Genomic DNA, 57,671 nt, shown 5'->3' with positions numbered 1-57,671 from the left:
AGCCGGCCATCAGCCGTGCGGCCTGTCATGTCGGTGACCTCAACGCCACTGCGCTGCTCGATCGGAATGTCCCTGATGCCGTCATTAACCGCGAAATCGATCGTCGGCGACGGCAGCGCGACATAGAACGGCACACCGTTGTCGTGAGCGGCGAGCGCCTTCAGATAGGTGCCGATCTTGTTGCAGACATCGCCATTGGCGGCGACGCGGTCGGTGCCGACGATAGCGAGATCGACCATGCCGTGCTGCATCAGATGCCCGCCGGTGTTATCGGGAATCACAGTGTGCGGAACGCCGTGATGGCCGAGCTCCCAGGCGGTGAGCGAGGCGCCCTGGTTGCGCGGACGCGTCTCATCGACCCAGACATGGATCTTGATGCCGCGCTCATGCGCGAGGTAGATCGGCGCCGTCGCCGTGCCCCAATCGACGGTCGCGAGCCAGCCGGCGTTGCAATGAGTCAACACGTTGACGGTCTCGCCCGGCTTCTTCCTGGCCACGATCGCCTCGATCAGCTTCAGGCCGTTGCCGGCGATGCCGCGGTTGATCTCGACGTCCTGCTCGACGATCTCGTCGGCGCGCGCATAGGCCGCTTCCGCCCGCTCGACCGGATCGATCGGCGCGAGCGTCGCACGCATCTCATCGAGTGCCCATTTCAGATTGATCGCGGTCGGCCGCGCCACGACCAGCGTATCATAGGCGCGCTTCAATCCAGCATCCGAGGCATCCTCGCGCATCGCCAGCGCCATGCCGTAGGCGGCGGTGGCGCCGATCAGCGGCGCACCGCGCACGAGCATGTCGCGGATCGCGACCGCTGCGTCTTCGCATGAGGTCAGGCGCGCAACGACGAACTCATGCGGCAGCCGCCGCTGGTCGATCGCACCGACCGACCAGCCGTCGCGCTCGCGCCAGATGCTGCGGAAATGCTTGCCGTCAACCCTCATGGCGTTCTGCCTTTTTGTCTTTCTTGCGTCTCAATTGCGCAGGATGCGGCCGGCCACCGCATCGAGCTTCTTCAACAGCTCGGGATCGCGCGCCTCGGGTGCGGTGATCAGCGCGGTGTCGAGCGCACGGTCCGAGCCGATCGGACACGGCTCGTGCTCGCGCGGAAACTCCCTGGCGAGCCGCGCCACCAGCGCCTTGGCCTTGTCGGCGTTGGACGTCAGCACGCGAATGATGTCCTGCACGGTGACGGCGTCGTGATCGGGATGCCAGCAATCGAAATCCGTCACCATCGCGACCGTCGCGTAGCAAATCTCGGCCTCGCGAGCGAGCTTCGCCTCGGGCATGTTGGTCATGCCGATCACGGAATAGCCCAGCGTCTTGTAGGTCATGCTCTCCGCATAGGTGGAGAATTGCGGGCCTTCCATGCAGACATAGGTGCCGCCACGCGCGATCGCGATGCCCTCGGCCTCGGCGGCCGCGGCGAGATGAATCCGCAGCCGCGGCGAGACCGGATGCGCCATCGAGACATGCGCAACGCAACCCTTGCCGAAGAACGAGCTCTCGCGCTTGTGGGTACGGTCGACGAACTGGTCGACGAGAACGAAGGTACCGGGCGGCATCTCCTCCTTGAAAGAACCGCAGGCCGAGAGCGAGATCAGATCGGTGACACCGGCGCGCTTCAGCACGTCGATATTGGCGCGGTAGTTGATGTCGGAGGGCGACAGCCGATGCCCCTTGTCGTGGCGCGGTAGGAACACGATCGGCAGGCCTGCGATGGTCCCACGCCGCACCGGCGCCGACGGCTCGCCCCAGGGGCTTTCGATCACCTCTTCGTGCGCGCCCTCGAGGCCCGGCAGATCGTAGATGCCGGAACCGCCGATGATGCCTAATACCGCCTGTGTCATTCCCGCTCCACCCTGTCCGCCACGTGCGACATGGTTAAGCTATGCCAGTTTTACGGCGGTTTTGGAACGGGGTGGGTGGGTCGGGAGGGAGTTGGGGAGGCGCCTGGCGAGCGACACATTCGGTGTCGTCCTGGCGAAAGCCAGGATCCATACCGCGAGGTCTATCGATTGCGAATGGTACCAGTCCCAAACGAACAGCCTTCGCCAAACTGCTCCCTGGGGTGATGGGTCCTGGCTTTCGCCAGGACGACCCTGAGATTAAGCCGCTTTCGCCAGCTTCAGCTGGGTCGCGACCATCCGCTCGAGCGTCTCGACGGACTGGAAATTCTCCGGCGTGATCTCGGTCTGCGGAATCGTGAAGTCGAACTCGGCTTCGACGCCCAGCATCAAATTGACCATGTCCATCGAGGTCAGGCCGGCGTCGACGAGCTTGGTCGACGGCGCGACGTCAGCGGTAAGCGCATTCTGCTCGAGGATACCCTTCACCAGCTTGATGATGCGGTTACGCACGTCGGTGTCGAAGGCCTGCATGGTTAAATTCCCATTCTGTCCATAATCGGTCGAACCCGTCGCTCGGTACGATGGGCGCGACGAGCCGATCTCACAATGGGCGTCACCATTACTTCGCGTTTCTTAGTAAACGATGACTCAGATTGTCTGGATTCCGCCCTTCTTCCAGAACCCTAACGCGATCATCGAAATCAGGACGATGCAAACAACCGGACCTTAACTGTTCGTCCCGAATTGCGGTTTGTTTACCCTCTATTTCATCGACGAATTTGAATTAAATCCGTAGCCTCATGTCACAAGCAAAGATGGTCGGAGGATCTCTTTCAGCGGCATCGCGAATGATGCCGGCGATCCCGAACGACGAAGCGGAGGCGGACGACTATGAACGTGCGTGAAGCTGTCCAGACTTTCGACGAAACCCAACCGAGCCTTCTCGAGCACGGCCCGTCCTTGATCGAGCGCGCGGCGCGCACCGCAAGCGTGGCCGCGGCCAACGCCGACAGCGTCGATCGCGACGCGCGCTTCCCGCACGAGGCATTCGACACCGCGCGTGAGCAAAAACTGCTCGGCGTCATGATCCCGGTCGAGTTCGGCGGCTTCGGCGCCTCGATCCACGACGTCACCGACATCTGCTATACGCTCGGGCGCGCCTGCGCCTCGACCGCGATGATCTACGCAATGCATCAGACCAAGGTCGCCTGCATCGTCAGGCATGGCCATGGCATTCCCTGGATGGAAACCATGATGCGCCGGGTCGCACGCGACCAGTGGCTGCTCGCCTCCTCCACCACCGAAGGGCAGAATGGCGGCAACATCCGCGCCAGCGCCGCCGCGGTCGATCACGCCGGCGACACCGTCTCGCTGATGCGCGACGCCACCGTGATCTCGTACGGCGCCCAGGCCGACGGCCTCGTCACCATCGCCCGCCGCGCCACCGAGGCGGCGGCTTCCGATCAGGTGCTGCTGGCGCTCGCCAAGGACGACTACTCGCTGAAGCAGACGCAGGGCTGGGAAACGCTAGGCATGCGCGGCACCTGCTCGACCGGCTTCGAGCTGAGGGTCGACTGTCCCGCCGACCGTGTCTTCCCGGAGGCCTATGACAAGATTCACGCGCAGACCATGACGCCGTTTGCGCATCTGTGCTGGTCGTCGACCTGGGCCGGCATTGCTGCTGCCTCGGTTACGCGCGCGCAGGCCTTCGTCCGCAAGGCCGCCCGCAACTCTGGTGGCCAGATGCCGCCGGCCGCCGCGCACTTCACCGCCGCGAAGATGTCGCTGGCCAAGCTGCGCGCGCTGATATCAGCCAATCTCGATGCCTTCGCCCGGGCCGAACATGACGAACGCGCGCTCGGCTCGCTCGACTTTCAATCCTCGATCACGCTGTTAAAGGTGCAGGCGTCCGAGCTCGCGGTCGAGACCGTGATGCATGCGATGCGGACCGCCGGCCTCGCCGGCTACCGCAACGATGGCGAGTTCACAATGGGCCGCCACCTGCGCGACGTGCTGTCGTCGCCGATCATGATCAACAACGATCGAATCCTCGCCAATGCCGCCACCTCCACGCTGATGAGCGGCATCCCGACAAGCCTTCGTGACTAAATCAACAAGAACAATTTTCAGATAGCAGGACACCGAAGATGAACATTGCCGTCCTCCCCGACTCGCCCGAGACCGCGCCTGAGATCGTCGATCCGCTCGATCATCTCGCCGACAAGCTGTTCCACCGCATGGGTTCCGACGGCGTCTATGCGCGCACAGCGCTCTACGAGGGCATTGTCGAGAAGCTCGCCGCACTGATCACCAGCAATCGCGAAGCCGGCACCGAGGTGATGCGCTTTCCGCCGGTGATGAGCCGCGCGCAGCTCGAAAAATCCGGCTATCTCAAGAGCTTTCCGAATCTGCTCGGCTGCGTCTGCGGCCTGCACGGCACCGAGCGCGAGATCAACGCCGCGGTGAGCCGCTTCGACGCCGGTGGCGACTGGACCACTTCGCTCTCGCCCGCCGACCTCGTGCTATCGCCCGCCGCCTGCTATCCCGTCTATCCGATCGCCGCGAGCCGCGGACCGCTGCCCAAGGGCGGCCTGCGCTTCGACGTCGCCGCCGATTGCTTCCGCCGCGAGCCTTCAAAGCATCTCGATCGGCTGCAATCGTTCCGGATGCGCGAATATGTCTGCATCGGCACGCCCGATGACGTCGCCGATTTCCGCGAGCGCTGGATGGTACGCGCGCAAAAGATCGCGACCGATCTCGGCCTCTCCTTCCGCGTCGACTATGCCAGCGACCCTTTCTTCGGCCGCGTCGGCCAGATGAAGGCGGTCAGCCAGAAGCAGCAGCAGCTCAAGTTCGAGCTCCTGATCCCGTTGCGTTCGGAAGAACAGCCGACCGCCTGCATGAGCTTCAACTATCACCGCGAACATTTCGGCACGACATGGGACATCCAGGATGCCAACGGCGAGCCGGCCCACACCGGTTGCGTCGCCTTCGGGATGGATCGCCTGGCGGTCGCCATGTTCCACACCCACGGCACCGATCTTTCCGCCTGGCCCGCCTCGGTGCGGGACATCCTTGGCGTGCAGCCGCAGGTCGCGGCCGACGCTCACGGCGAAGGCTGGCGCTAATGTCAAGAGGCCGAGCATTTCTACGGGCAAGACGAGCGTGATCCACACCAAGGTCCGATGCCGCGAGATTACCGAAGCCGACGTCGATGCGGTCGCGGACCTGTTGACGCGCGGCTTCGCCGGCCGCTCGCGCAATTACTGGATCCAGGGCCTGCGCCGGCAGGCCTTCCGGCCTGTGCCGGAGGGCTATCCGCGCTTCGGCTACATGCTCGACAATGACGGCGAACCGGTCGGCGTGCTGCTGCTGATCTACACCGCGCGCAATGACGGCGAGGAAACCGCCATCCAGTGCAACCTCTCGAGCTGGTATGTCGAGCCGGCCTATCGCAATTACGCGCCGCTATTGACCAAGATCGCGCAGCGGTACAAGCACGTCACCTATCTTAACATCAGCCCGGCGCCGTGGACCTGGCCGATCATCGAGACGCAGGGCTTTCGCGCTTATTGCCGCGGTCTGTTCGTCTCGGTTCCGGCGCTGTCGCGCGCGCCGCGCTGGAGCAAGATCGAGGTGATCTCGCAGCACGCCAAGACCATCGAGGGACTTTCCGAGGCCGAGACCGAGCTGCTGACACGGCATGCGCGCTACAACTGCCTCAGCCTGGTCTGCCGTACGCCGAAGGGCGTGTTTCCCTTCATCCTGCAACCGGTCCGCATCCGCCGTGGTTTCATCGCACCGCCGGTGATGCAGTTGATCTACTGCCGCAACGCGGCCGAATACGCCGCCTGCGCCGGCCGCATCGGCCGGCTGTTGCTACGGCTTGGCAAGGTCTCCGTGCTCGTCGATTCCAACGAGTCCATTCCCGGGCTTGTCGGTATTTATACCGAGCGCCGCGGCCGCAAATATTTCAAGGGCCCGCATCGCCCGCGGCTGGCCGATCTTACTGACACGGAACTCGTGCTGTACGGGCCGTAGACACGGACGTGCCACGGATTTGTCGCGCGGTCTGAGACCCATACTCTCTGCATCAACAGTCACCCTCCGTAAACTACGGCGCTTAAGGGAATTTTCCCGCCTCCTCGCTACGGTCAGCGGCTGAACTACGTTGCGTTAAGTCTCTTGCCACCGAGATTCCGCTGATCACATGACGTCCACGCGCGACAACGAGCTCGGTGCACGGCGCAATCAGGGCCAGGAGGCTCTGCTGTCGCTGAGCCAGCTCGCGCTCGATAACATGGAACAGGGCGTCTGCGTCTACGACGCCGACAACCGGATCGTGCTGGTCAATCGCCGATATATCGAGCTGTTCGAAATGTCGGCCGACATCGTCCGGATCGGAACGCGCTACCGCGACGTGCTTGGCCACAGCGTGTCGCTCGGCAATATCCCGGCAGATGAGGTTGATGCGCTCTACGCCTCGCGGATCGCGTTGATCGCGGCCGGCAAGCCGTTCCGGACCCGGCAGACGCTCGCAAGCGGAATCGTCATCACGCTCGAGCTGAAGCCGCTTCCCGCCGGCGGGTGGATGACGATCTGCGACGACGTCAGCCGCCTCGCCCGCCTCGAGACGGAGCTGCAACTGCAGACCGAGCGCAGCCAGCACGCGCTCGCCCACATGTCGCACGGCCTCATCATGTATGACGCCGACGGACGCGTCGTCGTCTGCAACGAGCGCTTCCTGCAATTCTACGATCTCGACCCCAATGTCGTGAAACCGGGTGTCGCGCACAGTGTCGCCATCGACCATTGGCTGGCGCGCGGCAACAGGGCGGACATCAGCGGGGAGGAGTTCCGCGAGGCCCGGATCAACGACGTCCGGACCAGGAGCCCGAAGACCGTTCTCGTGACGCGCTATGACGGTCGCAGGGTGCAGGCGGTATCCCGCTTCATGCCCGACGGCGGCTGGGTCACGGTGCATGAGGACGTCACCGAACGACTGCAGCACGAAGAGACGCTCAAGCAGCAGAACCTCATGCTGGATGCCGCGCTCGAGAACATGGCGCATGGGCTCGCCTTCTACGACAGCGACATGCGACTCCGCGTCTGCAACTCGACCTATCAAAAGATCTACCGGCTGTCGCCGGAGGAGAGCAAACCGGGCACGCACCTCGCCGAGCTGATCGAGCGATCGATGGTGAACGGCGCCTTTGCGTCCGAATACAGCCCGCAGCAGATCCTTGAAGCCGCGCGCGCCCGCATCGCGAATCGCGACTCCTCGCCGATGCGGCGGAGCATGACCAATAGCACCGTGATCTCGGTGCGCTATTGCGCGTTGCCCGAGGGCGGCTTCGTCGCCACCTATGAGGACATCACCGAGCGCGAACACGCGGTCGAGGAGTTGAGCGAGCAATACCGTCGCTTCGACGCCGCGCTGAACAACATGAGCCAGGGCCTGTGCATGCTCGATGCGAGCCTGCACGTGATCGTCTGCAATCGCCGCTACATCGAGATGTACGGCCTGTCTCCGGACATCGTGAAGCCCGGCATCTCGATGCGCGAGATCATGGAGCACAGCTGCGATCTGGGCATCCATCCGAACACGACGGCCGCAAAACTCTATGCCGACTATGTCGAGCGGCTGCGCGAGGGCGAGCACACGTTGCACCGCCACTTGAGCGACGGCCGCATCATCAAGCTCAACCACAAGCGGATGGAGCATGGCGGCTGGGTCGTCACCTATGAGGACGTCACCGAACGCCACAAGGCGCAGGCGCGGGTCGCGCACATGGCGCGGCACGACTCCCTGACCGATCTGCCCAATCGCACGCTGTTCCGCGAGAAGATGGGCGAGGGACTGAACCAGGTCGCGATCGCCGGCGGCGCCATGGCCGTGCTGTGCTTCGACCTCGACAATTTCAAGACCGTCAACGACCGGCTCGGCCACGCTGCCGGCGACCGGCTGCTGCGCTGGGTCGCGGCGCGGCTGAAGGAGAATGTCGGCGAGCACGACACCGTCGCCCGCCTCGGCGGCGACGAGTTCGCCGTGCTCCAGCGCGGACCGCAGCCGCAATCGGCCGAGCAGCTGGCGCGACGCCTGGTCGAGATCATCGGCCACCCGCCGCCGCTGGAAAGCCAGTCGATCCATGTCGGCGTATCCGTCGGCATCGCGATCGCGCCCGATCACGGCCTGGATGCCGACGAGCTGATGAAATGCGCCGATCTCGCGCTGTACCAGGCCAAGGCCAAGGGGCGCGGCGCCTATCAGCTGTTCGAGCCCCGGATGGAAGAAGAGGCGCGCAGCCGCCATGCGCTCGAGCACGATCTGCGCGGCGCGCTGGAAGGCAACCAATTCCATCTGGTGTTCCAGCCGCAGGTGCGGCTCGACACCACCGAGCTCACCGGCTTCGAGGCGCTGCTGCGCTGGAAGCATCCGACGCGTGGATTCGTTTCGCCGGCCGAGTTCATTCCGATCGCCGAGGAGAACGGCCTGATCGTTCCGATCGGCGAATGGGTGCTGCGCACCGCCTGTGCCTCGGCGGCCTCATGGCCTGACGTCACGGTCGCGGTGAACCTGTCGCCGGTGCAGTTCCACTCCCGCGGACTGGTGGCGATGGTGACGAGCGCGCTTGCGGAAGCCGGCCTGCCGCCGCAGCGGCTCGAGCTCGAGGTCACCGAGACGGCGCTGCTCGACGACAGCGAGGCCACGATCGAGATGCTGCACCAGCTTCGCGCGCTCGGGGTGCGCGTCAGTCTAGATGATTTCGGCGTCGGCTATTCCTCGCTCAGTTACCTGCGCAAATTTCCGTTCGACCGCATCAAGATCGACCGCTCCTTCGTCGGCACGCTCGGCGAGAGCCCGGAAAGCATCGCCATCGTCCGCACCATCGCCAGCCTCGGCTCCGTGCTCGGCGTCGAGACCACGGCGGAGGGCGTCGAGACGGTCGAGCAGCTCGACTTCGTCAGGGAATGCGGCTGCACCGCGGTGCAGGGATATTATTTCGGCAAGCCATGCCCGGCGGCCGAAGTGGGGCTGACCATCGAGACGCTGAACGCAGTCCGCCGCGTGGCGTGAGGTTCGGCCCGCGTGAACCTCCGGCGAAAACAACCCCATGCACAGTAGAAGGGGCATTGATTTCAAAGGAGAAATCCGTCGCGCTCGCCGCAAGATGGTGGGCACGACGCGAGAGCGCCTCTTGCCCACCCGGCGAGAGCTCAGCTCGCCGCGGGCAGCACGCTGTCCGGCGGCGGACACCACGGGCGGTCGGCTGAGGCGAGGCCGATCAGGCGGCCCTGGATGTAATCGCAACCCCAGTCGCGCAGCATGGTGGCAGCCTCCTCGTCCTGCACCCATTCGGCAACGGTCTTGATGTCGAGGCGGCGGGCAAGGTCGATCAGGGTCTGCACGAAGGCGCGGTCGTCGGCCGAGTGGATGATGTTCTGCACGAAGGCGCCGTCGATCTTGACGATGTCGACGCCGAGCTTGCGCAAATTCCGGAACGAGGTGTAGCCGGCGCCGAAATCGTCGATGGCGATGCGGCTGCCGAAATTCTTGAGCCGGCTGACGAAGGCGCGGACATCGTCGATATCCTGGATCGCGACGGTTTCGGTGATCTCCACGATCAGTCGCTCGGCGACACCGGGATGGGCGCGCATCAGCGATTCGATGCCGGCCCACCAGTCCGGGTCCATCGTGGTATCGGGCGAGATGTTCAGGCTGAGGCGGATGTCGGGCGCGGCCGCGAGCTCGGCGACCACGAGCTCGAGCACGCGATGGTCGACCAGCCTGATGAGGCCGAGCCGCTCGGCGACCGGCACGATGTCGGGTGCGAGCAGCACCTGGCCGTCGCCCTGGTCCATCCGCACCAGGCATTCGTGGAATGCGCCCTCGCGCGTGGCTGCCGACACCACCGGCTCGTAAGCGAGCCTGATACGACGGTCGTTGAGCGCGGTGACGATCTCGTCGGTGACGCGGATGTTGACGCGGCGCTGCGCATCACGCGTCGCATCCGGCCGCCAGGCCGCGAACGCACCGGCGCGGCGGCGCTTGGCGGCGTCGAGCGTCTCATGGGCGCGGTTGATCGCCTCGTCGGTGTTGCGCGCATAACGCGGCAGGCTGACGGCGCCGATCGAGACAGTGACCGAGACCGGGCCGGATTTGGTCGGCACCACCTCGTCGCGGACGCCGGCGAGGAAGCGCTCGGCGGCGACGTTCATGTCGTCGACGGTGCAGTTCTTCAGGATCAGGCCGAACTTGTTGCCCGAGAAACGGCCGAGCACGTCGCCGCCGCGCAAGCGCGTACGGATTCGCCTGGCGACGTCGAGGATCACGGCATCGGCCACATCGAAGCCGAAGGCGTCGTTGACGCGGGCCAGATGATCGATGCCGACCAGCATGAAGGCGGCGGTCGAGCGGAAGCGGCTCGTCTCCTCGATGGCTTCGGCCAACGCCGCGATCAGATGCGAGCGGTTGAGCTCGCCGGTCAGCGGATCGAGCCGGGCGAGCCTGGTCAACTCCTCGTCGCGGGCGTGCCGCTCATTGTTGATCCTGATGGAGCCGATCGCGCGCGTCGGACGGCCGTCGGCACCGGCGAACCAGCGGCCGGTCTCCTCGATCCAGACCACGGGATCGGAGGCGCTCATGCGCACGCCATATTCGACCCGGTAGGGCGTGCCGTCGGCGCCGTGTACGGCAGACGTCTGGGCCAGCGCCGCGGTCCGCAGCGTTTGCGCGGGCTCGATCAGCTTGGCGAACTCGGCGCCGGTCGCAAGGCGCTCGGCCGGGATCCCGGGGAAGATGGCGCCGGCCTGCTCGCCCCAGACGATCGCGTCGCTGGCGAGATCCCAGACGAACAGGGCCTCGCCGAGAGCGGCGAGGATTTCGGAGGCTTGCGGCAATGCAGGGGTCAAAAGCGCCTCGTTTCGGGACAGCGGGGAGTCCTGAGCCGGCACAGGATACGGCCAGATTCGCCTCCGACCCTAGGTAAAGTTCATAAACAATTTGGAAACCACGTTCCCGAGGCCAGTGGAACGGAATAGGCTCGGCCGGCATAGGCCTTGCGAGACCATCACATGCACCGGCGCCTGCGTCCCAAAACGCGCCAGTTCAGCCGGATTAGCGGTGTTGCGATGGTGAATGCGGATCAGATCGAGCAAACAACGCGGCAAGCGAGTACCGCGCTGGTCCCGCTCGCGCCGATTTTACAGCTGGTCCGCAAGATCAAGCTGACGCGCCCCGATCCGAGCTTTGTCACCCAGTTGATCGCCAACGCCGAGCACCTGCCCCAGACCAGCCGGCTGCGCCGCGGCACGTCCGAGGACGCCCGCATGGCCTATGGCAGCAAGCTCGCGCTTCCCAGCGTCAGCTCTCGCACGCGCCAGGTGGCTTAACGCCGATCAACGCGGCTCCCTCTCTTCACCTCGCCCCGCTTGCGGGGAGAGGTCGGAATGCGCGCGTAGCGCGGATTCCGGGTGAGGGGGTACAGGTCTATCGACTATCTCATTCGCGCAGAGAGGCCCCTCACCCCAACCCTCTCCCCCGTAAGAACGGGGCGAGGGAGCGCACCGGCGCTGTGGCGGCAGACCCAAGCTTCGTAAGATCAGCGCGGCTCTTCGGGCGAGGACGGCGTGCCGTTGCCCGGCTGCAGATGCGGCGAGGGAATTTCCGGCGACGGCGCGATGCCCGGCTTCGGCGCGGGATGATCCATCAAGACGGATTCGGCCACCGATTGCGCCGAGGGCGCGGGCGGCTCAGGCTGCGGTACCGTCACGGGATCGAGCTTCGGCTCGAACGCCGTAGCAGGCGGCGGCGCCTCGGCCTGGCGCTTGGCCTTGCGCGGCACCGTCACCGTCTCCGTCGCCACATAGGCAATGCGGCGGCGTGTGCGTTGCGCGACGCCGCCGAGGAAATCGGCCATCGAAAGCAGCACCAGCAGAAAATAGGTCGAGTTGCCGAATTTGGGCCACATCACGAATTCGGCCGCCGCCGCGCCGAAGATGATCAGCGACAGCAGATGATCCATGAGGAATTTAGCGCCGGGCCGCGCGCCCTTGACCACTTCGAGCAGCAGCAGCACCACACCGAGCGCCAGCAGCAGGTCGGCCAGCGTGACCGGCCAAGCCTGCCCCGTGATCATCGGCACCTTGAACAGCACGTCCGAAAAGGACACGCTGGGCATCAGGAAGGCGATGATGTTGTAGACCGCGAGCGGAATCAGAAGCAGCGGGAAACCGACCATCGGCAAAGCGCCTTCTCGATCAAGATGTCCGGGCAGGACAACGCGGCGGCGAAGCATTCGCTCCGCCGCCGTCACTGTCATATCTCATGGATCGGCCGAAATCAGGCGGGCGCAATCAACCCGCCCAAGGAAAAGTCCTGAGATCAGGACTCTTTCTTCTTCAGGACCTGACGGCCCTTGTACATGCCGGTCTTGAGGTCGAGATGGTGCGGACGACGGAGCTCACCGGAGTCCTTGTCTTCCACATAGGTCGGCTTCTTGATGGCATCGGCCGAGCGGCGCATGCCACGGCGCGACGGCGAAGTTTTACGTCTCGGAACGGCCATTTCGATATCCTCTAGGGATTGGTGTTCATCCGGGCATCGTCCACGAGGGGACGGCTCAGCACCCGCAAAACGAGGCGAGCTGAATGCCGACAAGGCCGGGCTTATAGAGGAAGGCTGACCGTAAAGCTAGGGTGATGGAGCTGAAAATACGCCCGAAAAGGGCCCGGAATCAGCGATTTTCCCGCCAGCAGGTCAAAAGCGAGGTGGCCTGCCCCCGCGCCACGTAGGTTCCGGCCAGCCGCCGGACGCCCGGCCCCGGGGTCCTGGCGCTACGTTTGACCGGATTTGGCAGGATCGAGGCCAAAAGCGCCGCCTCCCGGGGGGAAAGATTGGCGGCCGACTTGCCGAAGGCATATGCGCTGGCTGTCTCCACCCCAAACTGGCCCTGCGGGCCAAGCTCGGCGATGTTGAGGTAAATTTCCAGGATCCGTTGCTTGGGCAGGACGAAATCGATCCAGAGCGCCAGCGGAAACTCCAGCGCCTTGCGGACGAAATCCCGCCCCTGCCAGAGGAACAGGTTCTTCGCCACCTGCTGGGTGATGGTGGAGGCGCCGCGGAAGGCGGTGCCGTCCTCCTGCGCATCGTTGATCGCCTCGCGCAGCGCGCCCCAGTCGATCCCGTGATGCTTGCAGAAATGGGCGTCCTCGGCCGCCACCACGGAGCGCGGCAGGTAAGGCGACATCTCGGCCAGATCGATCCATTCCCGATGCATTGGCGCACCCGTCAGCGAGCGCCAGGCCATCAGCGTCGAAACCGGGTGACCCGTGCGGTAGAACGGCGCGATCACGTAAGGCGTGAGAGCGACGACCAGCAGCGCTACCAGCAGGATTTTGACGATGCGCAAATCGACCTTTCCGGCGGGAAATGAAACGCGACCACGGATCCCGGCATTAAGTCTGTGATAATTCGGGCCTTTTCCAGCACTTTTTAGGCCTTCCAAACGATTGACTGAGGCCGGCGCATAAAGGATTGTCCCGCCGAATTTTAGTTCTGGAGCCTTTCTTGATGACCGGCACGTCCCCGTCCGATTTCGCCAAGCGTCTGGACAAGACCGCTGATGACACCGAAGCCTTGCTCGGGCGTTTGCTGTCGGACGACATCCTGCACGATGAGATCGCCCGCCCCAAGCGGCTGATGGACGCCATGCGCTATTCGAGTCTCAATGGCGGCAAGCGCCTGCGGCCGTTCCTGGTGGTCGAAAGTGCGGCGGTGTTCGGCGTTCCCCGCGAGGCCGCGCTGCTCGTGGGCGCCGCGCTCGAATGCATCCACTGCTATTCGCTGATCCATGACGATCTGCCGGCGATGGACAATTCGGACCTGCGCCGCGGTCGGCCCACCCTGCACAAGCAGACCGACGATGCCACCGCGATCCTCGCCGGCGACGGTCTTCTGACCATCGCCTTCGACATCATCACCCGCGACGAGGTCCATCGCGACGCCAATGTGCGCTTGCTGCTGACGCGCGCGCTGGCGCGCTGCGCCGGCATCGGCGGCATGGTCGGCGGCCAGATCCTCGATCTCGCCGGCGAAGGCCGCTTCGGCGGCAACGAGCCGATCGACGTCGCCCGCATTCAGCAGATGAAGACCGGTGCGCTGCTGCGCTATGGCTGCATCGCCGGCGCGCTGCTCGGCCAGGCCTCTCGACAAGAATATCAGGCGCTCGACGATTACGGCCGCGCGCTCGGCGAAGCCTTCCAGATCGCCGACGATCTGCTCGACGTCGAAGGCGATGCGGCCGCGCTCGGCAAGCCGGCCGGCGCCGATGCCGCGCTCGGCAAGACCACCTTCGTCACCCAGCTCGGCATCGACGGCGCCAAGCAGCGCGTGCGCGATCTCCTGGCGCGCGCCGACAGCGCCGTCTCGATCTTCGGCGACCGCGCCGCCGTGCTGCAAGCCGCCGCGCGGTTTGTGGCTGAACGGAAGAACTAGTAGCTCCGGGCTCCCACCTCTCCCGCTTGCGGGAGAGGTCGCGCCGAAGGCGCGGGTGAGGGTTCTCTCCTCTGGGGGAGTGTCCCTAGCGGAGACACCCTCTCCCCCGCCCTTCCCCGCAAGCGGGGAGGGAGCGCTCCTGCGATGCAGCTCACGCTTCACCGGACGATCCGCATGGAAAAAGAAGATCCCGTCCTCGCCCGTTTCCGCCAGATGTCGCGGCCGATGCGGCTGATCTACGCGCGGCCGCGGACGTTCATCTCGCTTGCCATCGGCATCCTCGTCTGCCTGCTCATTCCTGGTTCGTACCGGCCAGTGACGCGGTTGCTGTTCGGCTGGGATGCGCTGATCGCAGCCTATCTCGTGCTGGTCTACACCATGATGCTGTGCAACGACCACCAGCACATCCGCCGTGCGGCGGCGATGCAGGACGACGGCCGCTTCGTCATCCTGCTGGTGACGGCGACCGGCGCCTTCGCCAGCATTGCCGCGATCGTCTATGAGCTCGGCACGCCGCACCGCGGCGCTATGGAGCTCACCATCGCGATCAGCACCATCGCGCTGTCCTGGGCCGCCGTGCACACCACTTTCGCGCTGCATTACGCCCATGATTATTACCGCCATCCGACCGGCGGATTGCAGTTTCCGAGCGGTGACAAGGAAGACCATGCCGACTATTGGGACTTCGTCTATTTCTCGTTCGTGATCGGCATGACGGCGCAGGTCTCGGACGTCGGCATCACCGACAAGACCATCCGCCGCACCGCCACCGCGCACGGCATCGTGTCCTTCATCTACAACACGGCCCTGCTGGCGCTGACGGTGAACATCGCGGCGAGCGCGATCTCGACATAGCCGTCACGCTCGCCGGAGATCAGTTACAGACCTCGGCATTGGCATCATTGTGAGGGCCGCCGCCGCCGCGATAGACGAGGTGGCAGCCGGGCCTGACGGGACGGCAGAGCAGATCGTTGCAAAAGATCTGACCACCTCCGCCCGACGCACGACCCGCGCCAGCAGCAGCAACGCCGGCCGCAGCTCCCGCGGCCGCACCGCCGGGCTGACGACGCTGCCGTGCGGGACGGTCATCGCTGTCGTCGCGCGTGGCGGTGGCGGGCTTGGCTGTTGCAGGTTTGGCCGGCTTGGCGGCACGTTGCTTCTCGCACTGATTGTCGTCATTCAGCACATAGCCGTCGTCGCAGACGATCTTGGTGCAGACGTCGCCATCGGCCTTGAAACCGTGCTCGCAGACCAGCGGACAGACGCGCGACGGCTTCGACTTGACCGTATCGAGCGCATCGGTGCTCGCCACCTTCACGTCGAGCTTGGTGCCGGCATAGCGGTTGAACTGCGACAGCGACCGCTGCGAGGACGTGTTCCAAACGCCGTCAGCCTGACCTGAGAAACAGCCGACGCGGTTGAGCTCCGTCTGCACCGAGCGGCTGAGATCGGCCGGTGTGCCAGTCGGCGTCAGCGAGGCGACATTGGTACCGGCGGGGTTGGCCGCGCTGGCCGGCGCCGCGCCCGGTGCCGCAGCGGCGAGATTGACGCGCTGCTGCTCGGCGGCGGCCGCCTGCTGCTGGGCCTGCTCCTTGGCCTTCTGCGCGACAAGCTGGGCCTGTTCGGCGGCCTTCGCGTTGGCAGCGGCCTTGGCCTGGGCATCCGTCTGCGCGCCGAGCGAAGCGAGACGGTCGCGCTCGGCCTCGGCCTGCTTCGCCTTCTCGGTTGCGGCAGCATGAACCTGCTCGGCCTGGATCTTGTCGAGCTGGAGCTTGGCAAGGTTGGCGTAGAAACCGTCCGGGTGCTGGGCCAGGAAGGCTTCCCATGCCGGCTTGTTGCCGACCTGGAGCGCGAGCTCATAGTCGCGGCGCATGTCGGCTTGCGGATTGACCGCGGGCGCCGATGCGGCCGCCGGCGCGGCCTTGACCGGCACCAGAGGCACGTCCTCGCCGCCGAGCGAACCGTAGACGAACGGCTCCTGCTTGTTACTGGTCGCCTTGAGCACGTCGTCGCGCACGAAGCCGAAGGCGCGACGGACGTCGAGGCCCGGCGTCGTCAGATGCTTCGACAATGCGATGGTGAAGGGGCTGTTGGCGCCGTCGCCATCCTGCGCGGTGAAGCCGGCCTTGGCCGAATAGGCGATCAACGTGTTGGTGTTGGCCGGCTCGACCTGGGCGAGACCGCGGCCGATGCCGCGCGAGGCCAAGGTGCGCTTCATGGTCTTGCCGAACGGGTTGTCGCGGCAGGCATCGAGGATCACCAAACGCAGCTGCTTCGCCGGCTCGACGGCGACCAGCACGCGATCGAGCGAGAGCGCCTCGTCATAGACGTCGGTGTCGCGCTCGAGCTTGGCATCGACAGGGATCAGATAGTTGGAGCCGTCGACCTCGATGCCATGGCCGGCATAATAGACCACGGCGATGTCGGCATCGCGGGTCGCATCGGCGAAATCGCGCAGCACGCGCCGCGTATCGAGCGCGGTCAGATCGTGGCGGGAATTGACGACATCGAAGCCGGCATCCTTCAGCGTCTTTGCCATCACTGCACCGTCGTTGACGGGATTGGCAAGCGAGGGCGCGTTCTGATAGGCCGAGTTAGCCAGCACCAGCGCGACGCGTTTGCCGGCAAAGGCGGGATCGGCGCCTGATATCAGCACGACGGCGAGGAGCAATGGGCAAAGCCTGAACAAATTGCGCATGACACCATTTCCAAAATTCGGGACAGTTCACACCCTCGGGGACAGCCTTAGCAAGATCCGCCGCCTGCGCTTGTGATGGAGGTCACCAAGACGGCGCGAGCAATCGGCCCGGAAGTCCCTTTTGTTAGTCGCGCCAGTGCGTTGGCGGTTCGCCGCCATATCCGCACGCGCCGGCTTTCCCTAGCCATCCCCGACGTACCCCCGATACTGCGGCAGATTGTCCGTGATCTCGTGCCAGGGCGCCTTGGAGCCCACGAAAATATGGGCACTGGGGCGGATCGTGGGGGCATCGACCAGGGTTCCCATGGCGACATGGGCCCATTTGCCTTCGCGGACGCGGGAATAAAGCAGCGAGCCGCAGCGGATACAGTGCGCGTCATGGGTGACGTCGTCGCCGTAGATGACCTTGTTGTCCTCGCCCCTGACGAGGCGGAGCTGGCCGTATTCGATGCCGGCGAACGGCTTGAAGGCGGAACCGGTGGTGCGGCGACAGTTCGAGCAGTGACAGTTCAGCGCATAGGAGAACGCGTCCATGACCTCGTAACGCACCGCGCGGCAATAGCATTCGCCGGCAAGGATCCGAGCGTTCTGATGCCGTGAACCCGTCATTATGGTGGCCTCCCGCAAATGGCGGAAGACAGCCATAGCGCAATTTGACCTGTACGACTAAGTTCCCGCCAAGCCATCATGCAAAGGGATGACCCATGAGCCCCAATTGGTCCAGCGTCGAAGCCGTCGTGCAAGCCTACTTTGACGCGCTTTACGAGGGCGACGCCGACAAGCTCGGCGACGTGTTCCATCCGTCAGCCGATCTGCGCTGGGTGGAAAAGGGCGAGCTGAAGATCCTGACCGTGCCGGACTGGCTCGCCTGGGTGCGCAAGCGTCCCTCCGCCAAGGCGGAAGGCAAGCCGCGCGAGGATTTCATCATCACGATCGACCGCTCGGACGACAAGACCGCCTTCATCAAGGTCAAATGCCAGCTGCCGCCGCGGTTCTTCACCGACTATTTGGTGGCGATGAAGCTCGCCGACGGCTGGCAGATCGTGTCGAAATCGTACAGGTACGATTTGAAGGAGTGAGGGGGCTTTTCGCCGGCGTGCCCGAAATCGGGCACACTCGCTCTCCATTTTCCGTCATTGCGAGCCCAACTCTCGCCACACGTCATTGCGAGGAGCCCTCGCGACGAAGCAATCCAGAATCCCACAATGGATAGAGTCTGGATTGCTTCGCTGCGCTCGCAATGACGGCGTCGATAGAGCGTACGTTACAAAGTCGCCTCTCGAAAGTCGCCCCATGCATCTCGACCGCCGCTCCCTGCTCGCCTCGCTCGCCTGGATGGCCGCCTCTCCCGCGCTGGCTGCGGAGGCCCCGCCGGAACTCCAATCCTATGAACGCGAGAGCGGCGGAATGATCGGGGTCTATGCGGAAAACCTCGCAACGGGCACGAAGCTCGCCTGGCGGGCGGACGAGCGCTTCGTGATGTGCTCGACATTCAAGGCTTCGCTGGCGGCCTGCGTGCTGGCGCGGGTCGATCGTAGCGAGGAGAAGCTCGCCGCCACGATTCCGTACGGCAAGGCCGATCTCTTGGACTACGCGCCGGTCGCAAAACAGAACCTCTCGGCCGGCGCGATGTCGGTCGCCGACATGTGCAAGGCGGCCGTCGAGCTCAGCGACAACACCTGCGCCAATCTGCTGCTCGCGCGTATCGGCGGACCCGCCGCGCTCACGGCCTTCTGGCGCTCGATCGGCGACACCACCTCGCGGCTCGACCACAATGAGCCCGAGCTCAACCGCTCGCCGCCCGGCGATGTCAGGGACACCACGACGCCGGCGGCGATGGCGGGCAATCTCAAGCGGCTGGTCGCGGGCGAGGCCCTGTCGCCGGCCTCAAAGGCCCAACTCACCGAATGGATGGTCGCTTGCAAGACCGGCGCGAACCGCCTGCGCGGCGGCCTGCCGGCAACCTGGAAGATCGGCGACAAGACCGGCAACAATGGCAAGGACGCATCGGGCGATATCGCCGTCGCCTGGCCGAAAGCCGACGCACCGATCCTGATCGCGGCCTATACCCAGGGCGGCACGCCGAATGCGGCCCAGCTCGAAACGGTGTTCGCACAGATCGGGCGCATGGTGGCCAAGCAGCTGGCGTAAGCATCCTGCATTGACCACTCTGCATTGACCTCTTGATTGACCTGTTGGCCGCTTCCGGGCCAAGACAGGTCATGATCGCAGCGAAATTCCAGACCTTTCTCATCCTGCTCGCGGTGCTGGCCGGCACCGCGCTGGTCGCACGGCGCTTCAATCTGGCGCCCGCCATCCTGTTGATGCTCTCGGGCGTCGGCCTTGCTTTCGTGCCGGGCATGCCACCGGTGGAGCTGCCGCCGGAACTGGTGCTGCTGATGGTGCTGCCGCCGCTGATCTACTCGGCGAGCGTCGCCATGAGCTGGCGCGAGTTCAGGAAAAATCTGCGGCCGATCGTGCTGCTCGCGGTCGGCGCCGTGATCTTCACCGCGGCGCTTGTCGCGGCCGCCACCCATTACGTGATCGGCCTGCCCTGGAGCATCGGCTTCCTGCTGGGAGCCATCGTTGCGCCGCCCGACGTGGTGGCGCCGCTCGCGATCGCCCGGCGCCTCAACATGCCGCGTCGGCTGCTGGTCATCCTGGAAGGCGAAGGGCTCGCCAACGACGCCACCGCGCTGATCCTCTACCGCTTCGCGCTGGCTGCGATCATGGTCGGGCATTTCTCGCTGCCGCTGGCAACAGGCGAATTTGCCCTGATCGTCGCCGGCGAAATCGCCTTCGGCATCGGCGTCGGCTGGCTTTCGCTGCGCTTCCGCAAATGGTCTTGCGATCCGCAGGTCGAGCTGACGCTGTCGCTGATCACGCCCTACGTCTCCTATTGGCTGCCGGAGCATGTCGGCGGCTCCGGCGTGATCGCCACCGTCGCCTGCGGCCTCTATGTCAGCTGGAACGGACCGCTGCTGATCTCGGCGTCGACGCGCCTGCAAGGCATCTTCTTCTGGGACCTCATCATCTACCTGATCGAGGGGCTCTTGTTCCTGCTCACCGGGTTCCAGATGCGCGCGCTCTACGAGAAGTCGAAAGCGTTCCCGCTCGACGACATCGTGATCGCGACAGCCGTTGTCATGACCATCATCGTTCTCGCCCGCTTTGCCTGGCTCTATCCTGCGACCTATCTGCCGCGGATGCTGAGCAAATCGCTGCGCACGCGCGATCCGTCGCCACCCTGGCAATGGCCGTTCGCGCTCGCCTTCACCGGCGTGCGCGGCGCGGTGTCGCTGGCCGCCGCGCTCGCACTTCCGTTCACGCTGCCCGGCGGCGAGGCCTTCCCCTATCGCGACCTGATCCTGTTCGTCGCCTTCGGCGTCATCTTCATCACGCTGATCGGCGTCGGCCTGACACTGCCGCCGGTGGTGCGCTGGCTCGGCATCGCCGAGGCCGGACGCAACGAACACGTCGCCGAACACGAGGCCGAGATCACGGCGCGGCGGCAGGCGCTCGATGCCGCGTTGAAATCCCTGGATGCGTTGACCGAGGAGAAAGAGGTGTCGGACGAGGTGATGCGGCTGCTGCGCGCCCGCCACGAGATCCGCGTCAACCAGCTGCCTGACTCGCTCAATCCCGCCCATCACGACGTCTCGGCCGCCGGCACCGCGCTGACGCGCGACCTGATCGCGGCCGAGCGCAAATTCATCCATGATCTCCTCCGCGACGGGCAGATCACCGATGAGACGCGGCGGAGGATCGAACGGGACCTGGATCTGGAAGAGGCGAGCCTGGCGAACCGGGAATATCGCGGGGCGCCGCTGTAGGATTCCGGCGGCCTATCGCTTTTCGCAATATGTCCGCATCGCCTTCGTCACGGCCGCTGCAATCAGCTCCCGTCGCTCCGGGGAGTTCATCGCCATCTCCTCGTCGCGGTTGATGATGGAGCCGGCTTCCAGCAGGACCGCTGCGCTTCGGGTCTGCGAGAGCACGACGAGCCCATCATAGCGGTAGATGCCGACATCCTTGTCGAGCAACGGATGCTGGTAACGCCCCATCAGCGGCAGGGTGTATTGGGTGGCGTAATGCAGGCCTTCGTCCTTCAGCTCGCGGCCCAGCAGCCTGGCGAAGGCGAGGCTGGCGGCGAAGCGCGGGTTGCGCTCGGACACGAACAGCGAATGGCCGCTGAAGCGATCACTGAAGTAACTCTTCGCACCGTCGAATTCCCACGCTTCGAGCATCTTGTCCGGCACGGAATCGTGGTGGATCGAGAGGAAGAAATCCGCATGCGCGTCGTTGGCGGTGCCGACGCGCTTGAGCAGGCTCGCTCTCGCCTTGCCGTCGGTCACGAGCACGCGGGTTGCGGCGAAGCCCGCCGATTTCAAACGCTCTCCGACCATCCGTGCCAGATACAGGTTGAAGCCGAATTCAACGTCGTTGCGTGCACTGGTGGCGCCTTGCGATTCCGAGGTGTGGCCGACATCGAGGATGATCCTGAACTTGCGTGGATCGCATGTCTCTGGCTTCGTCGGCTTGATTGCAGCTCGCGTCAGCTTTCGGGCCGCAGCCGCGTCGCCATGCTCGGCTGGCAAAGCCAGAAGCGGGATCAGCGACGCGGCAACAGCGGCGGTGATGCGCCTCGATATTCTCACACCGGCCGCTCCCCCTTCACCGTCACCCGCGTGCCGGAGCGGGTGTGCGGCCAGTAATCCCACATCGCGCGGTGCTGGGTGCAGCGATTGTCCCAGAACGCGATGGCGTTCTCGGTCCAGCGGAAGCGGCACTGGAACAGCGGGTTCTCGGCGTGCTGATAGAGATAGGCGAGCATCGCGTCGCTCTCGTCGCGAGGGACGCCGTTGATGTGGCGGGTGAAGCCGCGGTTGACGTAGAGCGCCTTCCGGCCAGTGACGGGATGGGTGCGCACCACGGGATGCTCGGCGTTTGGATAGGACGGGCGGTCGGCGACGCCGTAATTCGCATAGAGGCCGCGATAGATCGGCTCGCCGTCATGCAGAGCGGTCAGGCCGTCGAGATAGGCCTTCATGCGATCCGACAGCGCCTCATAGGCCGCATACATGTTGGCGAACAGCGTGTCGCCGCCGCGCGGCGGGCACTGCTTGATATAGAGGATCGAGCCCATCGGCGGCTCGAGATCGCAGGAGACGTCGGAATGCCAGCCCTCGCCATTGGCGCGCGGCGAATTCTTGTCGGCGTAGATCCTCATCAGCGCCGGGTCTTCATCCTCATGGGGCGCTGCCGGATGGAAATGCAGCTCGCCGAACTTGCGGCCGAAGGCGAGATGCTGCTTTGGCGTGATGGTCTGGTCGCGGAAAAAGATGACGAGGTTTTCGGCGAGCGCGCGATGGATCTCGTCGATCTGCTGGTTGGATCGGGCGTCATCGGACACCAGCTTGCCGATATCGACGCCGGAGATTTCCGCGCCGATGATGGGCGTGAGCTTCTCGACCGCGATGGTCTCGTAAGGCGCGCCGTCTTCGGCCGTGTGGCGGTAGCGCGGGCCATGCTTGCCGGCGAGTGAGCTCATGGCGGTTCTCCCGATCGTCTTGATTGGGAGGTATCGTAGCGCGCCGTGATGGATGCGATCCGGGAATGGTCGCGCAAAAGAACAGGGCGGGCCGCGCTTCGCGTACCCGCCCTGCAATTCCAATATTTGGAAGACGCCTACTCCGCCGCCGTCTCCGCCACCTTGGCGCCCTGGCCGTAGCGCTGGTCGATGTAGTCGATCACCAGCGCCTTGAAGTCGGCGGAGATGGTCGGGCCGCGCAGGGTGCGGAACTTCTTGCCGTCGACGAAGACGGGCGCAGCCGGCGCCTCGCCGGTGCCGGGCAAGGAGATGCCGATATTGGCGTGCTTGGATTCGCCGGGGCCGTTGACGATGCAGCCCATCACCGCGACGTTGAGCTCCTCGACGCCAGGATATTTGCTCTTCCAGGCCGGCATCTCGTCGCGGATGAAATCCTGGATCGAGCGCGCCAGCTCCTGGAACGTGGTCGAGGTGGTGCGGCCGCAGCCGGGGCATGCCGCAACCAGCGGCACGAAGGTGCGGAAGCCCATGGTCTGCAGCAGCTCCTGGCCGACCTGCACCTCGCGGGTGCGGTCGCCGCCGGGCTCCGGCGTCAGCGAGATGCGGATGGTGTCGCCGATGCCCTGCTGCAGGAGGATGCCGAGCGCGGCGGACGAGGCCACGATGCCCTTCGAGCCCATGCCGGCTTCAGTCAGGCCGAGATGGATGGCGTAGTCGGAACGGCTGGCGAGATCCTGATAGACCGCGATCAGGTCCTGCACCGCCGAAACCTTGGCCGAAAGGATGATGCGGTCCTTGGGCATGCCGAGCTCTTCGGCACGCGCGGCCGAGAGCAGCGCGGACTGCACCATCGCCTCGCGTGTCACCGCGCGGACGTCGCGCGGATTGGCGGAGGCGGCGTTCTCGTCCATCAGCTTGGTCAGCAGTTCCTGATCGAGCGAGCCCCAATTGGCGCCGATGCGCACCGGCTTGTTGTTCTTGTTCGCGATCTCGATGATGTCGGCGAACTGGGTGTCGCGCTTGTCCTTGAAGCCGACATTGCCGGGATTGATGCGGTACTTCGCCAGCGCCTCGGCGCAGGCCGGATAGGCCGCGAGCAGCTTGTGGCCGATGTAATGGAAGTCGCCGATCAAGGGCGTGGTGATGCCACGCTTGGCGAGACCGTCGCGGATGTGCGGGACGGCGGCAGCAGCCTCCTCGCGGTCCACGGTGATGCGGACCATTTCGGAGCCGGCGCGCGCGAGCGCTGCGACCTGGGCGATGGTACCGTCGATGTCGGCGGTGTCGGTGTTGGTCATCGACTGCACGACGATCGGTGCACCGCCGCCGACTGCGACGTCGCCCACCTTCACCTGGGTGGTCTTGTGCCGGGGCGCGGGGCCCGCGAGGTCGGAATCGATGGTGTTTTCGAGCTTGTTCATGGGGTCCAAATATCAGGTTTTGGTGACGTTCAGCAATGCATCTGCCGGCGCCGCAGCCGTTTGGCTCGGACGGTTAACCAGAAAAAGCCCAGCGATTACAAGGACGGCAGCCGCCCCAAAGGCCAGACTCAGGGTGTCGTGCATGATGAAATAGCTACCCACCACGCCAAACAAAGGGGTGATGAAGGTAAAAGCCGACAATTTGCTGGCCGAATAGGTCTTCACCAGCGCGAACCAAAGCGTGAACGTGGTTCCCACCACCCAGATCGCCTGGAAGGCCAGCAAGCCGAATGAGAGCGGCGAAGGGGTATGGGTGATGGATTCCCCTGACAGCCAGGCGGCCGCGCCCAGGATCGGGACCGAGGTCGCGACCTGGTAGCCCAGCGCCTTCTCCGGCGCAGCAAAGCGCAGCCGCGTGCCCTTGGCGAGCAGCGTGGTCGCGGCCCAGAGCGAGGCGCCGCCGACGATCAGGAGATCTCCGAGCAGGACATGCGCATCCACATTAGCCTGCGGCACGCCGATCGCGAGCGCGACGCCGGCAAAGCTGATCGCCAATCCCAACCATTGCGATCCGCCCAGCCGCTCGCCGAGCATCTGGTAGGACCCGAGCGCGACGAAGAAGGGCGTGGTGTAGAGAAACACGACCGCGCGGGACGCCGTGGTCAGGCGCAGGCCCTGGAAGATCAGCACGAATTCGATGCCGAACATCAGGCCTGCGATCAGGCCGGGCTTCCACGTGTCGTCATTCTCGAAGAATTTGACGCCGCGATACGTACCGATCAGGAACAGCACCGGCAATGCGCCCATCGAACGGATCATGGCCTGCAGCATCGGCGGCACATCCGGCAGCACCAGCTTCACCGCGATCTGGTTGAACCCCCAGGTCAGGCACAGCATGAGCATCAGGGCGATGGCACCGGCACTAAGGGGGCGCGCGGCGGACGGAATGGCTTGAGGTGAGGACATGTCTTCCCGATATCCGGCTTTGCGCCGTTGTTGCTTTACGATTTTTTCTGACAATGGGTGCAGACGCCCGTGATCTCCACCACGGACAGCTTTGGTGCGAAGCCTGACGCGCGCGCCGCGGCGTTGAGCTCCTTGGCAAACGATCCAGACGGGATCTCGCCGACCAGACCGCAGCGTTCGCAGATCAGGAACGCCACCGCCGAGGTCGCATCGTGGTCGTGGGCGGCACAGGCGAGATAGGCGTTGCGGCTTTCGATGCGGTGCACGAGGCCATTCGCCATCAAGAAATCGAGCGCACGATAGACCGTGATCGGCGCCGGCCGCGGCATCGATTTGGCGAGTTCGTCGATCACTTCATAAGCGCCGAGCGGGCGGTGGCTGGACAGCAAGGCCCCCAGCACCTGGCGCCGGATCGGGGTGAATTTCTGCGCGCGCTGCGCGCAAACCGTTTCTGCATGCGCCAGCGCGTCCGCGGTGCAGCGGCCGTGATCATGGTCGGGCGTCGGAAAGGCCGGCTTAGCGAGGGTCATTCGGTTCGCGTTCTAGCATTTTGGCCGGGGAACCCAAAGCACGACCGCCATCGCGGCGGTCAGCCATGCTTTTGCTGCGGGACAGCATCGCATTAACCCGCCGTGAAATAATCATAAGCTAGCTTATTATATTCAAGCTTATTGGAGACCAAGCTTATGACCCGCGGGTCTGTCGACCAGAATTTCCTGTTCACGCTCGGCGAGCTGTACCGGCTGCTGCGAGTCTATGCCGACAAGGAGGCCTCGCGCTTCGGCATCACCCGCGCGCAATGGGCCGTGCTGGCCAAGGTCGAGCGCAGCGAGGGCATGAAGCAATCGGAACTCGCCGAGCTCCTGGAGATGCAGCCGATCACGCTGACGCGGCTGATCGACAAGCTCTGCGACAACGACTGGATCGAGCGCCGCAACGACGCCACGGACCGCCGCGTCAAGCGCCTCTATCTGAAGAAGGCCGGCCGCGCGCTGCTGGGCAAGATGAGCGGCCTGAAATCGGAACTCACGGCGAACGCGCTCGAAGGCATCAGCCCGGCGGACGCGCACCGCCTCCTCACCCAACTCGAAACAATCAAAGAAAACGTGCGTAACGCGATCCAGTCCTCCGGCGCGGAACAAGCACGTAAGGAGCAGCGCTATGGCTGAACAAGTCCTCAAATTCCAGCCCGAGCAGAAGATCGACAGCGGCAAGCCGACCAAGAAGGCCGGCACCGACCCGCGCCGCCGCTTCCTCGCAGGCTTGCGCCGCTATCGCCGTTTCCTGCTCATGGTGGTGCTGCCGATCGTTGCCGTGACCGCCGGCCTGACTTTCTATCTCAATGGCGGTCGCTATGTCGGCACCGACGACGCCTATGTCGGCGCGCAGAAGGTGCTGGTGACGCCCGATATCTCCGGCAAGATCCACAAGGTCGTCGTGAAGGAAGGCCAGTCGGTCAAGAAGGGCGACGAGCTGTTCGAGATCGATCCCGTGCCGTTCCGCTTCGCGGTGGACGAGGCCAAGGCGCAGCTCGCCCAGGCGCAGACGACCTACGACAATCTCATCGCCAACATCAAGATCTACGGCGACATGCTCAATCTCGCCCAGCAGGGCATCGATCTGAAGCAGCGCGACGTCGAGCGCAAGCAGGCGCTGGTGAAGAACAGTTTCGGCTCGCAGCTCGACCTCGACAACGCCTCGAACGCGCTGGTGACCGCAGGCGCGCAGGCGCAATTCATCAAGCAGCAGCTCTCCAACGCCAAGACGCAATTGCTCGGCAATCCCACGCTGCCGCTGGAGCAATTCCCGCCTTACGTCCAGGCCAAGGCCAAGCTCGAAGACGCCCAGCGCAATCTTGACCATACCGTGCTGCGCGCGCCGATGGACGGCATTGCGACACAGGTGGATCAGATCCAGCTTGGACGCTTCGTCGCCGCCGGCACGCCGGTGTTCTCCATCATTGACATCGCCCATCCCTGGGTCGATGCCAATCCGAAGGAGAGCGATCTCACTTACGTCACCGAGGGACAGAATGTGACCCTCGAGGTCGATGCGTTCCCGAACCATACTTTCAAGGGCACGATCGGCTCGCTCTCGCCCGGCACCGGCGCGCAATTCGCGATCCTGCCGCCGCAGAATGCCACCGGCAACTTCGTCAAGGTGGTGCAGCGCGTGCCGATCCGCATCTATTTCGACGAGAACGACAAATACGTGAAGAAGCTGAAGGCCGGTATGAGCGTCTACGCCACTATCGACACCGGCCACAAGCGCTCGCTCGCCGGTCTGCTCGGCCTGTCGGCGACCGCAAGCCAAGATAAAGACCAGGATAAGGACTGATCCGATGGCGGAGTCCAATCCTGCCCTGATGGTCCCCGGCCTGCGCCGGAACATGGTGACGATCTGCGCCATGACGGCGACCATCATGCAGGCGCTGGACACCACCATCGCCAACGTCGCGCTGCCCTACATGCAGGGCACGCTGTCGGCCTCGCAGGACCAGATCAACTGGGTGCTGACCTCCTACATCGTCGCCGCCGCGATCATGACGGCACCGGTGGGCTGGATCTCCAACCGTTACGGTCGCAAACGCATCTTCATCATCTGCGCCGCCGGCTTCACCTTCGCCTCCGTGCTGTGCGGCCTGGCGCAGGACATCAACCAGATGGTGCTGTTCCGCCTGCTGCAGGGCGTGTTCGGCGCCGCGTTGGTGCCGCTGTCGCAGTCGGTCATGCTCGATTATTACACGCTGCAGGAACGCGCCAAGGCGATGTCGATCTGGGGCATGGGCGTAATGATGGGGCCGATCATGGGTCCGTCGCTCGGCGCCTGGCTGACCGAGACCTATTCCTGGCACTGGGTGTTCTTCGTCAATCTGCCGTTCGGTGCGATCACCGTTTTCGGGCTCGCCGTCTTCATGGACGAGACTGAGAAGAATCTCAGCCTGAAGTTCGACTGGTTCGGCTTCGGCGCGCTGGCGATCGCGATCGGCGCCCTCCAGCTCGCGCTGGACCGCGGCGAGCAGCTCGACTGGTTCGAGTCGGTCGAGATCGTGACCGAGTTCGTCATCTCAGGCATCGCGTTCTATTACTTCTTCGCACACTCCTTCACGACCTCGCGTCCGTTCATCCAGTTCGCGCTGTTTCGGGACCGCAACTTCCTCACCGGCTGCATCTTCATGACGGTGATGGGCCTCGTGCTGTACTCGACCATGGCGCTGGCCTCGCCCTACCTCCAGAACGTCATCGGCTATCCCATCATGACCGCCGGCGGCCTGCTCGCGAGCCGCGGCTTCGGCACCTTCTTCGCCATGATGATGGTCGGCCGTATCATGAAGTACATCGAGGCACGCACCCTGATCATCTGCGGCCTGGCCCTGACGGCGGCCTCGCTGTTCCAGATGACCGGCTGGACCGACCAGACCCAGGTGCCGGAGATCGTCATCGTCAGCGTGATCCAGGGCTTTGGCTTCGGCCTCGTCTTCGTGCCGCTATCGACGGTGTCGTTCCTGACGCTGCCGAACCATCTGCGCACCGACGGCACCTCGATGCTGACGCTGCTCCGCAACGTCGCAAGCTCGGTCGGCATCTCCATCGTGATTGCCCAGTTGACGCAGGGGACACGCAAGACCTATGCGATCCTGTCGGAGCACATCAACCCGTTCAACCACGCGCTCCAGATGCCCGACGTGCGCGGCCTGATCAATCTCTCCACCGATGCCGGCCGCGCCATGGCCGACCGCATGGTCAGCGTGCAGGCGCAGATCATCGCCTTCTCGCACGACTACCAGCTGGTGATGTTCTTCATCCTCTGCACCATCCCGCTGGCGCTGATGATCGGCTCGACCAAGGCCTCGCTGCGCAAGCAGGCGGCGGGGCCGGAACATGCCGTGATGGAGTAGGCTTCAAGGCACTGCGCAAAATTCCGCTCGTCGTCCCGGACAAGCGTAGCGAAGCGGAGCGCCGATCCGGGACCCATACGCCGCAGCATTAATTGTTGCACGAGATGGTCATGGCCTGTCTTCGCCAAACGACTGCTGCGGCGTATGGGTCCCGGCTTTCGCCGGGACGACACTGAGTGTGTCGCGCCAGTCGCTACAACAATTCCTCGCACCCCAAATCGTCGACCGCCATCATGATCCGCTCCAGATGGTGCCACCAGATCACCGGCGGGATGTTGATGGCCCATTGCCAGACCGGCTTGGTAATGTGCCAGAGCACGGACAAGCGGTAGTCACGATCGAGCGCACCGCGCGTGTAGCCGGTGACGCCGCTGGCCAGCAATGTGTCGTGATAGAGATTGAGAAGCGGGCGTTCGAGCGCCTGCCGGCGTTCCGGAAACCAATGTAGCGCCATCATATAGGCGAGGTCGTTGGTCGGGACGTTGGCGCCCCACAGGTCGAAATCGAACATGCGCACAGTGTCGGTGACGCCGGCGCGCGGCAGGAAGAAGTTCCAGGTATGGGCATCGCCGTGGGTGATGCTGAGGTTACGACGTGAATGGTAACGCTCGGACAGCCGGGCCGACTGGTCGATCAGGCGGCGATAGAGAATGCGGCGTTCTTCGCTGAGTCGATCGCCGAGCAGATCGGCGAAGCGGTCGTAATGGCCGGCAAAGGTCTCGATGTGCCGCGCGCTGTCTTCAGGGCTCGCCAAGGTGCCGACGGTGTCGCCGAGTTCGGGATGATCCCACCAGGCCGCATGCCAGCGCGCGAGCGTGGCGACGATCGCGAAGGTCTGCTCGCGCGATGGCGGCAGCGGCCATTGCGTTGCGATCTCATGGCTGTCGGTGAGGTCCTCGAGCAGGAGATGCCAGGCCCCGCCCTGATCGTCGAAACGTCCGTCAAAGCAGCGCGGCGCCAGTCCGGGCGGCATTTTCGGCGCCAGCTTCGAGTAGAAGGTCACCTCATGGCGGCCGCCCTCGGCGAGCGTCTCGGCAAAATCGGCATGCGGCGTCTTGAGAATCAGCGTCTGCGGCGAACCCGAGGACTCTCCGACATAGCGCAGGCCGAGCCGGGCAATGTGCGACACGACGGTGTCGCGCTCGTGCAGCACCTTCACCTCGCGCACCGCGCCCGCGTCCAGCGCCCCGGCCTTGCGCAGTGCCGCCGTGAGTGCTCCAGGCTCAACGACCGCCGGCAGTTGTGGAGGTGTCATAGCCATGATGCCCCTGCCCCGTGCCATACTGCACGATCACGCCCTCACGCGCCAGCGGCCGATCTGATGCCGCGCGTTAAGCCGCAGCGGTCGAGTCGCGCACGGTGCGGACTACGACCGCGCGCAGCGATTCCAGATTGGCGGCCATGCCTGCGATTGCCTGCCTGACCTCCGCGGCGCGCTCGTTCACTGACGCGGCGTCTCGGCTGACATTGGCGATCTTGGCCGAGACCTCCTGCGCCGCAGATGCCGATTCGGAGATCGACCGCGCGATCTCCCGCGTCGCGGCATCCTGTTCTTCCATCGCGGCGGCAACCGAAGTCGCCACGCCGTCGATCTCGACAATATGGCCACCCATGGTCTCGACGGCATCGACCGCGGCCTGCGTCGAGGTCTGGATCTCCGCGATCAGTCGCCCGATCTCCTCGGTGGATTTCGCAGTCTGGTCCGACAGGGATTTCACTTCGGCAGCGACGACCGCGAAACCGCGACCGGCCTCACCGGCGCGTGCCGCCTCGATCGTGGCATTGAGCGCGAGCAGATTGGTCTGCCCGGCGATACCGCCGATCAGGTCGGAGACCTCGGCGATCTTCTTCACCGCGCCCGCCAGCGCCTGGATGGTCGAGCGCGCCTGCTCGCGGCCTGCGACCGCCTCTTTGGTGACGGTCGAGGTGCGCCCGACCTGGCTCGCGATCTCCCGGATCGAGGCGCTCAGTTGTTCGGCGGCGGCGGAGACGGTCTGCGAGCTGCCGAGCGCCTGGGTGGAGGCGGCCGCAACCGCCTGTGATTCCGTGGACAGGGATCGCGCAATCGCGGACAGGCTCGAAGCGGCCTGCTCGACGCCTTGCGTCGCCGCGCTCGCGGTGTCGACCGAGCGGCCGGTCTCGCGTTCGACGGTCTCGGCCATCTGATGCAGCGCACCGCGCTTGGCAAGCGCCGCCTCCTGCTCGTTCCGCAATTGCTCCTCGCGCAGGCGAGCGTTCTCGATCGCTCCCTGCTTGAACACCTGGAGCGCGCCGGCCATCGAGCCGACCTCGTCCTGACGTTGCGCGAAAGGAATGTCCGCGGCGAGATCCCCGGTCGCAAGCTTTTGCATGGTATCCGTCATGCGCACGATCGGGCGCACCACGCCGAACGCAACGCCGAGCAGACCGGCGGCAATGAAGGCAAGCACGGCCGCGGAGACGCCGAGCAGGATATAGAGCATCGCACTGTCGCGCTCGGCGGCCAGCTTCTCCATGTCGGCATTCTGCTTGTTGGCGCTTTCGACGATGCTGTCGATGACCGCGCGATGCGCGGTGTAGGCGGCCTTGAGCTGCGCATAGGCGCGTTCGGACGCAGCCGCGTCTTTGGCCTTGAGGGCCGGCAGCAGCTGATCGGACAACAGCTTCCAGAATTTCTGCACCTCGGCGTCGGACTTGGACACCAGCGCCGTCTTCAGGTCGGTCGAGAGCCTGGACGCGGTCCAATAGGCCTTGCGCTCGTCATAATCCTTGCGGAGCTGGACCAGACGTTCGCCATGGATCGCCAACTGGTCTGGCTCGCGCATCGCAAGGGTGGCTTCGAGATAGGCCTCGATGACGTATTCCGGTGGCGGCAGGATGTCGGCGATGAGGTCGTTGCCGAGCTTGATGTCGGAGTAAAGCGGACCGCCGACCTTGAGCTCGCGCAGCGCATAGAGGCTGGTGGCGACCACCACTGCAAAGCCGATGGCAAGAACGATCCCAAATGCAATGATCGCTGAAGACAGGGAAAGACGAATTTTCATGAAACAATCCAATAGCCCGCGCCAAATTGGGACGAGGCTAGCGGATTGCGGTAAACACGGACTTTCTGCGCGCAAGAATCGCATCGCAAGCACCCCGGGAAATTACGGGAATGCGATGCAATCTCGATCGTTCTGCGCTCAGTGAGAAGAACGAGTGCCGGCGGCTCATGTCGCCGGTCCTTGCCTCACACGTCGAAGAACACCGTCTCGTTATCGCCCTGCAAGCGCAGGTCGAGCGTATAGACCGCCTTGCCGGCCTCGCGCACCGCGGTCAGGGTGGCGCGGCGGTCGGCCGGCACCAGCGTCAGCACGGGATCGGATGCGTTGCCGGCCTCGTCGCTGAAATAGATGCGGGTATAGAGATGCCGCAGCATGCCGCGCGCGAACACCGCCAGCACGATGTGCGGCGCCTGCGGCTTGCCGTCGGCATCGGGCACCGGGCCCGGCTTGATGGTGTCGAAGGAATAATTTCCGTCCTTGTCGGTGCCGCAGCGGGCAAAGCCGCGGAAGCTCGCATTCGGCAGCGCGCGCTTGTCCTGCGGATCGGCGTAGCGCCCCTGCGCATCCGCCTGCCAGATCTCCAGCATGGCGTCGGGGACGGTCGCGCCGTCGCCGTCGAGCACGCGGCCCTCGATGCGGACGCGGTCGCCGGAAACGTCAGGCGTCAGCGTCGAATTGGTGAAGGCGTCGTTCCAGGCGTAATCGCCTGTCGGCGTCAGGCCGTATTTGAAGAACGGGCCGACCGTCTGCGACGGCGTGATCCCATCGGGCTTCACAGAATCCTGCACGTTACTTGGTCTCCATGGGGGTGGCGTTCTTGCCGCGCAGCACGATGTCGAAGCGGTAGCACAGCGCCCATTCGGGCTTGGTGTTCTCCAGGTCGAATGACGAGACCATGCGCATCCGCGCCTTCTCGTCCGGCACCGAGTTGAAGATCGGATCGAACGGGAACAGCGGATCGCCCGGGAAGTACATCTGCGTTACCAGGCGGCTGACGAAGGAATGGCCGAACACCGACAGATGGATGTGCGCGGGGCGCCAGGCATTGTGGTGATTGCCCCAGGGATAGGCGCCGGGCTTGATGCTGACGAAGCGATAATAGCCTGATGCGTCGCTCACGGTGCGGCCCGCGCCGGTGAAGTTGGGATCGAGCGGCGCCGGATGCTGGTCGCGGACATGGACGTAGCGGCCGCAGGCATTGGCCTGCCAGATCTCGACCAGCGAGTTGGGCACGCCGCGGCCGTCCTCGTCGCGGACATGACCGTGCACGATGATGCGCTCGCCGAGCGGCTCGCCCTGGTGCTGGGTGGTGAGATCGTTGTCGCCCTCGCGCACGGTCTCGTGGCCGTAGACCGGGCCGGTCAGTTCCGACAGCGTGTGGCGCATCGGGATCAAGGGCTTGTTCGGCGCGCGCTTGATCGAGCTCTTGTACTCGGGCGACAGCGGCAGCGGATGCGCCTTGTTGCTGTCGGTGGGATAGATGAATGTCATTGGCGAACTCCTCCCCGGCCATTTCGGTCCGGCCGGACCACATTTGCGCCAATCATTATAGAATATAACTAATCTAGGGAAGCGGCTTTAGCACCCCTTGGCGCCCGGCTTTCAGGCCGGCGGGCCCTATTTGATCGGCGCACGCGGCAGCACCGCCTCCCCGGCCTCGAGCCGGTAGATGTGGTCGAGCGAATACCAGGGGGGTGTGATGTCTGGCGCGGTCGGGTGCGGCGTCTCGTGACGCACGAACTTGCCGATCAGCGCCTGCGTCACGCCGAACTGCACGTCGCTGTCGATATGGGGATCGTTGGGATCGTAGACCTGCGAGATCAGCACCTTGAAGCCGGGCTTGAAGATCAGGGCGTGCAGATGCGCAGGGCGATAGGGATGCCGGCTCTGCGCCTCCAGCAGGCGGCCGACCACGCCATTGGTCGGAATAGGATAGCCGACCATCATCACCGAGCGAAAGGCGAAACGTCCGTCGGCATCGGTCGTGAACTTGCCGCGCAAATTCATGTCGGCCTGCTCGGGGTCCTGGTTCTCGTAGAGGCCGACCGGCGAGGCGTGCCAGACATCGACCTCCGCGCCCGCGACGGGGCGGCCGTCCTTGTCGACGACGCGGCCATTGACGAACAGCGGCGCGCCCGGCGTCTCGGAACGGACGATCGATCCGCCATTCTCCACCCGCGGCGAGTTCAACCGCCAGAACGGCCCGAGCAGCGACTGATCGGTTTCGGTATTGCCTTGATCGCCGTTGTTGAGCAGGCACACCAGCGGCGAGACGCCGAGCGAGCCGGCCATCAGCACGACTTCGTTATGCGTGTCGGTGGTCAGCTTGCCGAGTTCGGCGATGATGGCGGTGGCGTCGCGGAATTCCTTCTCGGTCAACCTGACATCACGGACAAAGCCGTGCAGATGCTTGACCAAGGACATCATGATCTGCCGCATCCGCGGATCGGATGTCCGCTCCATCACCGCAAGGGCCGCGGCCGTAACGTCCTGCTCGCGCTCGATGATCATGGTGTTATCTCTCCGCGTCATTCCGGGGCGATGCGAAGCATCGAACCCGGAATCTCGAGATCCCGGGTTCACCCCTGTCGGGCTTGCCCCGGGATGACGGTCCACGCAGTGGACCGTCAATTCACCTTCTCGATCGCAACAGCCACGCCCTGGCCGACGCCGACGCACATGGTGGCGAGTGCCAGCTTGCCGCCGCGCTTTTCCATGCCGTGCACGGCGGTGAGCGCGAGGCGCGCGCCGCTCATGCCGAGCGGATGGCCAAGCGCGATGGCGCCGCCATGCGGATTGACGAAGTCGGCATCGTCGGCCACGCCGAGCTGGCGCATGCAGGCAATGCCCTGCGAAGCGAAGGCCTCGTTGAGCTCGATCAGATCGAAATCGGTGATCTTCTTGCCCAGCCGCTCCATCAGCTTGCGGGTCGCGGGCACGGGTCCAATGCCCATGATGCGCGGCGGCACGCCGGCCGAGGCGAGGCCCAGGATGCGCGCGCGGGGCGTCAGGCCGTGCTTCTTCACCGCGGCCTCCGAGGCGAGGATCATCGCGGCGGCGCCGTCATTGACGCCCGAGGCGTTGCCGGCGGTCACCGTGCCGGGATTGCGCACGATCGGCTTCAGTTTTGCCAAACCTTCGAGCGTGGTCTCGGGACGCGGATGCTCGTCCTTGTCAACAGTGATCGGGCCGGCCTTGCCGCCGGGAATGGTGATCGGGGTGATCTCTTCCGCGAAGTAACCCGCCGCAATCGCCTTGCCGGCGCGCTGCTGCGAGCGTATCGCGAAGGCGTCCTGGTCGGCGCGCGAGACCTGGAATTCCTCGGCGACGTTCTCGCCGGTCTCCGGCATCGCATCGACGCCGTACTGCGCCTTCAAGAGCGGATTGATGAAGCGCCAGCCGATCGTGGTGTCGAAGATCTCGGCCGAACGCGAGAAGGCTTCCGCCGCCTTGCCCATCACGAAGGGCGCGCGGGTCATGGATTCGACGCCGCCGGCGATCGCAAGCTCGATCTCGCCGGAGCGGATGGCGCGCCCGGCACCGCCGACCGCATCGAGGCCGGAGGCGCAGAGCCGGTTCAGGGTCTGGCCGGGAACCGAGTCGGGCAGGCCCGCGAGCAGGAGCGCCATGCGCGCGACGTTGCGGTTGTCCTCGCCGGCCTGGTTGGCGCAGCCGAAGAACACTTCATCCACCTGCGCCCAGTCGAGATTCGGGTGCTTGGCCATCAGCGCCTTGATCGGGGTGGCGGCGAGGTCGTCGGCACGCACCTTGGCCAGCGAGCCGCCGAAACGGCCGATCGGGGTCCGCACGGCATCGCAGATAAAGACGTCACGCATCGTTGTTCTCCCTGAATGCCGCGGTTCGGCGAAAATTCTTCCAAAATTCTTGGATGTCGGCGGAGTTTTAGGAGGGCGCCCGCGGCAGGTCAATTGACGGTTGCTTGCGCGTTCCGACAGGCCCGCACGCCGCCAGCGCATGCCGCGGTGCGGACAACGTGGAAAACCTCCCCTATCGGGCCAAAGCGATAGGAGCAGGAGGCGAAATTTTGTAGGTTGCGCCGCCTTGGAGCGCGGTCAGGACCGCGCTCCAAGATTGCTGTTTTGACGCGTTTCTTCACGCGAACCGGTACCCACTTCACTCGAAAACGCTCTGATGACCATGCAACAGCCCGTTCCTTTACCGCCCCCCGACGAAGCGTCCGCGCCACCGGCGGAAGCCGCCGCGCGCGTCACGCCGATGATGGAACAGTACCTGGAGATCAAGGCGGCGCATCAGGGTCTGCTGCTGTTCTACCGGATGGGCGATTTCTACGAGCTGTTCTTCGAGGACGCCGAGATCGCCTCGAGAACGCTCGGCATCGTCTTGACCAAGCGCGGCAAGCATCAGGGCAACGACATCCCGATGTGCGGCGTGCCGGTCGAGCGCTCCGAGGACTATCTGCATCGCCTGATCTCAGCCGGCCATCGTGTCGCGGTGTGCGAGCAGACCGAGGATCCGGCCGCGGCGAAGGCGCGCGGCAACAAGAGCGTCGTGCGCCGCGGCGTGGTGCGGCTGGTGACGCCGGGCACGCTGACGGAAGACACGCTGCTCGATGCGCGCGCCAACAATTATTTGCTGGCAATCGCGCGGGCGCGCTCATCCGCCGGCGGCGACCGCTTCGGGCTGGCCTGGATCGATATCTCGACCGCCGAATTCTCGGTGACGGAAGTCTCAGGCGGCGAACTCGCCGCGACGCTCGCCCGCATCAATCCGAACGAGGCTGTCGTCACCGACGCGCTCTATAGCGATAACGAACTTGGCCAGATCTTTCGCGAGCTGCCGGCCGTGACGCCGGTGACCCGCGACGTGTTCGACAGCGCCACCGCCGAGAAGCGCCTCTGCGATTATTTTGCGGTCGCGACCATGGACGGGCTGGCGCAGCTGTCGCGGCTGGAGGCTACGGCCGCGGCTGCCGCCGTCACCTATGTCGACCGCACCCAGGTCGGCAAGCACCCGCCGCTGTCGCCGCCTGCGCGCGAAGCGTCCGGCGCGACCATGGCGATCGATCCGGCGACGCGCGCCAATCTCGAGCTGACGCGGACGCTCGCCGGCGAACGCCGCGGCTCGCTGCTCGATGCGATCGATTGCACCGTGACTTCGGCCGGCTCGCGCCTTTTGGCGCAGCGGCTCGCGGCGCCCTTGACCGATGCGCCGGCGATCGCACGGCGGCTCGATGCCGTCGGTGCCTTCGTTACGGATTCGGCGACGCGCGAGGATGTCCGCAGCATCCTGCGCGGCGCGCCCGACATGTCGCGCGCGCTGGCCCGTCTCTCGGTCGGTCGCGGCGGCCCGCGCGATCTCGCTGGCCTGCGCGACGGCATCATCGCCGCCGACCAGGTGCTGGCGCGGCTGTCCGAGCTCGACCAGCCGCCGCAGGAGATCGCTGCCGTGATGGCGGCGCTGCAGCGTCCCTCGCGCGAGCTCGCTTCCGAGTTTGCCAGCGCGCTTGACGAGCAGCTGCCGCTGATCAAGCGCGACGGCGGCTTCGTGCGTGCCGGCTACGAATCCGCGCTCGACGAAGCCCGCAACCTGCGCGATGCCTCGCGTCTCGTCGTCGCCTCGATGCAGGCCCGCTACGCCGACGACACCGGCGTGAAGGCCCTGAAGATCCGCCACAACAACGTGCTCGGCTATTTCGTCGAGGTCACCGCGCAGCACGGCGACAAGCTGATGTCGGCGCCGCTGAACGCGACCTTCATCCATCGCCAGACCCTGGCGGGCCAGGTGCGCTTCACCACCTCGGAGCTCGGCGAGATCGAAGCCAAGATCGCCAATGCCGGCGATCGCGCCCTCGGGCTCGAGCTCGAGATCTTCGAGCGGCTGTGCGCCAAGGCGCTCGCGATCAGCGATGACTTACGCGCCGCGGCGCAAGGTTTTGCGCTGCTCGACGTTGCGACGTCACTGGCGAAACTCGCGGTCGACGAGAATTACGTGCGGCCCGAGGTCGACGGCTCGCTCGGCTTTGCCATCGAGGGCGGACGCCATCCCGTGGTCGAGCAGGCGCTCAAGCGCAATGGCGAGCCGTTCATCGCCAACGCCTGCGACCTCTCGCCTGCGCCAGCGCAAAAGTCCGGCCAGCTCTGGCTGCTCACCGGCCCGAACATGGCCGGTAAATCGACCTTCCTGCGCCAGAACGCGCTGATTGCCTTGATGGCGCAGATCGGCAGCTTCGTGCCGGCAACCCGCGCGCGGATCGGCATCATCGATCGCCTGTTCTCGCGCGTCGGCGCCGCTGACGATCTCGCACGAGGCCGCTCCACCTTCATGGTGGAGATGGTCGAGACCGCCGCGATCCTCAACCAGGCGGGCGAGCGCGCGCTTGTCATCCTTGACGAGATCGGCCGCGGCACCGCGACCTTTGACGGTCTGTCGATCGCCTGGGCCGCGATCGAGCATCTGCACGAGAACAATCGCTGCCGCACGCTGTTTGCGACGCATTATCACGAGCTGACCGCGCTCTCGGCCAAGCTGCCGCGCATGTTCAACGCGACGGTGCGGGTGAAGGAGTGGCAGGGCAATGTCGTGTTCCTGCATGAGGTGCTGCCCGGCTCGGCGGACCGCTCCTACGGCATCCAGGTCGCCAAGCTTGCGGGCCTGCCGCCGGCCGTGATCACACGTGCCAAATCGGTGCTGGCGAAGCTGGAAGCGCAGGACCGCGGCCAGACCGCCCGCGCGCTCGCCGACGATCTTCCATTGTTCGCGGTGCCCTCGCGTGCCGCCGCCGAAGCCGCGCCGCCGACCGAGGCCGAACTGCTGATGGACGCCGTGAAGGCGCTCAACCCCGACGAGATGTCGCCGCGCGAGGCCCTCGATGCGCTCTATGCGTTGAAGGCCAAGCTGCCGAAGCAGTGAGAGCTGCCGTCATTCCGGGGCGATGCAAAGCATCGAACCCGGAATCTCGAGATTCCGGGTTCGCCTCTTCGAGGCGCCCCGGAATGACATTGTGATCTTTTGCCCTACGCCCTTGCCGCCATCGCAGCCGCCTCCGCGGCGGCGCGCTGCATGCTGGTCGACATCTCGTTCGTGACCGTGCTCTGCTCCTCGATCGCGGCAGCGGTCGAGGTGACGTATTCGCTGACGTTGTTGATCGCCTGCTTGATCGAGCCCAGTGCGCTGACGACGTCGCCGGAGATGCCGTTGAGGCTGCCGATCTCCTGGCCGATCTTGTCGGTCGCCTGCTTGGCCTGGTTGGCGAGGCTCTTCACTTCGGACGCCACCACGGCAAAGCCGCGGCCGGCCTCGCCGGCACGGGCGGATTCGATCGTGGCGTTCAGCGCCAGCAGATTGATCTGGCCGGTGATGCTGTTGATCATCTCGACGATGCCGCTCATCGCCTGCGCGGCTTCGGTGAGGCGCTGGGCCTGGGCATCGGCGGCGGCGACCTGATCGACTGCGCTCATCGCGGTCTCGCGGGACTTGGTCATCGCTTCCGAGATTTCCCGCACCGAGGCGTTGAGCTCCTCCGAGCCGGCGGCGACCGATTCCATCATGCCGCGGACGCGCTCGTTGCCCATGCGGACCAGCACCTGCTTGGTGGTGTCGGTGGCGTATTTCACGACCTTGAACGGCTTGCCGTTGAGATCGAAGATCGGGTTGTAAGAGGCCTGGATGTAGACCTCCTTGCCGCCCTTGCCGATGCGCTTGTATTCGCCCGCCTGGTACTGGCCGCGGTTGAGCGCAGCCCAGAACTCGCGATAGGCCGTGCCGTCACGCTCGCTGGGTTCGACGAACATGCTGTGATGCTTGCCTTTGATCTCAGCCAGGGAGTAGCCGAGCGCAGCGAGAAAGTTAGCGTTGGCGGTGATGATCGTGCCGTCCATGTTGAACTCGATCACGGCCTGCGCCTTGTCGATGGCTTCGATCTGGCCGGCGCGGTCGGCGTTTTTCAGCTTCTCCGCGGTCACGTCCGTTGCGTATTTGACGACGCCGAACGGCTTGCCGTTCTCGTCGAGCATCGGATTGTAGGAAGCGAGAATCCAGACCTCGCGGCCGCCCTTGCCGATGCGCTTGAACTCGCCGGCCTGGTATTCACCGCGGTTGAGCTTCGCCCAGAACTCGCGATAGGCGGCGCTGTCACGTTCGGCGGGTGCGACGAACATGCTGTGATGCTTGCCCTGGATCTCGGCGAGCGAATAGCCGAGCGCGTTACAGAAATTCTCGTTGGCAGCGACGATGGTGCCGTCGAGCTTGAACTCGATCACGGCCTGGGCACGGCTGCTGGCGGCGATCTTGGAGGCGTCCGTCATGCTCCGGATTTTCTTCGCAGTGATGTCGGTCGCAATCTTGGCGACCATCACCGCCTTGCCGTCGCCGTCGAGCACCGGATTGTAGGATGCTTCGATCCAGATCTCGTGGCCGTCCTTGGCGATTCGCTTGAATTCGCGCGCCTGATACTCGCCGCGGTTCAGCGCGGCCCAGAACGCCTTGTATTCCGCGGTGTCGCGCTGGTCGGACGGCACGAACATGGAGTGATGCTTGCCCTGGATTTCGTCGAGCCGATAGCCGAGGGCATCGAGAAAATTCTTGTTCGCCGTGACGATCGTCCCATCAAGGTTGAATTCGATCATCGCCTGCGAGCGGCCAATGGCATCGAGCCGAGCCTGTGCATCACCTTGGGACTTGCGACCGAACATTCAAATGTCTCCTCGTTGAGAAATTGTCTTGCATTGCGCAGGCAGCATCGCCCTCGCGCTCGAAAATCTTCGGCTCGTTTTACTCGGGTGCACTGGTGGAACTTCAGGCCCACATTCAATTCGGGCCGCCGCGGCATGTGACGAGTACATTTACGGGCAAGGCACAAAGATTAAATTAACGACGCTATCGAAATACCGCAGCCAACCACCGCAGAACTACGCGGCGGATCACCGCAAAAATTCCGTGTGAAATGCTTACGTTTCGACGCGTCATCTTCGGCGCCCATTCCACCACAGCGCCAGGTTCCACGTCACGCAGGTTGCAAGCGCAAGACAAAGACCTACCGTCGATCCAAATTTCACCACCGCGACGTGCAGCACCGCAATCGCCATTCCGAATCCGAGCAGGCCCCAGGCGGAATTGGCGAGCACTGCTGCAGTCGGCGGACCGCCGATGCGGGGATGCAGGATCACCATCATGCTGGTGAACACGATCGGATAGAGCGCGATGACGCCGGAGACGCGCGGACCGACCCAGCCCGATGTCGAGACGACAATCGCGACGAGCGTTGCAACTAATGACGCGCGGAAGGGAATGTCGTACCAGCGGCGCGTCACCAGCGGCATCTTCGCGTGGCGATACCGTGCGAGCAGCGGAATGCAGATGCCGAAGGCAATCAGGTTGACCGCGAGCCCGGCTGCCAAGGTCCAGTCGAACAGACGGATGATGGACGCCAGTGCGATCCAGACTGCCATGGCGCTCCCGACACTCGCGGCAAAGCTGTGCCGCTGCGCCAGCACGACATAGGTGAGGCCCATGAAGATCGTCGCGGCATTGATCGGCAAGCTCGACAACGCGCCCTGCGCGATGAATGCGGCGTCGTGGTCGATCGCGAGGAAGACGTAGGAGGGCCCGGCGGAAACCGGCAGCGTTGCGACCAGCGCGCCGATCACCGGCCCGGAACGCTCGGTGATGACAGACGCCGACACGACGAACGCCGCCGCGATCGCCATGCGCAGGAGGAGGAAGAGGATGAGGGAGAGGTCGGCGGGCATGCAATCTGTCGTCCCGGCGCAGGCCGGGACCCATAACCACGACTATACGTTGGGAGCAAAAGCCGTCGGGCAGCAATGCTTCAATCGATGGGACACGGCGTATGGGTCCCGGCTTTCGCCGGGACGACAGTGATCACATCCGCTGCATCGACACCGAAACCTTCGGGCCGTTCTTGATGGTTTGATAGACCACGCAATAGCGCTCGGTGAGCTTGAGCAGCAGATCGAGCTTGTCCTGCGGCGCTGGCGTGTCGACCTCGAAGCGCAGGCGGATCTCGGCGAAGCCGACCGGGGTCTCCTTGTCGACGCCGAGCGTGCCGCGGAAATCGAGATCGCCCTCGGCGTAGACATTTCCGGTCTTGAGCGGCACCTCGATCGCGGTCGCGACCGATTTCAGTGTGACGCCGGCACAAGCAACGAGCGCTTCCAGCAGCATGTCGCCGGAGCAGAGCTCGAGGCCGGACCCGCCGGTGGCGGGATGCAGCCCGGCCATCGCGATGGCGCGACCGGTCTCGACCTTGCAGGCGATGCCTTCGCTGTCGGTCGAGCCCTTGGCCTTCAGCGTGATCAGCGCGGTCTTGGGATCGGTCTTGTAGCGCTCCTTGATCGGGGCCTGCATCTGGCGCAGCTCTGCAGCATCCATCTTGTTCTCTCCCGGGAAAATTGCCTCTCGATGTACCGGCTCGGGGCGGAAATGTCACCACCACATGGCCTGACCGGGACCCTGGGTTGCGTCACGGTCGGACACGTTGCGATCGAGCGAACGGTCGAGTGACGTCAGCACACTTCGCTTGAAATTCTCGAACAGCGGCGAATTGCGATCACGCGGACGGGTCAGATTGATCTCGATCTGGTCGAACAGCCGGCCCGGCCGCGGCCGCATCACCAGCGCGCGATCGGCCAGCACCACGGCCTCGTCGACGTCGTGTGTGACCAGGATCAAGGTCGGGCGCGTGTCGGCCCAGAGGTCGAGCAGATGATCCTGCAGATCGCGACGGGTGAAGGCATCAAGCGCGGAGAACGGCTCGTCGAGCAGGAGCACTTCGGGTTGCGGCACCAGCGCACGGGCAATCGCGACACGCTGCGCCTGCCCGCCGGAGAGCTCCCGCGGCCAGGCCTGCGCCTTGTCCGCGAGGCCGACGCGTTCCAGCGCCCGCGCCACCTTCGTGCGCCGCTCGGCCGCCGGCAACTCGGCGAGTCCAAAACCGATATTGTCGGCGACGCTGAGCCAAGGCAGAAGCCGCGGTTCCTGGAAGATGATGCCGATCTTGGCGTGCGGCGAAGAGATCGCCTCGCTGTCGAGCGTCACCGTGCCCGAGCTGGCGCGGTCGAGACCGGCGATGGCGCGGAGCAGCGTGGACTTGCCGCAACCGGAGCCGCCGATGATGGCGATGATCTCGCCCTGCCTGATCTCGGCAGAGAAGCGGGCCAGCGCCTCGACGCCGTTCGGATAGGCCTTGCTGACCCGGTCAAGCGCCAGCATCGCCTTACGCTCCTCTCGCGCGCGAGAAGGCGTCCTGCCAGCGCAGGAACGGCGCGGCGGCGACCTCGATCAGCCAGTCCGTGAACTTGCCGAGAATGGCGAAGATCACGATGGCGGCGAGGATCTGCGCCGGCTTGCCGAGCTGCTGGCCGTCCAGCAGGAGATAGCCGAGGCCTTCGGAGGCGCCGATAAGCTCGGCGGCGACTACGAACATCCAGCCGAGACCAAGGACCTTGGCGTCGATGACGCCGGCCTGCTGGAGGGCGAGGCCGGCCAAGTGGATCGACTCGCGCTGCGGGGCGCCGATGCGGCTGTGGGTGAGCTCGGTGCGTTCCTTGAGCTGCTTGTCGACGACGACATCGGACAGCTTGGTCACGGCGATGAAGGTCTTCTTCAGCTCGTCGTAATTTTCCAGCGAATATTTCCGCGCCTCTTCATACACGGCGAGCACGCGGCGAACGATGTCCGGATAGTCCTTCAGGAACTGTTCGCGCACATTGAGGATACCCCAGGTGTTGGCATCGGCGTTGCGATAGAACAGCTTCGCGCCCTCCTCGACCTCGGCCTGCGCCATCATCGGATCGAGGCCGGCCCAGGCGTCAACGTCGCCGCGGATCAACGCGGTCTTGCCGTCGGCGTGCTGCAGCAGCACCGGCGTGATGTCCTTTTCGGTCATCCGCGCGCCCAGCAGCGCCCGCACCAGGAAGATGTGCGGATCGGTGCCGCGCGTCACCGCGACGCGCTTGCCCTTGAGATCAGCGACATCAGCGATCTTGGAATCCTTTGACGTCACCAGCGCCGTCCATTCGGGACGCGAATAGACGTAAATCGATTTGATCGGATTGCCGTTGATGCGCGCGACCAGTGCTGCCGAGCCCGCGGTAGAGCCGAAATCGATCGAGCCGGCATTGAGGAATTCGAGTGCCTTGTTGGAGCCGGCCGACTGCACCCAGGTAACGGTAATGCCGTCCTTGGCGAACTCTTTCTCCAACAGGCCCTTCTGCTTCAGGACCAGCGACACCGGATTGTAGGTCGCCCAGTCGAGGCGGATTTCCTTGAGCGGGTCGGCGGCCCGCGCCGCGGGGGCCACGGCGAGCGAAACAGCCCCCGCCAGCAGCCTACGTCGTGTTGCGTCAACCGTGCCCAGCCTCCCTAAAACTTCATTGTTTTTCAATGAGTTATATCTAGAGGTCAATGAGAAAATCCCACCCTTGAAAGCGCGGGACCCGAGAACAATTTTGCTCGATGCCGGCGATTTCCAGCATGGAACGACTATTGCCAGAGAATGGCTGATGACAGCGCCTGCCGCCTCTTATATCCGGTGAGACATGGATAGTGTTACGACCGAGCATAAGCCACAGCTGGATGATCGTTTCGACACCGCGCGGATCACCGCTGCGGTCGACGCGCTTGCCGAAAAGCATCAGGGCCGCGAGGACACGTTCCGCACCGCGGTTGCGCAACTGCTCAAGGCGGAACTCATCGCCGCGCGCGGCGCCGCGCAGGCGATCCTGCTCAAGGACCGTCACGGCCGCCGCTGCGCCGAGCGCTTGTGTCACGTGCAGGACGAGATCATCCGCATTCTCTATTCGGCCGCGACCCGCCATCTCTATCGTTCACCAATCCCGAGCGGCGCCGAGCGCATGGCGGTGGTGGCGACCGGCGGCTACGGCCGCGGCCTGATGGCGCCGGAATCGGACATCGATCTGCTCTTCATCCTCCCCTACAAGCAGACCGCCTGGGGCGAGCAGGTGGCCGAGGCTATTCTCTATTGCCTCTGGGACATGGGTCTGAAGGTCGGCCATGCCACGCGTTCGGTCGATGAATCGATCCGGCAGGCGCGCGGCGACATGACCATCCGCACCGCCATCCTGGAAACGCGCTTCCTCACCGGCGACCAGCCGCTCTATGACGAACTGGTCGCGCGCTTCGACAAGGAAGTGGTGCAGGGCACCGCGTCTGAATTCGTCACCGCCAAGCTCGCCGAGCGCGAGGAGCGCCATCGCCGCGGCGGCCAGTCGCGCTATCTGGTCGAGCCCAACGTCAAGGACGGCAAGGGCGCGCTTCGCGACCTCCACACGCTGTTCTGGATCGCCAAATATGTCTATCGCGTCCGCGACACCGACGAGCTGGTCGAACGCGGCGTGTTCGACGCGCAGGAATATCGCAGCTTCCGCCGCTGCGCCGACTTCCTCTGGTCGGTGCGCTGCAATCTGCATTTCTACTGCGGCCGGCCCGAGGAGCGCCTGTCGTTCGACCTCCAGCGCGAGATCGCCGTCAGGCTAGGCTACACCTCGCATCCCGGCATGCAGGACGTCGAGCGCTTCATGAAGCACTACTTCCTGGTCGCCAAGGAAGTCGGCAACCTCACCGCCATCCTCTGCGCCAAGCTCGAGGACCAGCAGGCCAAGCCGGCCCCGGTACTCAGCCGGATGATGGCGCGGCTGCGCCCGACACCGGCGAAGCGGCGGGTGCCCGAGAGCGACGACTTCATCGTCGACAACAACCGCATCAACGTCGCCGCGCCCGACGTCTTCAAACACGATCCGGTCAATTTGATCCGCATCTTCCGCCTGGCGCAGAAGAACAACCTCGCCTTTCACCCGGACGCGATGCGCGACGTGACGCGCTCGCTCGGCCTGATCAACGCGCAAATGCGCGAGAATCCCGACGCCAACCGGCTGTTCATGGAGATCCTCACCTCCGACAACGCCGAGATCGTGCTGCGGCGAATGAACGAGACCGGCGTGCTCGGTCACTTCATCCGCGCCTTCGGCAAGATCGTCTCGATGATGCAGTTCAACATGTATCATCACTACACCGTGGACGAGCACCTGATCCGCTGCGTCGGCTTCCTCCAGGACATCGAGCGCGGCGGCATCGAGGAATTCACCCTCGCCAGCGATCTGATGCGCAAGATTCGCCCCGAGCATCGCGCGGTGATCTACATCACGACCCTGCTGCACGACATCGCCAAGGGACGGCCGGAAGATCACTCGATCGCAGGGGCCAAGGTGGCGCGGCGGCTGTGCCCGCGGCTCGGCTTCAGCGCGGCCGACACCGAGCTGGTGGCATGGCTGATCGAGGAACATCTGACGATGTCCACGGTGGCGCAGTCGCGCGATCTCTCCGACCGCAAGACCATCGAGAATTTCGCCGCCGTGGTGCAGTCGGTCGAGCAGATGAAGCTGCTCACCATCCTGACCACGGCCGACATCCGCGGCGTCGGTCCGGGCGTGTGGAACGGCTGGAAGGCACAGCTGCTGCGCTCGCTATACTACGAGACCGAGCCGGTGCTGACCGGCGGCTTCTCGGAGGTCGACCGCGGCAAGCGCCTCACCGCCGCCTACGCCGAATTCCGCCACGCCTTCGCCGAATGGCCGGCGGACGAGCTCGATGCCTATATCGGCCGGCACTATCCGGCCTATTGGCTCAAGGTCGAGTTGCCGCGAAAGATTCGCCACGCGCGCTTCGTGCGATCGAGCGAGCAGGCCGGCCACAAGCTCGCGATCAATGTCGGCTTCGACGAGGTGCGCGGCGTCACCGAGCTCACGATCTTTGCCGCCGACCATCCCTGGCTGCTCTCGATCATCGCGGGCGCCTGCGCCTCGGCCGGTGCGAACATCGTCGACGCCCAAATCTACACCACGACCGACGGCCGCGCGCTGGATACGATCTCGATCTCGCGCGAATACGATCGTGACGAGGACGAAGGACGGCGCGCCACCCGCATCGGCGAGATGATCGAGGACGTGCTCGAAGGCAAGCTGCGCCTGCCTGAAGTGGTGGCGCGGCGCACCGTGCGCAGCAAGGCACGGCCCTTCGTCATCGAGCCTGAGGTGACCATCAACAACCAATGGTCCGACCGCTACACCGTGATCGAGGTCTCCGGCCTCGACCGTCCCGGCCTGCTCTACGAGCTGACCACCGCGATCTCGAAGCTCAACCTCAACATCGCCTCGGCGCACGTCGCGACCTTCGGCGAGCGCGCCCGCGACGTGTTCTACGTGACCGATCTGCTCGGCGCGCAGATCAACGCGCCGACCCGCCAGGCCGCGATCAAGAGCGCACTGACCCATGTGATGGCCGGCGACAAGGTAGTTGCGCCGGCGGCGTGAGCCGTCATTCCGGGGCGCGCGGAGCGCGAGCCCGGAATCCATTTATCCGCGTAACAGGTGGCAGGATGGATTCCGGGCTCGCCGCTCCGCGGCGCCCCGGAATGACAAGCGGAGAGATTGGCGCACACCACGCCCTCATATCTCCACCCCCTCATGCCGGAGCAGCCAGCGCTTGCGCTCCAGGCCGCCGCCATACTTCACCAACGAGCCGTCCGCGCCAATCAGACGGTGACACGGCAGCACCACGCTGATCGGGTTGGAGCCGTTGGCATGGCCGACGGCGCGGATCGCCTTTGGCATTTCGATCCTGGCGGCGAGCGCGCCATAGCTCATCGTGGTACCGGCGGGGATTTTTGCAAGCGCAGTCCAGACCTTCTGCTGAAATGGCGTGCCGGCGATGCGCCATGCAATACCTGCAAGCTGGCCGAGATCACCTTCGAAATAGCGCGATAGCGCCGTCCGCACTGGCGGCGGTGCGGGCCGGTCACTGAGATCGACCGCGCCGTATTGCAGGCGCAGCAGCTCGCGCATGCGATGCTCGTAGTCGTCCCAGTCGAGCGCGCGTAACGCACCATCGACGTCGGTGACGAGCAACGCGATTCCGATCGGCGTCGTTAGGCGATCGAGGCCGAAGCGTTCAGATGTCCTGATCGATCGCACGGGCATGGCGGCATCTCTGCATCGAAACACGGCATCGCGTTTGCCATGCCTGGCATGCTAACGTCCACCCGAAAGCTGACGCTTTTGGGGGAGCTCGAGTTGATCTGGATTGCCAACATCCTGGTGGCGCTGGTCGCCGCCTTGCACGCCTATTTCCTGATCCTGGAGATGTTTCTCTGGGACAAGCCGCTCGGCTTGAAGACATTCCGCAATACGCCTGAGAAGGCCGAGATCACCAAGGTGCTGGCGGCCAATCAAGGCCTCTACAACGGCTTCCTCGCTGCCGGCCTGATCTGGGGCCTCGTCCACGGCAATCCGGCCTTCGCGTTCCAGATCAAGGTCTTCTTCCTGCTCTGCGTGATCGTGGCCGGCGCTTACGGCGCGGCCACCGTCAGCACGCGCATCCTGATCGTGCAGGCGCTGCCGGCCGCGATCGCGCTGGTGGCATTGTTCCTGGCGTAAGACGCTGGCCTAAGACGCTTGCTTAAGACGTCGGCCTGAGAGACTTGGCCTAGCCCGCGACACGACAGCGCGGCGCAGCGATCCTTGCGCGGCGCCTGCCGTTCCTCCACACTCTCCGGCAGCGATGGCGACCGTTGCAAGCAACGGGAAAAGACCATCGGCCGGAAAATTCCGTCAGGAGGAACAAGCAACATGAAGATCAGCAGAGCCTATCTAGCTGCCACGGCGGCGCTCGCCTTCGCTTTCTCCGCCAACCAAGCCCTCGCCCAGAAGAAATACGACACCGGTGCCAGCGACACCGAAATCAAGATCGGCCAGACCGTGCCGTTCTCCGGCGCCTACTCCGTCTACGCCAATATCGGCAAGACCCAGGCCGCCTATTTCAAGATGATCAACGACCAGGGCGGCATCAACGGCCGCAAGATCAATCTGATCCAATATGACGATGCCTATTCGCCGCCGAAGACCGTCGAGCAGGTGCGCAAGCTCGTCGAAGGCGACGAAGTGCTGTTCACCTTCCAGATCATCGGCACCGCGGCCAATGCTGCCGTGCAAAAATATCTCAACGGAAAGAAGATCCCGCAGCTGCTGGCCTCCACCGGGGCGGCGCGCTTCAACGATCCGCAGAACTATCCCTGGACCATCGCCTATAATCCCAACTACATCTCCGAAGGGCGGATCTACGCGAAGTACATTCTCAAGGAACACCCGAACGCCAAGATCGGTGTTCTCTACCAGAACGATGACATGGGCCGCGACTATCTCGCGGGCCTCAAGAGCGGACTCGGCGACAAGGCCGCCAGCATGATCGTCGGCGAGGTCTCCTACGAGGTCACCGACCCCACGGTAGACTCTCAGGTGGTCAAGCTGAAGTCGATGGGCGCCGATCTATTCTATGACGCCTCCACGCCGAAGTTCGCGGCACAGGCGATCAAGAAGCTTGCCGACCTCGGCTGGACGCCGGTGCATATCCTCGACATCAATGCGAGCCCGATCTCGGCAACATTGAAGCCGGCCGGACTCGATATCTCCAAGGGCATCATCTCGACGCAGTACGGCAAGGAGCCCGGCGATCCCCAGTGGAAGGACGATCCCGGCGTGAAGGCGTTCTTCGCCTTCATGGACAAATACTTCCCGGAGGGCGACAAGCTCAACACGGTCAATACCTACGGGTATTCGGTGGCCGAGCTGCTGGTCCAGGTCTTGAAGCAATGCGGCGATGATCTGACGCGCGAGAACGTGATGAAGCAGGTCGCCAACATCAAGGACTTCACCCCGAGCTTCGCGCTGCCCGGTATCAAGATCAACACCGGGCCGAACGACTACCGGGTCAACAAGCAGATGCAGATGATGAAGTTCAACGGCGAACGCTGGGAGCTGTTCGGACCGATCATCGAGGATTCGGGGCCCGCGGGTTAGCACGGCCCGGAGACCTCGGCCCGGTCCGGTCCGAGAACTGGGCCGGATGCTCCATGCCGACGGCGCGGAGCATCCTGCCTTGTGAACGGCTCGGGGCGTCAACCATGTCCGAAAGTCTTATTGGCGATCAGGCGAAATTTCCCGCGCCGCCCAGCATGTCATCTTGCGTCGCAGCAGGGCCTCCGCCACACTTCGGCCCAGCGATGACGTCCGCAGGCCGGTGGCGGCGGAAAGATCATCTGCCATAACAAACCGAGGAAATGCGAATGAGGAACGGATTTTTGCATTTGGTCACTGGCGCGGCGCTGACTTTGGCGCTGTCGGCCTCGGCGGCCAATGCCCAAAAGAAATATGATCCCGGCGCGTCGGACACCGAAATCAAGATCGGTCAGACCAACCCGTTCAGCGGTCCCGCCTCCGCCTACGCCACGATCGGCAAGACGCAGGCCGCCTATTTCAAGATGATCAACGATCAAGGCGGCATCAACGGCCGCAAGATCAACCTGATCCAATATGACGACGCCTATTCGCCGCCCAAGGCCGTGGAGCAGGTGCGCAAGCTGGTCGAGAGCGACGAGGTCCTGCTCACCTTCCAGCTCCTCGGCACGCCGTCGAACGCAGCTGTGCAGAAATATCTCAACGCCAAGAAGGTGCCGCAGCTGTTCGCCGCCACCGGCGCGTCGAAGTTCACGGACCCGAAGAACTTCCCTTGGACGATGGGCTTCAATCCCAACTACTTCGTCGAAGGCCGCATCTACGGCCAATACATCATCAAGAATCATCCGAACGCCAAGATCGGGATTCTCTACCAGAACGATGACCTCGGAAAAGACTATCTGAACGGCATCAAGGCGGGCCTTGGAGACAAGGCCTCCAGCATGATCGTCGCGGAGGCGTCCTACGAAGTCTCCGATCCGACCGTCGATTCGCAGATCCTCAAGATCAAGGATGCCGGTGCCGACCTGTTCTTCAGCGCGACCACGCCGAAGCAGGCCGCGCAGGCGATCAAGAAGATCGCCGAGCTCGGCTGGCATCCGGTGCAGATCCTCGACATCAACGCCACCTCGGTCGGCGCCGTGATGAAGCCCGCGGGACTCGAGGCCTCCAAGGGCGTGATCAGCGTCAACTACGGCAAGGATCCGCTCGACCCGACCTGGAAGGATGATCCCGGCATGAAGAAGTACTTCGAGTTCATGGCCAAGTACTATCCGGAAGGCGACAAGGACTCGAGCTTCAACAGCTACGGCTACTCGACCTCGCAGTTGATGGCCTACGTCCTCCAGAAATGCGGCGACAACCTCACTCGCGAGAACGTCATGAAGATTGCCACCAGCCTGAAGGACGTGGAGCTCGACCTGTCCCTGCCCGGCATCAAGGCCAACACCTCGCCGACCGACTACCGCGTCAACAAGCAGCTTCAGATGATGAAGTTCAACGGCGAGCGCTGGGAACTTTTCGGTCCGATCATGGAGGATGCGGGCCCGGCGGGCTAGTCGAAGAGCTCTGAATGCAATCGGCGGCCTTAGGGCCGCCGATTTTTTTGACGGCGCCTACTCCGGTATCTCCCCAAAAGTTTTTCCCCACCGGCAGCACAGCATGCCGGATCAGGCGCGAATCCTCCACCGCGGCCTGGCGATGCTTCACCGCTTCCCGATAGACGGGATCGCGGATCATCTCGACGAAGGCGGCGACGCTGGGGTATTCGGCGATGAAACAATGGTCCCAGCGCTCCTCCTGCGGGCCGATCAGCATCAGCTCGAACCGGCCTTGCCAGACGATGCGGCCGCCGAGGCGTTCGAACACCGGGCCGCTCTCGCGACCATAGGCTGCATAGGCTTCGGCGCCGCTGGCCTTGCGGCCGTCGGGATAGGCCGCCTCTTTGCGCAGGCGGACCAGATTGAGCATGTGGATCGGGCCGGGGCGGTCGTTCTCCCGGAATTGCGCGAAGATCTCCTTGGTCGGATCGATGTGGCCCATAGGTGTTCCCTCTTCTTGATGACCGCGATCCTAGCCCCGCGGTCAAATGAGCGGAACTGCGGCTAGCGAATGCCGCATCTCCTAATCACGCGTTAACGCTTGGGGTAACCGGGCCTTAAACAGCGACCGCTAGCGTGCGGCGGGGCGGGGTGACCGGGCGTTTGCGTATGGGGTCGGCAAAGAAAAAGGGTGGGCGGAAGGAGCCGCTGTTCGGCTTGCCCGCGGCGCTCGCCGATCTGCGCCTGACGGCGGCCGATCGCATTCCCGGCGGCGGCGACGACAAGCCGAAGAAATCCGCCAGCAAACGCAAGGCCGAAGCTACCGACGACGAGCCGCCGCGCGAGCGCAAGGCAGCGGCCAAAAGCAGCGGCGCGAAGCGCCGGTCGAAATCGTCCATCAGCGCCGGCCTCGGCCGCCTCGTCTATTGGGGCGCCGTGCTCAGCCTGTGGGGCGTGATCGCGGTGATCGGCGTCGTGATCTGGGTCGGCGCGCATCTTCCGCCGATCCAGTCGCTGGAGATTCCCAAGCGCCCGCCGACGATCCAGATCGTCGGCGTGGACGGCACCCTGCTGGCGCAGCGCGGCGAGATGGCCGGCGCGAATGTGTCGCTGAAGGACCTGCCGCCCTATCTGCCCAAGGCCTTCATCGCGATCGAGGACCGCCGCTTCTATTCGCATTTCGGCATCGATCCCATCGGCATCCTGCGCGCGCTGGTGACCAATCTGCTCCATCGCGGCGTGTCGCAGGGCGGCTCGACGTTGACGCAGCAGCTGGCGAAAAATCTGTTCCTGACCCAGGAACGCACCATAGCGCGCAAGCTGCAGGAGGCGGAACTCGCGATCTGGCTGGAGCGCAAGCATTCCAAGAACGAGATCCTGGAACTCTATCTCAACCGCGTCTATTTCGGCTCCGGCGCCTATGGCATCGAAGCCGCCGCGCAAAAATATTTCGGCAAGCCGGCCAAGAACGTCACGATCGCGGAAGCTGCGATGCTGGCGGGCCTGGTCAAGTCGCCCTCGCGGCTTGCGCCCAACCGCAATCCGGAAGGCGCTGAGCAGCGCGCGCAGGTCGTGCTGGCCGCGATGGCGGATGCCAAGTTCATCACCGAGGCGCAGGCTCAGGCCTCGATCGGACACCCCTCCTATAATGTGAAGCCTGTCGGCGCCGGCACGGTGAACTACGTCGCCGACTGGATCGGCGAGGTGCTGGACGATCTCGTCGGCCAGATCGACGACAGCATCAAGGTCGAGACCACGATCGATCCCAAGCTCCAGGCGCAGGCGGAAGCCGCCATCATCGACGAGCTCGCGGCCAAGAGCGTGAAGTTCAATGTCAGCCAGGGCGCGCTGGTGGCGATGACGCCCGATGGCGCGGTGCGCGCCATGGTCGGCGGCCGGAACTATTCAGAGAGCCAGTACAACCGCGCGGTGACCGCGAAGCGCCAGCCCGGCTCCTCGTTCAAGCCGTTCGTCTATCTGACCGCGATGGAACAGGGCCTGACGCCCGACACCATCCGCCAGGACGCGCCGATCGAGGTCAAGGGCTGGAAGCCCGAGAACTACACCCACGAATATTTCGGCCCGGTGACACTGACGCAGGCGCTGGCGATGTCGCTCAACACCGTAGCCATCCGCCTCGGCCTCGAGGTCGGACCAAAGAACGTGGTGCGCACCGCGCACCGGCTCGGCATCTCCTCAAAGCTCGAGCCCAACGCCTCGATCGCGCTTGGCACGTCGGAAGTCTCTGTCGTCGAGCTGGTCGGCGCTTATGCGCCGTTCGCCAATGGCGGCTTCGCGGCCACGCCGCATGTGGTGACGCGGATCAAGACGCTCGACGGCAAGCTGCTCTACATGCGGCAACCCGACGAGCACAACCAGGTGATCGAGCCGCGCTATGTCGGCATGATGAACACAATGATGCGGGAAACGCTGATCTCGGGCACGGCCAAGAAGGCCGAGATCCCCGGCTGGCAGGCGGCCGGCAAGACCGGCACCAGCCAGGATTATCGCGACGCCTGGTTCATCGGCTACACGTCCAACCTCGTCACCGGCGTCTGGCTCGGCAATGACGACAACTCGCCGACCAAGAAGGCAACCGGCGGCGGCCTGCCGGTGGAAGTGTGGACCCGTTTCATGCGTGCGGCTCACGAGGGCGTGCAGGTCGCGGCCCTGCCGAACCTGCAAACCAGTTGGGGGCCGTCGAACCTCGTGCAGATCTCGTCCCAGATATCGCCGCCGACGCAGGCAGCGCCTGCGTCGGTGAGCAATGGCGGCTATCGCGCCCCGCCACCGACCCGCGCCAACGTCAATGCGCGGCCGGAAGCCGCCGCGGGGCTTGATGGCTGGCTGATGGATCGGCTGTTTGGCGGGAACAGGTAGACCTCAAAACAAAAACGCGAAAACAACCCCATGCACAGTAGGCGGCGACCGAACTAGCCGTCGTCAAACTACGTCCTGTGGGTATGGATCCCGGCCTTCGCCGGGATGACGGCCGCTTGTTACGATAGAGCCAGGCCTAATCCTCGACCCCATACCGGTGCAGGTCGTTGCCGCAGGTGTCGAGCCACTTCTTGGCGCGCTCCATTGACGGACAGATCTTGCCGCAGACGCGCCAGAACCGCGCCGAGTGGTTCATCTCGACGAGATGGGCCACTTCGTGCGCGGCGAGATAGTCGAGCACATAGGGCGGGGCGAGGATCAGGCGCCAAGAGAACGACAGCGAGCCGGCCGAGGTGCAGGAGCCCCATCGGCTGGACTGATCGCGGATCGAGAGCCGCTTCACCTTTACGCCTAGCTCGGCGGCGTGGGTCTCGGCGGAACGCTGCAGATCCTTGCGCGCCTCGCGCTTGAGGAAGTCGTTGACGCGGCGATCGACATAGTCGAGGCCACCGGCGACGCAGAGAATGCGCTCACCGCTGTCGCGAATTTCCGCCCACACCGTGCCGCGGCTGCCTGCGCGATGCACGATGCGATGGGGAACGCCCCGAAGTGGTATCACTGTGCCAGGCTGGAACGGCGCAGCCTTCGGCAGACGACCGAGACGTGCAGCGATCCACGCGCCGTGACGCTGCGCGAAGTCCTTGGCTTCGGCGAGCGTGCCGCGTGGCGGCATCGTGAGGATGGCTTCACGATCGCTTGGATGGATTCTGAGCGTGTAACGACGTGCCCGCCGGTGTCTGCGCAGCCGAATCGCAAAGAATTGCGATCCGTGGCTGATGACAAGGGTCTTCGGTTCGTGGGGCCGCCGATAGAGGAGTGCGCGTGTGGCCATGTCTGTCAGTCCGGGGAGCAGGAGATCGCCCGGATTCTGCCATAACCGCCGCCAGGGAAAGCGCTCGGCGCAAAAACAAATCATTTGCCCAATATACAGGGGTCTGGCGTCCGGGAGACCCTACAGACTGGGGTTGGAACCCGCTTTTTTCGCCCCCGCCAGACGCATGCGACACCCCCAAGAGGTGAGGGATGACTCACTCCTAGAACACTACCTAAATACCTCGAATCTGGCGGGAACCAAGCCCTGCCGGAGCCTCCGGCAGGACCTGAAATTTCGACGGGAAAGCCGAAATCGCGGGATTATTCGGCTGCAACCGCCTGCATTGAGCTCGGATTCGCAGCCGAGACCATGAAATCATGGATGCGCGGCACGATTTCCGACTTGAAGCGCGAGCCGTTGAACACGCCGTAATGTCCAACGCCCTTCTGGACGTAATGAACGCGGCGATGATCCGGGATCTTGCTGCACAACGCGTGTGTTGCTTCGGTCTGGCCGAGACCCGAGATGTCGTCGTTCTCGCCTTCGACCGTCATCAGTGCGACGCGCGTCACCTTCGAGGGATCGACGCGCGTGCCACGATGGCTCATCTCGCCCTTCGGCAGCGAATGCTTCACGAACACGGTGTCGACCGTCTGCAGATAATACTCGGCCGAGAGGTCCATCACCGCGAGATATTCGTCATAGAACTCGCGATGCTTGTCGACGAGGTCGCCGTCGCCCTTCACCAGATGGGCAAACAGCTGCTTGTGGGCGTCCATGTGCCGGTCGAGGTTCATGCTGATGAACCCGTTGAGCTGGAGGAAGCCCGGATAGACGTCGCGCATCATGCCCGGATGCGGGAACGGCACCTTGGTGATGACGTGGTTGCGGAACCAGTCGATGCCGCGCTCCTGCGCGAGATTGTTCACGGCCGTCGGATTGCGGCGCGTGTCGATCGGACCGCCCATCAGCGTCATCGAGGTCGGCACGAAGGGATCGCGCCGCGCTTCCATGATCGAGACCGCGGCGACGACAGGCACCGAAGGCTGGCACACCGCCATCACATGGGTGTTGCCACCCAGCACATGCAGCATCTCGATGATGTAGTCGATGTAATCGTCGAGATCGAACCGGCCTTCGCTGAGCGGCACCATGCGCGCATCGGCCCAATCGGTGATGTAGACCTCATGCGCCGGCAGGAAGGCCTCGACCGTGCCGCGCAGCAGCGTCGCGTAGTGGCCGGACATCGGTGCCACGATCAGCACGCGCGGCTGCGGGCTGCGCAAGGGGCGGGCGAATTTGCGATCGAAGTAAAGCAGTTTGCAGAACGGCTTTTCCCAGACCGAGCGGACCTCGACGGGAACGCGGATGCCGTTGACCTCGGTGTCGTTGAGGCCCCATTCCGGCTTGCCGTAGCGTCGCGTAGTGCGCTCGAACAATTCGCAAGCCGCAGCGACTGACTTGCCGACTTCGGTGCGCGCCCAGGGATTCAGCGGATTTTGAAACAACAGCTTGGTCGCATCGGTGACTGCGCGCGCCGGATTGAGAGAGGCATGCGCCATCTCGTACATCCAGTACATCGGCGTCGTCAGAACCGGGCTGCCTTCTGCTGCCAGGGGCGGCGCGCCGCCAAACTCACCAATAGGCATATTATAATCCTCTTCGCATCGCAGCATACTGCCGAATGCGTAATATTGCGTCAATGCATGGTTCCGTACATCTACGTGGCCGCAACGGCCAAACCAGCCTGAATCCACGAGAAAGTGACGTTATTCGCCACCCGCAAGCAGCGAGCCGTGCTTCCGGGCGCTGCGTAAAAGGGCAAGGACTGCCCCGAAAGAGGCCAGCAGAAGCACCGCATTGATGGCTAACGCGTCCAGCATCAGATCGGTCCTGAAGGTGTTCTCGATCAGCAGCGCGCGCATGCCCTCGAACACGTAAGTCGGTGGCAGCGACCATGCGATATATTGCAGCCAGGTCGGCAGCACGCTGACCGGATAATAGACGCAAGCGAGCGGCATGATCCCGAACATCAAGGTCCAGACGATGCTCTCGGCGCCAAGTCCGTTCCGCAACACCAGACCCGAGACGAAGATGCCGACCGACCAGCTCGTGAAGATTAGATTGCAGAAGAAGGCGATCAGCGGCAGGCCGAGGCTGTAGACGTTGAAGTGAAAGAACGCGATCGCGAGCAGCGTCATCGGGATGACGCCGATCGCGAGCCGGATCAGGCTCATCGCCATCAGCGAGAGCAGAAACTCGATCGGCCTCAAAGGGCTCATCATGAGATTGCCGAGGTTGCGGGCCCACATCTCCTCCAGGAAGGAGATCGAGAATCCGAGCTGGCCGCGGAACAGGATGTCCCAAAGGATGACGGCGCCGATCAGCGTGCCGCCGGCGCGCGCAAAGAAATTGGCGTTCTGGGCGATGTAGAGCTGCAGAAAGCCCCAGGTGATGATCTGCAGCGCCGGCCAGTACAACAGCTCGAGCAGCCGCGGCCAGGACGACAGCAACAGATACCAATAGCGCAGGATCATCGCGCCGATGCGCTGGACGGAGATGCCGCGGTGGAGGGAGAGCTCGGTCATGGCGACACCGAGCGGTCCGCGAGCAACCAGTAGATGGGGTAACGGGTCCCCTGGGGCCTTCCAACCAAGCCGCGCTAGCTACGG

48 protein-coding genes and 1 pseudogene (1 of these 49 running past the window's edge) are annotated in these 57,671 nt (G+C 64.4%); 19 read left to right on the top strand and 30 right to left on the bottom strand.

The window, feature by feature from the left end; genetic code table 11:
* The 3 genes from mtnA to Q0687_RS26090 form a co-directional block, all read right to left on the bottom strand.
* Positions 1-941, bottom strand: partial view of an S-methyl-5-thioribose-1-phosphate isomerase gene (gene mtnA / locus Q0687_RS26100; protein WP_298883369.1) — the 5' portion only. 169 nt of this gene lie to the left of the window's left edge; the window shows 941 of its 1,110 coding nt (coding positions 1-941); its start codon is at positions 939-941; its stop codon lies off the left edge, out of view.
* 30 nt (positions 942-971) lie between these two features.
* On the bottom strand, positions 972-1,847 hold the full coding sequence (locus Q0687_RS26095) for an S-methyl-5'-thioadenosine phosphorylase (protein WP_298883366.1): 876 nt from the start codon (positions 1,845-1,847) through the stop codon (positions 972-974).
* Positions 1,848-2,105: 258 nt separating this feature from the next.
* Entirely contained in the window at positions 2,106-2,378 is a 273-nt protein-coding gene (locus Q0687_RS26090; RefSeq protein WP_298883364.1) for a phosphopantetheine-binding protein, read from the bottom strand.
* 360 nt (positions 2,379-2,738) lie between these two features.
* On the opposite strand from Q0687_RS26090, the gene Q0687_RS26085 reads away from it, so the two are divergent.
* The 4 genes from Q0687_RS26085 to Q0687_RS26070 all read left to right on the top strand — a co-directional run bounded on the left by Q0687_RS26085 (position 2,739) and on the right by Q0687_RS26070 (position 8,925).
* Positions 2,739-3,956, top strand: a complete 1,218-nt coding sequence (locus Q0687_RS26085) for an acyl-CoA dehydrogenase family protein (protein ID WP_298883361.1) — start codon at positions 2,739-2,741, stop codon at positions 3,954-3,956.
* Positions 3,957-3,994: 38 nt separating this feature from the next.
* Positions 3,995-4,975 carry an amino acid--[acyl-carrier-protein] ligase gene (locus Q0687_RS26080; RefSeq protein ID WP_298883358.1) on the top strand — a complete coding sequence of 327 codons (981 nt, stop codon included), beginning with the start codon at positions 3,995-3,997 and terminating at the stop codon, positions 4,973-4,975.
* A 37-nt stretch (positions 4,976-5,012) separates the two neighbouring features.
* Positions 5,013-5,888 (top strand): acyl-CoA acyltransferase, encoded by an 876-nt coding sequence (locus Q0687_RS26075; RefSeq protein ID WP_298883356.1) that lies wholly within the window; start codon positions 5,013-5,015, stop codon positions 5,886-5,888.
* Positions 5,889-6,057: 169 nt separating this feature from the next.
* Entirely contained in the window at positions 6,058-8,925 is a 2,868-nt protein-coding gene (locus Q0687_RS26070; protein ID WP_298883353.1) for a PAS-domain containing protein, read from the top strand.
* 140 nt (positions 8,926-9,065) lie between these two features.
* Here Q0687_RS26070 and Q0687_RS26065 read toward each other — a convergent pair whose 3' ends face one another.
* On the bottom strand, positions 9,066-10,760 hold the full coding sequence (locus tag Q0687_RS26065; RefSeq protein ID WP_298883350.1) for a bifunctional diguanylate cyclase/phosphodiesterase: 1,695 nt from the start codon (positions 10,758-10,760) through the stop codon (positions 9,066-9,068).
* A 219-nt stretch (positions 10,761-10,979) separates the two neighbouring features.
* Here Q0687_RS26065 and Q0687_RS26060 point away from each other — a divergent pair, with 219 nt between their 5' ends.
* Complete coding sequence (locus Q0687_RS26060) at positions 10,980-11,240, top strand: hypothetical protein (RefSeq protein ID WP_298883386.1); 261 nt, start codon at positions 10,980-10,982, stop codon at positions 11,238-11,240.
* Between the two features lie 209 nt (positions 11,241-11,449).
* Here Q0687_RS26060 and Q0687_RS26055 read toward each other — a convergent pair whose 3' ends face one another.
* The 3 genes from Q0687_RS26055 to mtgA form a co-directional block, all read right to left on the bottom strand.
* Positions 11,450-12,088, bottom strand: coding sequence for a hypothetical protein (locus Q0687_RS26055; RefSeq protein ID WP_298883347.1), 639 nt, complete (start codon positions 12,086-12,088; stop codon positions 11,450-11,452).
* A 143-nt stretch (positions 12,089-12,231) separates the two neighbouring features.
* Positions 12,232-12,414, bottom strand: a complete 183-nt coding sequence (gene rpmF, locus Q0687_RS26050; protein WP_007598106.1) for a 50S ribosomal protein L32 — start codon at positions 12,412-12,414, stop codon at positions 12,232-12,234.
* 169 nt (positions 12,415-12,583) lie between these two features.
* Positions 12,584-13,258 (bottom strand): monofunctional biosynthetic peptidoglycan transglycosylase, encoded by a 675-nt coding sequence (gene mtgA, locus Q0687_RS26045; RefSeq protein WP_298883344.1) that lies wholly within the window; start codon positions 13,256-13,258, stop codon positions 12,584-12,586.
* A 161-nt stretch (positions 13,259-13,419) separates the two neighbouring features.
* Between mtgA and Q0687_RS26040 the strand changes: the two genes are divergently transcribed.
* Both Q0687_RS26040 and Q0687_RS26035 read left to right on the top strand, forming a co-directional pair.
* On the top strand, positions 13,420-14,343 hold the full coding sequence (locus tag Q0687_RS26040; protein ID WP_298883343.1) for a polyprenyl synthetase family protein: 924 nt from the start codon (positions 13,420-13,422) through the stop codon (positions 14,341-14,343).
* A 144-nt stretch (positions 14,344-14,487) separates the two neighbouring features.
* Positions 14,488-15,198 (top strand): DUF1345 domain-containing protein, encoded by a 711-nt coding sequence (locus tag Q0687_RS26035; protein ID WP_298883341.1) that lies wholly within the window; start codon positions 14,488-14,490, stop codon positions 15,196-15,198.
* 19 nt (positions 15,199-15,217) lie between these two features.
* Here Q0687_RS26035 and Q0687_RS26030 read toward each other — a convergent pair whose 3' ends face one another.
* Together Q0687_RS26030 and Q0687_RS26025 are read right to left on the bottom strand one after the other, a co-directional pair.
* Positions 15,218-17,041 (bottom strand): caspase family protein, encoded by a 1,824-nt coding sequence (locus Q0687_RS26030; RefSeq protein ID WP_298883338.1) that lies wholly within the window; start codon positions 17,039-17,041, stop codon positions 15,218-15,220.
* A gap of 180 nt (positions 17,042-17,221) precedes the next feature.
* On the bottom strand, positions 17,222-17,650 hold the full coding sequence (locus tag Q0687_RS26025; protein ID WP_298883335.1) for a GFA family protein: 429 nt from the start codon (positions 17,648-17,650) through the stop codon (positions 17,222-17,224).
* Between the two features lie 95 nt (positions 17,651-17,745).
* On the opposite strand from Q0687_RS26025, the gene Q0687_RS26020 reads away from it, so the two are divergent.
* The 3 genes from Q0687_RS26020 (at position 17,746) to Q0687_RS26010 (ending at position 20,874) form a co-directional block, all read left to right on the top strand.
* Positions 17,746-18,120 carry a nuclear transport factor 2 family protein gene (locus tag Q0687_RS26020; RefSeq protein ID WP_298883332.1) on the top strand — a complete coding sequence of 125 codons (375 nt, stop codon included), beginning with the start codon at positions 17,746-17,748 and terminating at the stop codon, positions 18,118-18,120.
* A gap of 214 nt (positions 18,121-18,334) precedes the next feature.
* Positions 18,335-19,192: a class A beta-lactamase gene (gene bla / locus Q0687_RS26015; protein ID WP_298883329.1), complete on the top strand. Its 858-nt coding sequence runs from the start codon at positions 18,335-18,337 to the stop codon at positions 19,190-19,192.
* Between the two features lie 71 nt (positions 19,193-19,263).
* The gene (locus Q0687_RS26010; RefSeq protein WP_298883326.1) at positions 19,264-20,874 is read left to right on the top strand and encodes a Na+/H+ antiporter; all 1,611 of its coding nucleotides are present in this window, start codon (positions 19,264-19,266) and stop codon (positions 20,872-20,874) included.
* 12 nt (positions 20,875-20,886) lie between these two features.
* Here the strand turns inward: Q0687_RS26010 and Q0687_RS26005 are convergent, their stop codons facing one another.
* From Q0687_RS26005 to Q0687_RS25985, 5 genes are all read right to left on the bottom strand, one after another.
* Entirely contained in the window at positions 20,887-21,699 is an 813-nt protein-coding gene (locus Q0687_RS26005; protein ID WP_298883383.1) for an N-acetylmuramoyl-L-alanine amidase, read from the bottom strand.
* Positions 21,696-22,592 carry a TauD/TfdA family dioxygenase gene (locus Q0687_RS26000; protein ID WP_298883323.1) on the bottom strand — a complete coding sequence of 299 codons (897 nt, stop codon included), beginning with the start codon at positions 22,590-22,592 and terminating at the stop codon, positions 21,696-21,698. Before Q0687_RS26000 ends, Q0687_RS26005 begins: the two co-directional genes overlap by 4 nt.
* Before the next feature lie 137 nt (positions 22,593-22,729).
* Complete coding sequence (gene ispG / locus Q0687_RS25995; RefSeq protein WP_298883321.1) at positions 22,730-24,013, bottom strand: flavodoxin-dependent (E)-4-hydroxy-3-methylbut-2-enyl-diphosphate synthase; 1,284 nt, start codon at positions 24,011-24,013, stop codon at positions 22,730-22,732.
* A gap of 12 nt (positions 24,014-24,025) precedes the next feature.
* The gene (locus Q0687_RS25990) at positions 24,026-24,979 is read right to left on the bottom strand and encodes a DMT family transporter (RefSeq protein ID WP_298883318.1); all 954 of its coding nucleotides are present in this window, start codon (positions 24,977-24,979) and stop codon (positions 24,026-24,028) included.
* Between the two features lie 35 nt (positions 24,980-25,014).
* Positions 25,015-25,509, bottom strand: coding sequence for a transcriptional repressor (locus Q0687_RS25985; protein WP_298883316.1), 495 nt, complete (start codon positions 25,507-25,509; stop codon positions 25,015-25,017).
* 156 nt (positions 25,510-25,665) lie between these two features.
* Here Q0687_RS25985 and Q0687_RS25980 point away from each other — a divergent pair, with 156 nt between their 5' ends.
* The 3 genes from Q0687_RS25980 to Q0687_RS25970 are packed head-to-tail and all read left to right on the top strand — an operon-like array spanning position 25,666 to position 28,877.
* Positions 25,666-26,148, top strand: a complete 483-nt coding sequence (locus Q0687_RS25980) for a MarR family transcriptional regulator (RefSeq protein WP_298883314.1) — start codon at positions 25,666-25,668, stop codon at positions 26,146-26,148.
* A complete protein-coding gene (locus Q0687_RS25975) occupies positions 26,141-27,316 on the top strand; it encodes an HlyD family secretion protein (protein ID WP_298883311.1) in 1,176 nt (391 codons plus the stop codon). Before Q0687_RS25980 ends, Q0687_RS25975 begins: the two co-directional genes overlap by 8 nt.
* A 4-nt stretch (positions 27,317-27,320) precedes the next feature.
* Positions 27,321-28,877, top strand: coding sequence for an MDR family MFS transporter (locus tag Q0687_RS25970; protein ID WP_298883310.1), 1,557 nt, complete (start codon positions 27,321-27,323; stop codon positions 28,875-28,877).
* A gap of 193 nt (positions 28,878-29,070) precedes the next feature.
* On the opposite strand, the gene Q0687_RS25965 is transcribed toward Q0687_RS25970, so the two are convergent.
* The 6 genes from Q0687_RS25965 to pcaF form a co-directional block, all read right to left on the bottom strand.
* Entirely contained in the window at positions 29,071-30,159 is a 1,089-nt protein-coding gene (locus tag Q0687_RS25965) for a phosphotransferase (protein WP_298883308.1), read from the bottom strand.
* Positions 30,160-30,208: 49 nt separating this feature from the next.
* A complete protein-coding gene (locus tag Q0687_RS25960) occupies positions 30,209-31,900 on the bottom strand; it encodes a methyl-accepting chemotaxis protein (RefSeq protein ID WP_298883307.1) in 1,692 nt (563 codons plus the stop codon).
* 185 nt (positions 31,901-32,085) lie between these two features.
* The gene (gene pcaG, locus Q0687_RS25955) at positions 32,086-32,688 is read right to left on the bottom strand and encodes a protocatechuate 3,4-dioxygenase subunit alpha (RefSeq protein WP_298883305.1); all 603 of its coding nucleotides are present in this window, start codon (positions 32,686-32,688) and stop codon (positions 32,086-32,088) included.
* Between the two features lies 1 nt (position 32,689).
* A complete protein-coding gene (gene pcaH / locus Q0687_RS25950) occupies positions 32,690-33,391 on the bottom strand; it encodes a protocatechuate 3,4-dioxygenase subunit beta (protein ID WP_298883303.1) in 702 nt (233 codons plus the stop codon).
* 126 nt (positions 33,392-33,517) lie between these two features.
* Positions 33,518-34,411, bottom strand: coding sequence for a dioxygenase (locus Q0687_RS25945; protein ID WP_298883302.1), 894 nt, complete (start codon positions 34,409-34,411; stop codon positions 33,518-33,520).
* Between the two features lie 116 nt (positions 34,412-34,527).
* The gene (gene pcaF / locus Q0687_RS25940; RefSeq protein WP_298883301.1) at positions 34,528-35,736 is read right to left on the bottom strand and encodes a 3-oxoadipyl-CoA thiolase; all 1,209 of its coding nucleotides are present in this window, start codon (positions 35,734-35,736) and stop codon (positions 34,528-34,530) included.
* Positions 35,737-36,052: 316 nt separating this feature from the next.
* Here pcaF and mutS point away from each other — a divergent pair, with 316 nt between their 5' ends.
* Positions 36,053-38,791: a DNA mismatch repair protein MutS gene (gene mutS / locus Q0687_RS25935; RefSeq protein ID WP_298883299.1), complete on the top strand. Its 2,739-nt coding sequence runs from the start codon at positions 36,053-36,055 to the stop codon at positions 38,789-38,791.
* A 104-nt stretch (positions 38,792-38,895) separates the two neighbouring features.
* Here the strand turns inward: mutS and Q0687_RS25930 are convergent, their stop codons facing one another.
* The 5 genes from Q0687_RS25930 to Q0687_RS25910 form a co-directional block, all read right to left on the bottom strand.
* The gene (locus Q0687_RS25930; RefSeq protein WP_298883297.1) at positions 38,896-40,572 is read right to left on the bottom strand and encodes a PAS domain-containing methyl-accepting chemotaxis protein; all 1,677 of its coding nucleotides are present in this window, start codon (positions 40,570-40,572) and stop codon (positions 38,896-38,898) included.
* Positions 40,573-40,842: 270 nt separating this feature from the next.
* Positions 40,843-41,628: a hypothetical protein gene (locus Q0687_RS25925; protein WP_298883295.1), complete on the bottom strand. Its 786-nt coding sequence runs from the start codon at positions 41,626-41,628 to the stop codon at positions 40,843-40,845.
* Between the two features lie 133 nt (positions 41,629-41,761).
* Positions 41,762-42,271 (bottom strand): OsmC family protein, encoded by a 510-nt coding sequence (locus Q0687_RS25920; protein WP_008145226.1) that lies wholly within the window; start codon positions 42,269-42,271, stop codon positions 41,762-41,764.
* A 54-nt stretch (positions 42,272-42,325) separates the two neighbouring features.
* Positions 42,326-43,111 carry an ABC transporter ATP-binding protein gene (locus tag Q0687_RS25915; RefSeq protein WP_298883289.1) on the bottom strand — a complete coding sequence of 262 codons (786 nt, stop codon included), beginning with the start codon at positions 43,109-43,111 and terminating at the stop codon, positions 42,326-42,328.
* Between the two features lie 4 nt (positions 43,112-43,115).
* Complete coding sequence (locus Q0687_RS25910; RefSeq protein ID WP_298883381.1) at positions 43,116-44,225, bottom strand: aliphatic sulfonate ABC transporter substrate-binding protein; 1,110 nt, start codon at positions 44,223-44,225, stop codon at positions 43,116-43,118.
* Between the two features lie 214 nt (positions 44,226-44,439).
* On the opposite strand from Q0687_RS25910, the gene Q0687_RS25905 reads away from it, so the two are divergent.
* Positions 44,440-47,229: a [protein-PII] uridylyltransferase gene (locus tag Q0687_RS25905; protein ID WP_298883287.1), complete on the top strand. Its 2,790-nt coding sequence runs from the start codon at positions 44,440-44,442 to the stop codon at positions 47,227-47,229.
* A gap of 135 nt (positions 47,230-47,364) precedes the next feature.
* Here Q0687_RS25905 and Q0687_RS25900 read toward each other — a convergent pair whose 3' ends face one another.
* Complete coding sequence (locus tag Q0687_RS25900) at positions 47,365-47,895, bottom strand: methylated-DNA--[protein]-cysteine S-methyltransferase (protein WP_298883285.1); 531 nt, start codon at positions 47,893-47,895, stop codon at positions 47,365-47,367.
* Positions 47,896-47,943: 48 nt separating this feature from the next.
* On the opposite strand from Q0687_RS25900, the gene Q0687_RS25895 reads away from it, so the two are divergent.
* The 3 genes from Q0687_RS25895 (at position 47,944) to Q0687_RS25885 (ending at position 51,263) form a co-directional block, all read left to right on the top strand.
* A complete protein-coding gene (locus Q0687_RS25895; RefSeq protein WP_298883282.1) occupies positions 47,944-48,351 on the top strand; it encodes a DUF1304 domain-containing protein in 408 nt (135 codons plus the stop codon).
* A 192-nt stretch (positions 48,352-48,543) separates the two neighbouring features.
* Positions 48,544-49,770 (top strand): ABC transporter substrate-binding protein, encoded by a 1,227-nt coding sequence (locus Q0687_RS25890; RefSeq protein ID WP_298883279.1) that lies wholly within the window; start codon positions 48,544-48,546, stop codon positions 49,768-49,770.
* A gap of 266 nt (positions 49,771-50,036) precedes the next feature.
* Positions 50,037-51,263, top strand: coding sequence for an ABC transporter substrate-binding protein (locus Q0687_RS25885; protein ID WP_298883278.1), 1,227 nt, complete (start codon positions 50,037-50,039; stop codon positions 51,261-51,263).
* Positions 51,264-51,320: 57 nt separating this feature from the next.
* Here Q0687_RS25885 and Q0687_RS25880 read toward each other — a convergent pair.
* Positions 51,321-51,747, bottom strand: a pseudogene (locus Q0687_RS25880) (DUF1330 domain-containing protein).
* Positions 51,748-51,914: 167 nt separating this feature from the next.
* Here Q0687_RS25880 and Q0687_RS25875 point away from each other — a divergent pair.
* Complete coding sequence (locus Q0687_RS25875) at positions 51,915-54,125, top strand: penicillin-binding protein 1A (protein WP_298883272.1); 2,211 nt, start codon at positions 51,915-51,917, stop codon at positions 54,123-54,125.
* Between the two features lie 136 nt (positions 54,126-54,261).
* On the opposite strand, the gene Q0687_RS25870 is transcribed toward Q0687_RS25875, so the two are convergent.
* The 3 genes from Q0687_RS25870 to Q0687_RS25860 all read right to left on the bottom strand — a co-directional run bounded on the left by Q0687_RS25870 (position 54,262) and on the right by Q0687_RS25860 (position 57,587).
* Positions 54,262-55,101, bottom strand: a complete 840-nt coding sequence (locus tag Q0687_RS25870; protein WP_298883269.1) for a SprT family zinc-dependent metalloprotease — start codon at positions 55,099-55,101, stop codon at positions 54,262-54,264.
* Positions 55,102-55,319: 218 nt separating this feature from the next.
* On the bottom strand, positions 55,320-56,648 hold the full coding sequence (gene phaZ, locus Q0687_RS25865) for a polyhydroxyalkanoate depolymerase (RefSeq protein WP_298883266.1): 1,329 nt from the start codon (positions 56,646-56,648) through the stop codon (positions 55,320-55,322).
* A 120-nt stretch (positions 56,649-56,768) separates the two neighbouring features.
* Positions 56,769-57,587 (bottom strand): ABC transporter permease, encoded by an 819-nt coding sequence (locus tag Q0687_RS25860; RefSeq protein ID WP_298883262.1) that lies wholly within the window; start codon positions 57,585-57,587, stop codon positions 56,769-56,771.
* Positions 57,588-57,671: the final 84 nt, after the last annotated feature.

The sequence above is a fragment of the uncultured Bradyrhizobium sp. genome (genome assembly GCF_936928535.1).
Classification (GTDB): Bacteria; Pseudomonadota; Alphaproteobacteria; order Rhizobiales; family Xanthobacteraceae; genus Bradyrhizobium.
The sequence above is the reverse complement of the archived record's forward strand: the minus strand, read 5'-3'. Positions and strand labels throughout refer to the sequence as shown.

What these genes read in the sequence shown, in the direction of transcription:
- Q0687_RS25905 (WP_298883287.1), top strand. Translation starts at nt 44,440, where the DNA reads ATGGATAGTGTTACGACCGAGCATAAGCCACAGCTGGATGATCGTTTC.
- Q0687_RS26070 (WP_298883353.1), top strand. Translation starts at nt 6,058, where the DNA reads ATGACGTCCACGCGCGACAACGAGCTCGGTGCACGGCGCAATCAGGGC.
- Q0687_RS25900 (WP_298883285.1), bottom strand. Translation starts at nt 47,895, where the DNA reads ATGCCCGTGCGATCGATCAGGACATCTGAACGCTTCGGCCTCGATCGC.
- Q0687_RS25945 (WP_298883302.1), bottom strand. Translation starts at nt 34,411, where the DNA reads ATGATCATCGAGCGCGAGCAGGACGTTACGGCCGCGGCCCTTGCGGTG.
- ispG (WP_298883321.1), bottom strand. Translation starts at nt 24,013, where the DNA reads ATGAACAAGCTCGAAAACACCATCGATTCCGACCTCGCGGGCCCCGCG.
- Q0687_RS25895 (WP_298883282.1), top strand. Translation starts at nt 47,944, where the DNA reads ATGCTAACGTCCACCCGAAAGCTGACGCTTTTGGGGGAGCTCGAGTTG.
- Q0687_RS25965 (WP_298883308.1), bottom strand. Translation starts at nt 30,159, where the DNA reads ATGGCACGGGGCAGGGGCATCATGGCTATGACACCTCCACAACTGCCG.
- Q0687_RS25890 (WP_298883279.1), top strand. Translation starts at nt 48,544, where the DNA reads ATGAAGATCAGCAGAGCCTATCTAGCTGCCACGGCGGCGCTCGCCTTC.
- Q0687_RS25960 (WP_298883307.1), bottom strand. Translation starts at nt 31,900, where the DNA reads ATGAAAATTCGTCTTTCCCTGTCTTCAGCGATCATTGCATTTGGGATC.
- Q0687_RS26035 (WP_298883341.1), top strand. Translation starts at nt 14,488, where the DNA reads ATGCAGCTCACGCTTCACCGGACGATCCGCATGGAAAAAGAAGATCCC.
- phaZ (WP_298883266.1), bottom strand. Translation starts at nt 56,648, where the DNA reads ATGCCTATTGGTGAGTTTGGCGGCGCGCCGCCCCTGGCAGCAGAAGGC.
- Q0687_RS26055 (WP_298883347.1), bottom strand. Translation starts at nt 12,088, where the DNA reads ATGGTCGGTTTCCCGCTGCTTCTGATTCCGCTCGCGGTCTACAACATC.
- Q0687_RS25975 (WP_298883311.1), top strand. Translation starts at nt 26,141, where the DNA reads ATGGCTGAACAAGTCCTCAAATTCCAGCCCGAGCAGAAGATCGACAGC.
- Q0687_RS26000 (WP_298883323.1), bottom strand. Translation starts at nt 22,592, where the DNA reads ATGAGCTCACTCGCCGGCAAGCATGGCCCGCGCTACCGCCACACGGCC.
- Q0687_RS26090 (WP_298883364.1), bottom strand. Translation starts at nt 2,378, where the DNA reads ATGCAGGCCTTCGACACCGACGTGCGTAACCGCATCATCAAGCTGGTG.
- Q0687_RS25860 (WP_298883262.1), bottom strand. Translation starts at nt 57,587, where the DNA reads ATGACCGAGCTCTCCCTCCACCGCGGCATCTCCGTCCAGCGCATCGGC.
- Q0687_RS25875 (WP_298883272.1), top strand. Translation starts at nt 51,915, where the DNA reads ATGGGGTCGGCAAAGAAAAAGGGTGGGCGGAAGGAGCCGCTGTTCGGC.
- Q0687_RS26080 (WP_298883358.1), top strand. Translation starts at nt 3,995, where the DNA reads ATGAACATTGCCGTCCTCCCCGACTCGCCCGAGACCGCGCCTGAGATC.
- Q0687_RS25915 (WP_298883289.1), bottom strand. Translation starts at nt 43,111, where the DNA reads ATGCTGGCGCTTGACCGGGTCAGCAAGGCCTATCCGAACGGCGTCGAG.
- Q0687_RS26095 (WP_298883366.1), bottom strand. Translation starts at nt 1,847, where the DNA reads ATGACACAGGCGGTATTAGGCATCATCGGCGGTTCCGGCATCTACGAT.
- Q0687_RS25980 (WP_298883314.1), top strand. Translation starts at nt 25,666, where the DNA reads ATGACCCGCGGGTCTGTCGACCAGAATTTCCTGTTCACGCTCGGCGAG.
- Q0687_RS26085 (WP_298883361.1), top strand. Translation starts at nt 2,739, where the DNA reads ATGAACGTGCGTGAAGCTGTCCAGACTTTCGACGAAACCCAACCGAGC.
- Q0687_RS25920 (WP_008145226.1), bottom strand. Translation starts at nt 42,271, where the DNA reads ATGGATGCTGCAGAGCTGCGCCAGATGCAGGCCCCGATCAAGGAGCGC.
- Q0687_RS25885 (WP_298883278.1), top strand. Translation starts at nt 50,037, where the DNA reads ATGAGGAACGGATTTTTGCATTTGGTCACTGGCGCGGCGCTGACTTTG.
- rpmF (WP_007598106.1), bottom strand. Translation starts at nt 12,414, where the DNA reads ATGGCCGTTCCGAGACGTAAAACTTCGCCGTCGCGCCGTGGCATGCGC.
- Q0687_RS26060 (WP_298883386.1), top strand. Translation starts at nt 10,980, where the DNA reads ATGGTGAATGCGGATCAGATCGAGCAAACAACGCGGCAAGCGAGTACC.
- Q0687_RS26025 (WP_298883335.1), bottom strand. Translation starts at nt 17,650, where the DNA reads ATGACGGGTTCACGGCATCAGAACGCTCGGATCCTTGCCGGCGAATGC.
- pcaF (WP_298883301.1), bottom strand. Translation starts at nt 35,736, where the DNA reads ATGCGTGACGTCTTTATCTGCGATGCCGTGCGGACCCCGATCGGCCGT.
- Q0687_RS25970 (WP_298883310.1), top strand. Translation starts at nt 27,321, where the DNA reads ATGGCGGAGTCCAATCCTGCCCTGATGGTCCCCGGCCTGCGCCGGAAC.
- bla (WP_298883329.1), top strand. Translation starts at nt 18,335, where the DNA reads ATGCATCTCGACCGCCGCTCCCTGCTCGCCTCGCTCGCCTGGATGGCC.
- mutS (WP_298883299.1), top strand. Translation starts at nt 36,053, where the DNA reads ATGACCATGCAACAGCCCGTTCCTTTACCGCCCCCCGACGAAGCGTCC.
- Q0687_RS26020 (WP_298883332.1), top strand. Translation starts at nt 17,746, where the DNA reads ATGAGCCCCAATTGGTCCAGCGTCGAAGCCGTCGTGCAAGCCTACTTT.
- Q0687_RS25925 (WP_298883295.1), bottom strand. Translation starts at nt 41,628, where the DNA reads ATGCCCGCCGACCTCTCCCTCATCCTCTTCCTCCTCCTGCGCATGGCG.
- Q0687_RS25870 (WP_298883269.1), bottom strand. Translation starts at nt 55,101, where the DNA reads ATGATTTGTTTTTGCGCCGAGCGCTTTCCCTGGCGGCGGTTATGGCAG.
- Q0687_RS26030 (WP_298883338.1), bottom strand. Translation starts at nt 17,041, where the DNA reads ATGCGCAATTTGTTCAGGCTTTGCCCATTGCTCCTCGCCGTCGTGCTG.
- Q0687_RS25930 (WP_298883297.1), bottom strand. Translation starts at nt 40,572, where the DNA reads ATGTTCGGTCGCAAGTCCCAAGGTGATGCACAGGCTCGGCTCGATGCC.
- Q0687_RS26040 (WP_298883343.1), top strand. Translation starts at nt 13,420, where the DNA reads ATGACCGGCACGTCCCCGTCCGATTTCGCCAAGCGTCTGGACAAGACC.
- pcaH (WP_298883303.1), bottom strand. Translation starts at nt 33,391, where the DNA reads ATGACATTCATCTATCCCACCGACAGCAACAAGGCGCATCCGCTGCCG.
- Q0687_RS25990 (WP_298883318.1), bottom strand. Translation starts at nt 24,979, where the DNA reads ATGTCCTCACCTCAAGCCATTCCGTCCGCCGCGCGCCCCCTTAGTGCC.
- Q0687_RS26010 (WP_298883326.1), top strand. Translation starts at nt 19,264, where the DNA reads ATGATCGCAGCGAAATTCCAGACCTTTCTCATCCTGCTCGCGGTGCTG.
- Q0687_RS25985 (WP_298883316.1), bottom strand. Translation starts at nt 25,509, where the DNA reads ATGACCCTCGCTAAGCCGGCCTTTCCGACGCCCGACCATGATCACGGC.